Annotated in this window: 38 protein-coding genes (1 of these 38 running past the window's edge); 18 read left to right on the top strand and 20 right to left on the bottom strand. The window is 67.2% G+C overall.

What is annotated here, in order from left to right:
• The 4 genes from ACZK39_RS08440 to dprA form a co-directional block, all read left to right on the top strand.
• Nucleotides 1-149, top strand: the end of a protein-coding gene (locus ACZK39_RS08440; protein WP_182783763.1) for a DUF2469 domain-containing protein. Its footprint begins 163 nt before the window's first position; 149 of the gene's 312 nt are visible here — the last part of the coding sequence; its start codon lies beyond the left edge, outside the window; the stop codon is at nt 147-149.
• A gap of 69 nt (nt 150-218) precedes the next feature.
• Nucleotides 219-590, top strand: a complete 372-nt coding sequence (locus tag ACZK39_RS08445) for a YraN family protein (RefSeq protein ID WP_182799561.1) — start codon at nt 219-221, stop codon at nt 588-590.
• Complete coding sequence (locus ACZK39_RS08450; RefSeq protein ID WP_182799437.1) at nt 584-2,122, top strand: YifB family Mg chelatase-like AAA ATPase; 1,539 nt, start codon at nt 584-586, stop codon at nt 2,120-2,122. Before ACZK39_RS08445 ends, ACZK39_RS08450 begins: the two co-directional genes overlap by 7 nt.
• On the top strand, nt 2,119-3,231 hold the full coding sequence (gene dprA / locus ACZK39_RS08455) for a DNA-processing protein DprA (protein ID WP_459054676.1): 1,113 nt from the start codon (nt 2,119-2,121) through the stop codon (nt 3,229-3,231). The genes ACZK39_RS08450 and dprA overlap by 4 nt, the downstream gene beginning before the upstream one ends.
• On the opposite strand, the gene ACZK39_RS08460 is transcribed toward dprA, so the two are convergent.
• The 4 genes from ACZK39_RS08460 to ACZK39_RS08475 are packed head-to-tail and all read right to left on the bottom strand — an operon-like array spanning nt 3,228 to nt 7,507.
• Nucleotides 3,228-4,133, bottom strand: a complete 906-nt coding sequence (locus tag ACZK39_RS08460; protein WP_459054675.1) for an ECF transporter S component — start codon at nt 4,131-4,133, stop codon at nt 3,228-3,230. The genes dprA and ACZK39_RS08460 overlap by 4 nt on opposite strands.
• Nucleotides 4,123-5,682 (bottom strand): ABC transporter ATP-binding protein, encoded by a 1,560-nt coding sequence (locus tag ACZK39_RS08465; protein WP_459054674.1) that lies wholly within the window; start codon nt 5,680-5,682, stop codon nt 4,123-4,125. The genes ACZK39_RS08460 and ACZK39_RS08465 overlap by 11 nt, the downstream gene beginning before the upstream one ends.
• The gene (locus ACZK39_RS08470) at nt 5,679-6,827 is read right to left on the bottom strand and encodes a CbiQ family ECF transporter T component (protein ID WP_370586074.1); all 1,149 of its coding nucleotides are present in this window, start codon (nt 6,825-6,827) and stop codon (nt 5,679-5,681) included. Before ACZK39_RS08470 ends, ACZK39_RS08465 begins: the two co-directional genes overlap by 4 nt.
• Nucleotides 6,806-7,507: a hypothetical protein gene (locus tag ACZK39_RS08475; RefSeq protein WP_182799441.1), complete on the bottom strand. Its 702-nt coding sequence runs from the start codon at nt 7,505-7,507 to the stop codon at nt 6,806-6,808. The genes ACZK39_RS08470 and ACZK39_RS08475 overlap by 22 nt, the downstream gene beginning before the upstream one ends.
• A gap of 211 nt (nt 7,508-7,718) precedes the next feature.
• On the opposite strand from ACZK39_RS08475, the gene ACZK39_RS08480 reads away from it, so the two are divergent.
• On the top strand, nt 7,719-8,384 hold the full coding sequence (locus ACZK39_RS08480; RefSeq protein WP_459054673.1) for an HAD family hydrolase: 666 nt from the start codon (nt 7,719-7,721) through the stop codon (nt 8,382-8,384).
• Here the strand turns inward: ACZK39_RS08480 and ACZK39_RS08485 are convergent.
• The 3 genes from ACZK39_RS08485 to ACZK39_RS08495 form a co-directional block, all read right to left on the bottom strand.
• On the bottom strand, nt 8,365-11,745 hold the full coding sequence (locus ACZK39_RS08485; RefSeq protein ID WP_182783779.1) for a PPi-type phosphoenolpyruvate carboxykinase family protein: 3,381 nt from the start codon (nt 11,743-11,745) through the stop codon (nt 8,365-8,367). The genes ACZK39_RS08480 and ACZK39_RS08485 overlap by 20 nt on opposite strands.
• A 68-nt stretch (nt 11,746-11,813) precedes the next feature.
• Entirely contained in the window at nt 11,814-12,203 is a 390-nt protein-coding gene (locus ACZK39_RS08490) for a hypothetical protein (protein WP_459054672.1), read from the bottom strand.
• Between the two features lie 78 nt (nt 12,204-12,281).
• Nucleotides 12,282-12,485: a hypothetical protein gene (locus tag ACZK39_RS08495; RefSeq protein ID WP_182783783.1), complete on the bottom strand. Its 204-nt coding sequence runs from the start codon at nt 12,483-12,485 to the stop codon at nt 12,282-12,284.
• A gap of 170 nt (nt 12,486-12,655) precedes the next feature.
• On the opposite strand from ACZK39_RS08495, the gene ACZK39_RS08500 reads away from it, so the two are divergent.
• Nucleotides 12,656-13,534: a fructose bisphosphate aldolase gene (locus ACZK39_RS08500; protein WP_459054671.1), complete on the top strand. Its 879-nt coding sequence runs from the start codon at nt 12,656-12,658 to the stop codon at nt 13,532-13,534.
• Nucleotides 13,535-13,541: 7 nt separating this feature from the next.
• Here ACZK39_RS08500 and ACZK39_RS08505 read toward each other — a convergent pair whose 3' ends face one another.
• On the bottom strand, nt 13,542-14,033 hold the full coding sequence (locus tag ACZK39_RS08505) for a tRNA (cytidine(34)-2'-O)-methyltransferase (protein WP_459054670.1): 492 nt from the start codon (nt 14,031-14,033) through the stop codon (nt 13,542-13,544).
• Nucleotides 14,030-14,161 carry a hypothetical protein gene (locus ACZK39_RS08510; RefSeq protein WP_459054669.1) on the bottom strand — a complete coding sequence of 44 codons (132 nt, stop codon included), beginning with the start codon at nt 14,159-14,161 and terminating at the stop codon, nt 14,030-14,032. Before ACZK39_RS08510 ends, ACZK39_RS08505 begins: the two co-directional genes overlap by 4 nt.
• A 274-nt stretch (nt 14,162-14,435) precedes the next feature.
• Here ACZK39_RS08510 and ACZK39_RS08515 point away from each other — a divergent pair, with 274 nt between their 5' ends.
• The gene (locus ACZK39_RS08515; protein ID WP_459054668.1) at nt 14,436-15,884 is read left to right on the top strand and encodes a threonine/serine exporter family protein; all 1,449 of its coding nucleotides are present in this window, start codon (nt 14,436-14,438) and stop codon (nt 15,882-15,884) included.
• Nucleotides 15,885-15,965: 81 nt separating this feature from the next.
• On the opposite strand, the gene ACZK39_RS08520 is transcribed toward ACZK39_RS08515, so the two are convergent.
• The 3 genes from ACZK39_RS08520 to ACZK39_RS08530 all read right to left on the bottom strand — a co-directional run bounded on the left by ACZK39_RS08520 (nt 15,966) and on the right by ACZK39_RS08530 (nt 18,199).
• Nucleotides 15,966-17,156 carry a cysteine desulfurase family protein gene (locus ACZK39_RS08520; protein ID WP_459054667.1) on the bottom strand — a complete coding sequence of 397 codons (1,191 nt, stop codon included), beginning with the start codon at nt 17,154-17,156 and terminating at the stop codon, nt 15,966-15,968.
• A gap of 142 nt (nt 17,157-17,298) precedes the next feature.
• On the bottom strand, nt 17,299-17,649 hold the full coding sequence (locus ACZK39_RS08525; protein ID WP_459054666.1) for a DsrE/DsrF/TusD sulfur relay family protein: 351 nt from the start codon (nt 17,647-17,649) through the stop codon (nt 17,299-17,301).
• Between the two features lie 25 nt (nt 17,650-17,674).
• Nucleotides 17,675-18,199, bottom strand: a complete 525-nt coding sequence (locus tag ACZK39_RS08530) for an OsmC family protein (protein ID WP_459054665.1) — start codon at nt 18,197-18,199, stop codon at nt 17,675-17,677.
• A gap of 80 nt (nt 18,200-18,279) precedes the next feature.
• Here ACZK39_RS08530 and ACZK39_RS08535 point away from each other — a divergent pair, with 80 nt between their 5' ends.
• Both ACZK39_RS08535 and ACZK39_RS08540 read left to right on the top strand, forming a co-directional pair.
• Nucleotides 18,280-18,972 (top strand): metalloregulator ArsR/SmtB family transcription factor, encoded by a 693-nt coding sequence (locus ACZK39_RS08535; protein ID WP_459054664.1) that lies wholly within the window; start codon nt 18,280-18,282, stop codon nt 18,970-18,972.
• A 788-nt stretch (nt 18,973-19,760) separates the two neighbouring features.
• Entirely contained in the window at nt 19,761-21,749 is a 1,989-nt protein-coding gene (locus tag ACZK39_RS08540; RefSeq protein WP_463613060.1) for an ATP-binding protein, read from the top strand.
• A 230-nt stretch (nt 21,750-21,979) separates the two neighbouring features.
• On the opposite strand, the gene ACZK39_RS08545 is transcribed toward ACZK39_RS08540, so the two are convergent.
• Nucleotides 21,980-23,497: an IS1634 family transposase gene (locus ACZK39_RS08545; protein WP_463613061.1), complete on the bottom strand. Its 1,518-nt coding sequence runs from the start codon at nt 23,495-23,497 to the stop codon at nt 21,980-21,982.
• 321 nt (nt 23,498-23,818) lie between these two features.
• On the opposite strand from ACZK39_RS08545, the gene guaB reads away from it, so the two are divergent.
• The 3 genes from guaB to ACZK39_RS08560 are packed head-to-tail and all read left to right on the top strand — an operon-like array spanning nt 23,819 to nt 26,759.
• Nucleotides 23,819-25,288 carry an IMP dehydrogenase gene (gene guaB, locus ACZK39_RS08550; RefSeq protein ID WP_463613081.1) on the top strand — a complete coding sequence of 490 codons (1,470 nt, stop codon included), beginning with the start codon at nt 23,819-23,821 and terminating at the stop codon, nt 25,286-25,288.
• A 26-nt stretch (nt 25,289-25,314) separates the two neighbouring features.
• Complete coding sequence (locus ACZK39_RS08555) at nt 25,315-26,415, top strand: GuaB3 family IMP dehydrogenase-related protein (RefSeq protein ID WP_463613062.1); 1,101 nt, start codon at nt 25,315-25,317, stop codon at nt 26,413-26,415.
• 17 nt (nt 26,416-26,432) lie between these two features.
• A complete protein-coding gene (locus ACZK39_RS08560) occupies nt 26,433-26,759 on the top strand; it encodes a chorismate mutase (protein WP_463613063.1) in 327 nt (108 codons plus the stop codon).
• A gap of 51 nt (nt 26,760-26,810) precedes the next feature.
• Here the strand turns inward: ACZK39_RS08560 and ACZK39_RS08565 are convergent, their stop codons facing one another.
• Genes ACZK39_RS08565 through ACZK39_RS08585 form a run of 5 tightly spaced genes read right to left on the bottom strand, consistent with a single transcriptional unit; the run spans nt 26,811 to nt 32,649 of the window.
• Complete coding sequence (locus ACZK39_RS08565; protein WP_463613064.1) at nt 26,811-27,794, bottom strand: Gfo/Idh/MocA family protein; 984 nt, start codon at nt 27,792-27,794, stop codon at nt 26,811-26,813.
• Nucleotides 27,791-29,500 (bottom strand): alpha-glucosidase, encoded by a 1,710-nt coding sequence (locus ACZK39_RS08570; protein WP_463613065.1) that lies wholly within the window; start codon nt 29,498-29,500, stop codon nt 27,791-27,793. Before ACZK39_RS08570 ends, ACZK39_RS08565 begins: the two co-directional genes overlap by 4 nt.
• The gene (locus ACZK39_RS08575) at nt 29,497-30,363 is read right to left on the bottom strand and encodes a carbohydrate ABC transporter permease (protein ID WP_463613066.1); all 867 of its coding nucleotides are present in this window, start codon (nt 30,361-30,363) and stop codon (nt 29,497-29,499) included. The genes ACZK39_RS08570 and ACZK39_RS08575 overlap by 4 nt, the downstream gene beginning before the upstream one ends.
• Before the next feature lie 3 nt (nt 30,364-30,366).
• Nucleotides 30,367-31,293, bottom strand: a complete 927-nt coding sequence (locus ACZK39_RS08580) for a carbohydrate ABC transporter permease (RefSeq protein ID WP_463613067.1) — start codon at nt 31,291-31,293, stop codon at nt 30,367-30,369.
• 54 nt (nt 31,294-31,347) lie between these two features.
• The gene (locus ACZK39_RS08585) at nt 31,348-32,649 is read right to left on the bottom strand and encodes an ABC transporter substrate-binding protein (protein WP_463613068.1); all 1,302 of its coding nucleotides are present in this window, start codon (nt 32,647-32,649) and stop codon (nt 31,348-31,350) included.
• Nucleotides 32,650-32,881: 232 nt separating this feature from the next.
• Here ACZK39_RS08585 and ACZK39_RS08590 point away from each other — a divergent pair, with 232 nt between their 5' ends.
• From ACZK39_RS08590 to ACZK39_RS08615, 6 genes are all read left to right on the top strand, one after another.
• The gene (locus ACZK39_RS08590; protein ID WP_463613069.1) at nt 32,882-33,934 is read left to right on the top strand and encodes a LacI family DNA-binding transcriptional regulator; all 1,053 of its coding nucleotides are present in this window, start codon (nt 32,882-32,884) and stop codon (nt 33,932-33,934) included.
• A 6-nt stretch (nt 33,935-33,940) separates the two neighbouring features.
• Nucleotides 33,941-35,356 (top strand): IS1634 family transposase, encoded by a 1,416-nt coding sequence (locus ACZK39_RS08595; RefSeq protein WP_463613082.1) that lies wholly within the window; start codon nt 33,941-33,943, stop codon nt 35,354-35,356.
• Between the two features lie 204 nt (nt 35,357-35,560).
• The gene (locus ACZK39_RS08600; RefSeq protein WP_463613070.1) at nt 35,561-36,118 is read left to right on the top strand and encodes a hypothetical protein; all 558 of its coding nucleotides are present in this window, start codon (nt 35,561-35,563) and stop codon (nt 36,116-36,118) included.
• Nucleotides 36,119-36,229: 111 nt separating this feature from the next.
• Nucleotides 36,230-36,571, top strand: coding sequence for a hypothetical protein (locus ACZK39_RS08605; RefSeq protein WP_463613071.1), 342 nt, complete (start codon nt 36,230-36,232; stop codon nt 36,569-36,571).
• Nucleotides 36,572-36,577: 6 nt separating this feature from the next.
• A complete protein-coding gene (locus tag ACZK39_RS08610; protein WP_463613072.1) occupies nt 36,578-38,407 on the top strand; it encodes a sigma-70 family RNA polymerase sigma factor in 1,830 nt (609 codons plus the stop codon).
• A 1,702-nt stretch (nt 38,408-40,109) separates the two neighbouring features.
• Nucleotides 40,110-40,868, top strand: a complete 759-nt coding sequence (locus ACZK39_RS08615) for a histidine phosphatase family protein (protein WP_463613073.1) — start codon at nt 40,110-40,112, stop codon at nt 40,866-40,868.
• Here ACZK39_RS08615 and ACZK39_RS08620 read toward each other — a convergent pair.
• Entirely contained in the window at nt 40,852-41,595 is a 744-nt protein-coding gene (locus ACZK39_RS08620; RefSeq protein ID WP_463612417.1) for an ATP-binding protein, read from the bottom strand. The genes ACZK39_RS08615 and ACZK39_RS08620 overlap by 17 nt on opposite strands.
• The coding region (gene istA / locus ACZK39_RS08625) for an IS21 family transposase (protein WP_463613074.1) at nt 41,592-42,828 on the bottom strand (1,237 nt) is incomplete at its 5' end. The genes ACZK39_RS08620 and istA, both read right to left, overlap by 4 nt.

The raw sequence follows: 42,828 nt of genomic DNA on the forward strand, positions 1-42,828 counted from the left end.
TCTACTACGAGGTCTCCATGGGTGACGCCTGGGTGTGGGACATGTACCGCCCGGCCCGCTTCGTGAAGTCGGCGAAGGTGCTGACGTTCCGCGACGTGTCCATCGAGGAGATCGCGCACTCGGATCTGCAGGTGCCCGAAAACCAGTAGTCCCACCACCTGTGGATAACGGGATTGAGGTGGTGTCGCTTCCGATCAAGGGATCGGAAGGTGGTGGCCATGGAAACCCCAACACAGGCCCTCGGGCGCCGCGGCGAAGACAAGGCCGTGGAGTATCTGGAAGCCCGCGGCTGGCGGGTGCTGGAACGCAACTGGCGTTGCCGCGAGGGCGAGATCGACATCGTCGCAGCAGAACCGGACGGGAAGACGCTCGTCGTCGTGGAGGTGAAGTCACGCTCAGGGTTGGGCTTCGGCTCGCCGATTGAGACCATCACCTACGCGAAGGCCTGCCGGTTGCGCAGGCTTGCCGCGCTGTACGTCAGGCAGTCAGGGTTGCGCCCCAAGCTCATCCGCGTGGATGGCATCGGCGTGCTCTGGCCGCGCGGTGGCGAATGCGAGTTCACCTACGCTCGAGGGATCGACGAATGGTAGGCCGACGGGTGTGGTCGGTGGCACTGTCCGGGATCAACGGCTTTCCTGTCGAGGTTGAGGCCGCCAAGGGAGGCGGGCTGCCGAGAGTTCAGCTGGTGGGTCTTCCCGACGCCGCGCTGAGCGAGGCCAAGGCGCGGGTGCGGGCAGCCGTCCTGGCCACCGGCTTGTCCTGGCCCCCGGGGCTGGTCACCATCAATCTGTCGCCTGCGGGCCTCCCGAAGGCCGGCACCCACTACGACGTGGCCATCGCCGTGGCGGCGCTCATCGCGGAGGGCCAGATGGAACTCGTCTCGGACACCCGCACAGTCCTGGTGGGCGAACTGGGCCTGGATGGCCGGATCCGCAAGGTCCGCGGGGTGCTCCCCGCGATGCTTGCGGCGGCCAAGGCGGGATTCGAACGGGCGATCGTGCCTGCGGGTCAACAGGCTGAGGCGTCCCTCGTGCCGGGCCTCACCGTGTGGGGGGCCGGCCGGCTTGCCGAGGTTGTCGATCTGCTGGAGGGCAAGCCGGTCTTCAACCCCACTGAGGCCGCCCCCGCGTCCTCGCCTCCCCTCGAAGGCCCCGCGGGCTTCACCCCTGACCTGGCAGACGTCGTCGGTCACCAGGACGGCAAGTTCGCCCTGGAGGTGGCTGCCGCCGGGCGGCACCACCTGTTCCTCCATGGCTCTCCAGGCGTGGGCAAGACCATGCTCGCGGCCCGCCTTCCATCCATCCTCCCGGACCTGGCGGAACAGGAGGCGGTGGAGGTCTCCGCCATCCACTCCCTGGCCGGCCGGGAGCTCACAGGGCTCATCCAACGGCCACCCTATGCGGACCCGCACCACTCCGTGACCCCGGTGGCGCTCGTGGGTGGCGGCACTTCCGAACTCAAACCCGGGGCGATCTCGATGGCGCACCGTGGCGTGCTCTTCCTGGATGAGGCTCCAGATTTCGGTGCCAAACTCGACGCCCTGCGGACCCCCCTGGAGGACGGCACCATCACGGTGAGCAGGGCCAGGCACACCACCACGTTTCCTGCCCGATTCCAGCTCATCATGGCCGCCAATCCGTGTCCCTGCGGCTCCCATGGCGTGGCTGGCATGGAGTGCACCTGCGATCCGATGAGAGTGCGACGGTACCAGGAGCGGATGAGCGGGCCCATCCTGGACAGAATCGACATCAAGCACCAGATGGCGGGCATCAACAGGGTCCTGCTGGACGTGGCCTCTGGCAGCGCCGAGTCCAGCGCCACGGTGCTGTCGCGGGTGGTGGAGGCCCGTGACAGGCAGCGTCGCCGCCTTGCAGACACGCCGTGGTCCACCAACGGTGAGGTGCCGGGCCCTTATCTCCGCCAGCAGCTGAGCCTCCCGACGGATCTCGGCGTGCTGAACACGGCGCTCCAGAGGGGTGTGCTCAGCGCCCGAGGTGTGGACAAGGTGATCAGGCTGGCCTGGACCCTCACGGACCTCGCCGGCCGGGACAGGGTGGGCAGCCGTGAGCTGCGGGCCGCGCTCCACCTCAGGCAGGGCGAGCAGCGGAGGGGCGCCGCATGAGCGTCACTGAACGCACGGCCCGGATGGGTCTCTGCTCCCTCCAGCCCCTGGGCTCGCCCCCGCTGGTCAAGGCTGTGGAGGAGTTCGGCGCAGTGGACGTGTGGCGCGGCCTCCTGGCGCAACCCGACGGTGGGGCGCTGTCACGCAAGGCAGCCCTGGTGGACACGGGCCTCGTGGAGCGTGCGGCCGCGGCGTGCGGGGCCCGCTTTCTCATCCCCTCGGACCAGGAGTGGCCCGCCCGGCTCGGTGACCTCTACAGGGCCAACGTCGCTGGGCAGACCGGGCCGCCGCTCGGGCTCTGGGTACGCGGCGCCTCGTTGGAGGGCCTGGAGGGTGGCGTGGCTGTGGTCGGGGCCAGGGCCTGCACCTCGTACGGGGAGCAAGCATCCATCACACTCGCCGCAGACCTCGCGGCAGCAGGCACTCCGGTCATCTCCGGGTTGGCCTTCGGGGTGGATGCGGCCGCCCACCGCGGCGCCCTGGGGGTCCAGGGACTCACGGCCGCTGTGGTCGCCAGCGGACTGGATGACCCGTACCCCACCGCCAACGCGCGCCTCGCGCAGGCGGTGGCAGGATCCGGAGCACTGCTCTCCGAGCTCCCCCCCGGGGCTCGGCCCACCAGATACGCCTTCCTCGCCAGGAACCGGCTCATCGCAGCCCTGTCGGAAGCCGTGGTGGTCGTCGAGGCCTCCTCGCGCTCCGGGGCGAAGAACACGGCCTCCTGGGGCCTGGCGCTGGGGCGTCACGTGATGGCAGTGCCTGGGCCCATCACCTCGTCGTTGTCAGCCACACCCCATCGACTCATCCGCGACGGCGAGGCGGTGCTGGTGTCCACCGCCCAGGAGATCCTTGCGCTGCTGGCCCCCCTCGGAACCGCGCCGGAGCCCTCCGGGAGAGGGGCGAACCGGCCGATGGACACGCTGGCCTCACCGCTCAGGGAGATCAGGGAAGCCGTGCACACCCGCGAGGAGGTGACGGCATCGGAATTGGCGGCCCGCACAGGCCAGACCATGGTGGAGGCGTTGGCCAACGCGGCCGAACTCGTCGAATCCGGTTGGCTGGCGGAAGGGGAGGAAGGCGGTTTCCGCCTCCCGGGGCGCTGTCGCTAAACCCTCTCGGCGGTGGCAGGGGACAGCTGCTCCCGGGCGGAGACGAGCCCTTCGGTCGTCCCGGCCTGAAGACGACTCCCCGCCACGATCCGTCCCATCCCAGAGGCTCGCCTCAGGACGACGAGGACGGGGCGCCCGAGGAGCACGATCGCCAGCAGTGTGCTGATCGCCCGGCCCGTGTCCCAACCTCCGGTGGACGTGATCAGGGTGAACCAGCCGAACCGGGCCAGGTTCTCCGTCATCGGGGCTCCGGCGACGTAGTCGAGGCTGCCCGCGCCACCGTCGATCCCCGTGATGAACGGCCAGAACCACATGTTCATCAGCGCGCCGTAAGCGTAGGCGGAGATGACGCCGAAGGCGCCCAGCATGGCCACCTCGGCCCCGCCCCGCACCCGCTTGGGGAGCAGCCCCGCCCCCAGGCCGATCCATGCGGCCCCCAACATCTGGAACGGCAACCACGGCCCCACCCCGGCCGTCAGCAGCGCGGAGGCGAACATCGACAGGAAGCCCAGCAGATAGCCGAACCCGGGGCCGAAGACCCTCCCTGCAAGGATCAACAGGAAGAAGGCGGACTCCAGGCCGGCCGTGCCGGGGCCCAGCGCCGGCCTGAGTGCCGCGTTCAGGGCGGACAGCACGCCGAGCACAGCCAGCGACCGCGCATCGAGGCCGCCCTCGCTCACCTGGGCCACCACCAGCAGAAGCACCACCGGAAGCAGGGCGGCGAAGACGAACGGCGCGTCGCCCGTGTGCTGGGGGGTGACCCCGATGGCAGGGATGAGGAGAGGCCATCCGATCGCGAACAGCCCTAACAGGGATGAGGCGCCTATCACCGCCCAGGTCCGCCAGCCCAGCTGGACGCCGACGAGCGGAGCGGGAATCGTCACGGTGGATTCATCGCGCATCGAGGTACTCCTGCACTGTCAGGATGGGGATCGGATTGGCCACCTTGGCCACCTGCGTGGCCAACAGCGCCGAGCCGGCGAGGATGTCGCGGGTGGGCCCGTCCGAAACCACCTCGCCCTCAGCCATCACCACCACGCGGGAGCAGCTCTGAGCCACCATCTCCACGTCATGGGTGGCGATCATCACGGCCCGGCCCTCGGCCGCCATCGCGGCGACGATGTCGGCGAGCACGGCCTTGGCCGCGTAGTCCAGGCCTCGGGTGGGTTCATCGAGCAGCACCACTGGGGGGTTGCCCGCCAGTTCCACGGCCAGCACCACAGCGAGCTTCTGCCCCTCGGAAAGGTCGCGGGGGTGGGCTTGGGGGTCGATGCCTGGGACCAGGCGCCGGAGGAGGGCCGCGGTTGTCCCCTCCGGGAGCCCGGCGGCCTGATCGCCGGCCAGGCATTCCGCCTCCACGGTGGCCAGGTACAACAGGTCGGTCGGAGTCTGCGGGACGAGGGCGACCCTGGCCCCATCCGTGAGGGTCACTCGGCCGGCGTCACGGCGTCCCGCGCCGTGAAGGGCCCACATCAGGCTGGACTTGCCGCAGCCGTTGCGCCCCATCAGGGCCGTCACCTCTCCTGCGTGCAGGCTGAGGTCGACATCGGACACCGCGACAGTCTCGCCGTACCGGACCACGAGGCCGTGGCCGGCCAGCACGCGCCGCCCCGGGGGCGGTGCCGTGGGAAGCGCAGGGGGGAGCTCGAGCCATGCGCGGCGCTGCTCGGAGCCTGGACGCCTCGCCTCACGGATCGTCAGGGGGAGGGGCGACCATCCCAGCCTGGCGCCGAGCTCCACCAGCGGCGGTTTGATGGGAGACAGTTCCAGCACGTCCCGAGTGGGGCCATGCAGGACCGTGCGTCCCACCAGGAGCACGCTGTCGGCAAACTCGATCACCCGCTCCATGCGGTGCTCGGCGATGACGACGGTGGTGCCAAGATCCCGCACCAACCGGCTGATGATCGCCAGGACTTCCTCCGCCGCGATCGGGTCCAGTGCGGAGGTGGGCTCGTCCAGGACGAGAACCTTCGGTGAGCTGGCCAGCACGCTGGCGATCGCCACCCGCTGCTGTTGGCCTCCGGAGAGGGTGCGCAGCGCCCGCGACCGCAGCTCGGCGATGCCCAACAGGTCGAGCGTTTCCTCCACGCGGCGCCGCATCTCCACAGCGGCGAACCCGAGTTGTTCCATGGAGTAGGCGATCTCGTCCTCGACGGTGTCGGTGACGAAACCGGCCAGCGGGTCCTGGCCCACGTAGCCCACCGTCGTGGCGAGCTCGCGGGGCGGGAGAAAGGTGGTGTCGCGGCCGTCGATCCGGATGCGGCCGGTGCGCACCCCTCCGGTGAAGCGGGGGACGAGGTTGTTGATGCAGCCGAGCAGCGTTGACTTACCGCACCCCGTGGGGCCGACGACGAGGCACAGTTCGCCCTCGTCGATGGTGAAGCTCACACCGTTGAGCCTCAGGGTGTCGTTGGCGGCGTAGCGGAAGGAGATGTCGTCGAAACTGATCATCGGGCGGTCCTCACCGTGACCGGTTCCGGCGCCAGGAGAGCGGGGAGGAACGCCACCGCAAGTGCTCCCGCGAGGAGGGGTGTGAGGGTCGGCCACGCCAGCGGGACGAGCGTTGGGAAGAGGACGGCGGCGTCGTCTCCCGACCCTACCCAGCTCACGACCGCGGCGGCGCCCACGCCCGAGGCGAGGACGAGGCTCTCATCCACACTCCAGGGGATGGGCCGGTACTGGGTGCGGCGGACGGAGGCCCCCGAGACCCGGAGCGCAGCGGCAGCGGCGGCCAGACCGCCCAGGAGGAGGCCGGCTGCCAGCAGCGGAATCCCGAACACCGGATAGTCAGGGGAACGGGCCAGGAACCGGAACGACCACACCGCCAGCAGCATCATGGCCAGCAGGCCGAGAGCCAGCGACAGCCTGCGTTGGCCCCGCGAGGAGGTGCCTGCCCGGCCGAACCCCCGGACATCCATCGATGCTGCGAGGGAGAGTGAGCGCTCCAGCGCATCGGAGAGAACGGGAACGATGATGGTCTCAACCGCGCGCAGCTTCGCCCGTCGGTTGGTCCCGTCAGGGCTGCGGCGTAGTCGTCGGGCGCGCAGCACACGTTGCAGGGATTCACCGAGTTGGGGAAGGGCGCTCACAGCCACGACGAGCACAGTGCCGGCCTCGTAGAAGGCGCCGGGCAGGCTTGCCAGCAACTTCCTGGGGTTGGCCAGGGCATTGGCCGCACCGATGCACACCACGATCGTGGCCAACCTCAATCCGTCATAGAGCCCCGCGAGGAGCGATTCAAGCGACACCGGGCCGAGCAACCGGATGCCCGTCACCCAGGAGGGAAGGGGCACCTCCGGCAGCGTGAACAGGATGGTGGGCCCGTCGCCGCCGCCGAAGATGATCCGGAAGACCACCCGCAGCACCACGATGAACAGGGCCAACCACAGGTAGAGCGAGAAGGACTTCGCCCACGGGCTGTCGCCCCGCTTGGAGAGGGTGACTACGCAGGCGACGGCGATGAGCCCCGTCAGGAGCAGTGGGTTGGTGGTCATGGAGGCGGCAGCTGCCAGCGCCAGCGCCCAGGCCCACCACGAGAACGGGTGGAGCTGGCGCGGCAGCCTCGGCCGCGACATCACTGTCCGCGGCGTCGCCACCACACCAGGCCACCGGCGGCGGCCAGGGCCACCACCACGCCGATCCCGATGATGGTGCCGGTGGGCACTCCAGAAGCGGGCTCGTCGTCTTCGGCGTCCGTGGCCGGCGCGGAGGCATCCGCCGAGGCGATGGGGGACGCCGACGCATCCGGTGCGGCCGAGGAGGCATCGGGTGTCGTTGCTGGGACGGACTCCGACGGTGCGGCGGAGGAGTCCTCAGGCTCGGCGGCCTCATCGGAGAGGGGGTTGAACTGAGGGGCTTCCTGCGGCTGGTTGTAGTCCTCGAGGAGGCGCCAGCCGATCACCTGTCCGGCCTCGGGCACCAGATCCCCGGCACCGACCTGCGCGAACACCCATTCGCCCAGCTGCCCGTCCTCGACCGACGCGGTCCACAGGCTCCACCACTGCGGGTCCTCGGCTGTGACGCCGTCGACGGTGATGAAGAACGCTCCCTGGTCCGCCGCCAGCCCGGTGCTGACCATGGCCTCGGTGGCGGTGGCGAACTCGGTGGCGCAGGCGCCGGTGACCTCTTCGTGCTCCACGTGCACCCAGACGTTGCCGGCATCGACGCAGGCCACTGCCGTTTCGTCGGCCGATGCGTGGGGCGCGAGGCCTGAGAGCCCGACCGCCAGCAGGGCAGCGAGAGGAAGCGCCCAGCGGCGCGTGGTGATGGGGGACATGTGGACCTCTATCCGTTGGTCCGTCGGCCAAGGGTTCTCCGCTGGTTCGCGACGGAAGTGAAACGACCTCTGTGTTGACCGGCGGTCCGACTCCCCACAGGTGGGTTCACGGTTGCGCGACAGTTCCGGGATCGCACCGGATTCACCTGCCAACGGCGACACATTACCCCACCGCTAGGCTGGGCCTCACCCCTACCCTCGAGGAGCGCGCATGCTGCCCCAGGCCCTCGTCTTCGACATGGACGGCACGTTGACCGACACTGAGGCCGTGTGGGACGTGGTGAGGCGCGGCCTCGCGACTGACGCCGGCCTCCCGTGGCCCGACGGCGCCACCCAGGCGATGATGGGGATGAGCACCCAGGAGTGGAGCTCCTTCCTCGTGCACACTGTGGGGCTGCCCGTCGCGCCCGAGGAGGCGGCCCGGCTCACGGTGGAGGCGATGGCCGAGCACTATCGTGGCGGGATCACGTTGCTGCCAGGCGCTGTGGAATCGGTCCGGCGCATGGCCGAGCTCTGCCCTGTGGCGATCGCGAGCTCGTCGCCACGGCTGCTGATCGACGCGGCGGTGGAGGTGATGGGCCTGACTGACGTGTTGACGGCCACCGTGTCCACCGAGGAGGTGGCACGCGGGAAGCCCTCCCCGGACGGCTACCTGCGCGCCTGCGAACTCCTGGGGGCAGATCCCCGGCTCAGCGTCGCCGTCGAGGACGCGCCCAACGGACTCCTCTCGGCGCTGGCCGCGGGGATGGCCGTGGTGGCAGTCCCCCCGCACTTCCACCCGCCGGCGGCCGAGCTCCTCGCCCGGACGACCGTTCTCGGGAGTCTCAACGAGCTCACCCCCGAGCTCGTCGAGACGCTCATCCCAGCTGCCACGTGACCTGACGGCCGAGCGTGCCGGCGAGTTCCTCAGCTGCGCCGGGGCGGGTGGACGTCTCCAGCCGTGCCTTCATCGCGTCGATCCGCTGGCCGATGCCGAGCCGCTCCGCCGCCGCAGCATTGGTGGGTTCCTCGATGAACTTCGTCATGGCCGCCACCGCGTTGCGTTGGTGCGTCGAGTCCGACTCGCTCTGCGACTCCAACCGGGCGCGGTACCACGCCGAGGACAGCACGTCCTCGCGGTCGAAGAGGCGGCGGAACCGCTCGTCGTGCAGGGTCATCCCGTCGGACTCGCCGGTGGCCATGATCTCCAGTAGCGCCCTGATCGGCGGAACGGCCAGGGCGACCGTGCCGTCGTCGAGGTAGGACTGGGCGACCCGCTTGTGCGTGGTCACGATGGTGCGCACGGAGGCGACGTAGGCCGCCACGTCCTGCAACTCGGGTTGCAGCATGTTCTCCGAGAACACCACGTGTGGGTGCATGAAGATCCGGCCGAAGTACTTGGCCTGGAACTTCGACGTCATGCGGTAGCCGAGCCGGCTGGCCTCGATGAGCTCGCCCTCATGCTCGAAGTCAGGGACCTGCTCGAGCGCACCCTCGGCGATGAGGCATCGGGCGTCTCGCTCCTCGGGCGTCATCCGGGAGAACACCTCCGGCACCAGGAGCGAGATGTCGTGATCGACCCGCACGTTGGGGCCGATCACACCGGCGCTGGAGAGCCAGCCGTCGTAGCCGGTCAGCGCGAACGACAGGAACGCGGCGTTGAGGTCGATCACCGAGGGCAGGGCGTTGAACGGACCTTTGGTCATCGCGCCCTCTGAACCGGCCCCCGTCGTCGAAGGCGACTTGCCGGTCATCGACGAGATGAATTCCATGAACAGCTCGGGCAACTCCATGTAGTGGAGCGGGGCGTAGGCGCACAGCGGCGGCACGCCGTCCTCCGCCGCGTTGTTGCGCCGACCCGCCGCCACCACGTCCACGGGGAGACGCAGCGGCTCGGCCATGGCCAGCCTCCGATGGAGCCGTGCCACCATCTCGGCCAGCACCGTCTCCTTGGGACGGGCGATGTCCTGTCGGACCTGAAGGTAGCGGGGATTCTTGGACCGCGCGCCGTTGATCAGCCGCGGGTGCGCCGAGGAGACGAAGTAGCCGGGGACCCCCTCGCCGCCCTTGGCCACTCTCCGGATCAGCTCCTGGATGGGCTTGGAGAAGGTGGAGAACGCGATGGCGTCGTCGACGAGCTCGCGGGCGTCCGCAGTGGTCAACGGCTCGAAGTTGCTGAGGAAGGCGCCGCCGGCGATGTCGAACTCTGCCTGCCTGTCGTAGCCGCGGTGGATCGCATCGTCGGGCCGCTGGAACAGGAGCTGTTCGCAGTTGGTGACGTACTTCCTCGACAGGCCGTCCTCGCGCCCGGCGACCGTGCCTGGGACCACGATGCTGGCGGTGATGTCGTCTTCTGTCTGCACCTTCGCGGCGGGGTGGAAGTCGTGCCTGAGGCCGAACAGGCGCCAAGACCCGTCAGGGGCGAATCCCACGCGCAGCATGTTGACGGTGATCTTGTCGCCGTCGAGGCGCAGCGCGTGCCCCGCCCGTCCGTTGATGCGCCCCACCGAGAAGTGGGGGGCCCACTCGCCGCCCCACTCGGGGCGGTAGAAGCGCTTGACGACGAACACCAGTTCCTTGATGTGGTGTGGGATGGACTCCACCCAGGCGTTGTACTCGTCGGTGTAGTCGGGGCTCGGGGTGAGCAGCTTGATCACGCTGCCCACGGAGCGCTCATCGGACAGGAGCGGGCGGAAATCGGCGGCGGCGGGATCGAGGAAGCGTTGCGAGAAGTCGCGGACCACGATGGCGTCCACCTGGGCCATGTCCTCGACGAAGTCCGCCACGTAGGCGTTACCGAACACGAACGCGTCCGTGATGGACTTTGAGATCTCGGACTTGCCGCCCCCGGAGACCGTGGCCGGCTTGTGGCACGACGTGGCGATGGGGGAGGTGCCGAGCAGCGTCCACTGGGCGCCGTCGGCCTCGATGTGGGCCAGTTCGACGACGTAGCCGTCGGGGCTGACGTAATAGGTGTCGGCCCGCAGTGCGATCGTGCTCGCAGCTCCGTCTCTGCCCCAGGTGATGGTGCTGTCGCGCAGGGAGAAGGTGGCCAACTCCGGCACGAGCACGATGTGTGGCTGCTCAAGGTCCAGGGCGTGCCCCTCCGGTTGCCGCGCGAAGCGCTCCGGGTTCCGGGCGATGACGTCGTCCAGGCGGTAGGACGGGTCCCCGTAGGTGTGGGTGTAGGTCTGGCCAAGGTTGTAGCGGGGGAAGGTGATGGCGCCGCCCGAATGCTCCTCCTCGACCATGCCGAGGAGGTTGGCCGAATAGCTGATCTGCGCCTTGACCTCCTTCTTGCAGTAGCCGAAGTAGTTGTCCGCGATGACGGTGACGATGACGCCCCGCTCGTCCCTGGCGCAGGCTTTGAACGCGGAGCCGTTGTTGTACAGCTCGTTCTCGTCGCGCCAGCACATCCCGTCGCGGCGCTGGCGTTGGCTGGCGTCGTCGTAGTGGGGGAGCCCCAGTTCCTTCTTGGTGAGCCGGGTGAGGTGCGGGGCCAGGACCACGAGGCCGGTGTGCCCGGTCCACTCGGCGGGGTTGAGCGAGCCGTCGTTCTCCGGCAGGTAGGGGTCGCCGCCGTTGCCGAAGATGCCCTCCACGAAGTCGAGGTTTGCCATCAACGTGGCTGGTGCGATGAAGCGGGTCTCCATCCGGCGTTCGACGGTGTAGCCGGGCACGGCTGGGACGACGATCGGGCGCAGCAGCAGCGAGACCCAGCATTTCGGCTGATCCGGCTGCGCGGCGGTGTAGGGCAGCACCATGGCCTCGTCGGGCGGAAGGAACGCCTGCTCCATCAACCGCCCGAAGACACCGCGGGGAACCGCGATCTTGTCGTCCTGAATGGGGAGGCCACCCTCGGCGATGTGGAACACGCCCTTGGTGGTGCGACGGTCGTTGGCCGGGTTGTGCAGGATGCCGTTGACGAGGCGGTAGCTGGTGAGGAGCTCCGAGGTGAACGTGTCACCGTCGACGGGCAGCGACATCTCGCGTGCCAGCCCGGCCTGATCGAGTACCAGGGTCTGTCGCGGCAGGCAGGGCTGGGCCCCGGTTCCGTCGAGGTAGGAATCGAGAAAGTTCTGGATTCGGGTGTCGACGGCGGGTAGCCGGTGGGCGAGGCGCCTGTTGAGTTCGCGTTGCCGCGCCAGGATGGGCCGGACCAGATCCACTGCGCGCCCGGCCGCACCCTCAGAGGGCAGCGGGAGCCCGAGCAGGCCGAGGCGGAGGTTGATAGCTGCGGTGTCCGCGAAAGTCGCCATGGTTCACTATGGACTTCGCACTGGTCCGGACAAAGCGGGGGTCCCCCCTCAAGCGCGATTGACCTCCTTTAGGATGCGGCGGCCCGGTGCACCGACTCGATGGCCTCGACCACCCGGTCGTTGAGTGGGGCGAGGTGGGCGAAGTCCTTCGGCGGATCACCACGGTAGAGGGGCCTGACGCACGTCAACTCCTCGTACAGGTCCTCCTTGGTGAAGTTCGTGCGCCTGGCCAGCATGCGCAACCCGCCGTGTGCCTCACGAAGGTCGTGCAGCCGCCCACGCCACCCCGGGTTGGACAGGGGCGCACCCTCTGAGTCCATGGCCTCGGTCAGGGCGCTGAGCGCCTCGATGAGATCGCTCAGGTAGGGCCGGACGCTCTCCGGGCTGAAGGGCGACAGGATGACCTCGCCGTCGTCGTCGCCGGTGTCGCGCCGCAGCAGCTTGTCGAGAAAACCCATGATGGTCACCCTTCGTCGTCGATTCTCCAACGGTAGCGCCTGGCCGGTGGCCGGCGACGTGGCCGGGCCCGCGAAAGATCAATCGAAGCGGGACTCGCTCTCCGCGTTGGTCAGCCCACCCAGGGAGTCTCCCGGCAGTTCGCTCGAGGTGGGATGGTGCTGATGCCCGCCCGCGTCGGGATCCAGCACGCTGTGTCCTGGGCCGGCATCTGGGTCCAGGATGTCCTGGCTCGGGTGGATCTCAGGGTCGTAGACCTCATCGTCCGGGTGGGTGCTCATCATGGCCTCGCTCCTCTTGCTGGGGGATCGACGCTACCCCCAATGCAGACCGCGTGCGGCGGTTTCAGCCCACCCGCGGCCCGGCGGTGGGAGACTGAAGAAGAGAGAGCGGGCGACGACGCCCGACCGCCTGCCGCCCCCCTCACGTTCGCAGTGTGACGAGGAGGCTGAACATGTTCGAGCAGCAGTATCAGAAGATGGCCGAGGCCCCAGGCTTCGTGGCCGCGTTGGATCAGAGCGGCGGCAGCACGCCACGGACGCTGCAGCGCTACGGCGTGGAGGCGTGGGTCGATGAGGCCGAGATGTTCGAGAAGGTGCACGCGATGCGCTCCCGGATCATGGCGAGTCCCAGTTTCGACGGCGACCGGATCCTCGCCACCATCCTCTTCGCCCACACCGTGGACCGTCAGGTGGACGGCCGTCCCACGCCGGAATACCTGTGGGAGGCCAAGCACATCGTGCCCATCCTCAAGGTGGACAAGGGGTTGGTGGAGGAGCGCGACGGAGCCCAGCTGATGAAGGACATCGACGGACTCGACGAGGTGCTTGCCGACGCACTCGCCAAGGGCGTCTTCGGCACGAAGATGCGGTCGGTGGTGCGGGCACCGGGGGCGGGGGCTGAGGCCGCCGTCGCGCAGCAGCTCTACCTCGGACGCCGCATCCTCGCCGCGGGTCTGGTGCCGATCCTGGAGCCGGAGGTGGACATCACCTCACCCCACAAGGCGGAGGCAGAACGGCATGTCCACGATCTGCTCGCGGTGGGTCTGGACGACCTGCCTGAGGGGGAGCGGGTCATGCTGAAGCTCACCCTGCCGGAGCACGACGACCTGTACGCGGACCTGGTGGCGCACCCGCGGGTGCTGCGCGTGTTCGCGCTCTCGGGCGGGTACTCCCGCGCGGAGGCCACGGAGCGCCTGGCCAGGCAACACGGCGTGGTGGCCAGCTTTGCGCGCGCTCTGATGGAGGGTCTGAACATCAATCAGTCCGACGAGGAGTTCGACCGGGTCCTGGGCAGCTCCATCGCGGAGATCTACGCGGCGTCCATGGCCTGAGGCACGCTCAGGCGGCTCCGTGGTGTCCAAGTTGGCGCCACGCCTCGTAGACGGCGATGGCGGCGGCGTTGGCCAGGTTCAGTGAACGCATTCCGGGCCGCATCGGGATACGCACGCGCTCGGTGATGCGAGGATCGGCCAACACGTCAGCGGCCAGTCCCGTGGGTTCGGGACCGAAGAGGAGAACGTCCCCGGGCGCGTAGGACACGTCGGTGTAGGCATCCTCGGCGTGGGCGGTGAAGGCGAACACGCGCGCCGGCAGCAGAGCGCCGTAGGCGGCGGCCAGCGATTCGTGGACGAAGGTGGCGGCCTCGTCTCGATAGTCCAGGCCGGCGCGGCGCAGCTTGGCGTCGTCCATGTCGAACCCGAGTGGTCGGGCCAGGTGCAGTTCGGCGCCGGTCACAGCCGCCAGCCGCATCGTCGCGCCCGTGTTGTTGGGGATCTGGGGCGCGTGGAAGAGGATGCGCAGCGGCCGGGTCCTGGGGTCTGTCGCGGTCAAGGCGTTACCTGCCACTGGTGGAGGGTGAGCGCATACTCGACGTCGCCGTCCTCGTCGCCATCGATTCGGACCGGCCACTCAGCCACGAACGTCCGGACGAGTCGTCGGGTCTCCAGGTATGGGGTCATGAAGGATGCTAACCCACGGCCGGCAGCCGGCCCGCGGGGAGGGGCGAGGTGGGTTTTCCGGCAGCCGTTCGTGCGGGCGGCGAGACGACTCCAGCGCTGACCGTGATCATTCCCTGAGACGCCCGCAATAGTCGACGGCGCATCGCCTCTGGGCCGGCGTCCTGCGGCAGGGCTCGGGCAGCCGTGAACTCACTTGTTCGACGCAGGCGGCACCCGGCCGGTAATGTGGTTGATCGTTTCGCCTCCACTGTCCCCGACGGAAAGGGGGGGCACCATGAGTGCGCCCGCTCCTGTCCCGCGGCCGGAGACCGGCCACCCGCATCGCCGATGGTGGGTGGAACGCCTGCTGCGCGAACGGGCACAGGCAAGCGAGCCCGAGGCCGAACCCGAGGTCGCCCCCGACCGGCTTCCCCTCGTGTCCCTGGCGACCAGGGTCGGGGCGACCGCGCTGGTTTCCGGTGCGTCGGCGTCCCAAGCCACCGAGATGATCCTGCGGCTCGGTCTGGCACACGGCGTCCGCTTCCAGGTTGACGTCACCTACACAGCGGTCACAGTGGCGTGCACGGAGGCCGACAGGGAGGGCATCCCGCTGAACCTGTTCCGCACGGTGCCGGCGCTCGACCGCGACTACGCACGCCTCGCGCACCTGGAATCGGTCGTGGGCGCAGTCGCGCGGGGAGAGCGGTCGGTCGACCGGGCCACTCAGGAGTTGGTCCTGTGGCAGTCGCGAGCCGGCGTCTACCGGCGCTGGGTGACCGCACTGGTTGCCTTCACCCAAGGCGCCAGCATCACGGCACTCCTGGGTGGTGTGCCACTGGAGATCGGGGTGGCGGGGCTCGCCACCCTGCTGGTGCACGAAGTCACCGCGCGGCTCGCGCGGACGAACGCGTCCTACTTCTATGCCCAGGTCGTGGCGGGGGCGATCCCGATGATGCTGGCCATCGCCCTCATGTTCCTGCGGTCCCAGGGCGTCACCGACCTGTGGGCACTGTCGCCGTCGCTGGTGGTGGCCGCCGGCATGGTCACGATGCTGGCCGGCCTGGGCGTCGTCGGGGCCGCGCAGGACGCACTGGACGGCTACTACATCACCGCCGCCGCGCGCATCGTCGACCTGGTGATGCGCACGGGCGGGCTCATCCTCGGCGTCGTAGCCGTGCTGTGGCTCGGCGTGCGGCTGGGGGTGCCCGCATACCTGGCGCCGGAGTCCATACCGCCGCACCACCCCGCCGTGCAGGTCGCCGCGGCCTCGATCTTCGCCACCGCCGTGGGTCTGTTCGGAAGGTTCGGCCCTCGTGGGGCCCTGGTAGCCGGCATGGGGGGCGGCCTGGGGTGGATGGTGTACTTGCTGCTGTTGCCGCTCGTCGGCGGCGACTATGCGGTCGCGGCCGGGGGTGCGGCCGCCGTCGTGGCGGTGTTCGCCCACCCCGTCGGGCGATGGATGCGCCTGCCCGCCATCGCGATCGTGACCGTCGGCATCGTGCCCCTCATGCCCGGCCTGATCCTCTACCGCGGCCTATTCCACCTTGTCGTCGGGATGCCCGCGGTGGAGCCCGGTGACACGGCCGGAGAGCTGTTTCTTCTCGCCGCTGTGACGGGGGTCATGCTGGCCCTCGGTAGCTCCGTCGGCTCCACCCTCGGCCGGCACCTTGCCCAACCGACTGAGCAACTGGCGCGGCTGGCATTGCGGGCGTCCCTGCGCCGAGGTCAGCAGGGACGAACCTGACAGCCGTCCGTCTGCAGCGGCCCTCCTTGCCGACGCGCATGCGTCGGGTCCTGGTCTTCAACCCTGGAAGGGTTGTGCCGATCACGCTGGAGAGCGTGCTGCGCGAGCGATGACCTCGGCCGCTGTGTCGATGTCGGTGTCGGTGGTCCACCGCCCAACGCTCAGTCGGACGGCCGTGAGCGCCTCCGCCTCCCCGATCCCCATCGCGGTCAGCACAGGGGAGGGTCGGTCCTGCCCCGAGTGGCACGCCGACCCTGCCGACGCCGCCACCGACGGCACCGCCGCGAGCAGCGAAAGCGCGCGTAGGCCGTCGATCCGCACGTTGAGGGTGTTAGGGAGCCGCTCCGCCCTAGGCCCGTTCAGCCACACCCGTCCGGGGAGGAGTTCCCGCAGCCGCGCCTCGAGGTGGTCCCTCAGGCCTTCCAGTCGGGCGGTTTCCCCGCCGGCCAGCGCCTCTGCGGCGAGGTCCGCCGCCCGTCCGAGCCCGACGGCGTAGGCCACGTTCTCCGTTCCCGCCCGCAGTCCGTGCTCCTGCCCGCCTCCGCCGATGAGCGGGCGGAGGGCGACGCCGTCGCGCACGTACAGCGCGGCCACCCCCTTGGGCGCATACATCTTGTGCCCGACCACGGTGAGCAGGTCGACCCCCAACTCGCCCACGTTCACCGGAACCTTCCCGACGGACTGGGCGGCGTCGGTGTGCAGCAGAACCCCGCGGGCGCGAGTGATCTCCGCGATCTCGCGGATGGGCTGCATGGTCCCGGTCTCGTTGTTGGCGTGCATGACCGTGACCAGCACGGTGGCGGGGGTCATGGCGGCCTCGACGGTGTGAGGGTCCACCCGGCCGGCGGCGTCCACTGGGAGCACGGTGACGTCCACCCCGTGCAGTTCGGCCAGGTCCTGGCAGGCGGCGAGGACGGCTGGGTGCTCGGTGGCCTGGGTGATGAGGTGCGGGCGTGCCCCGTCGGCGAACCGCGGATCAGACGTCATCGCGGCCAGGACCGCGCCGCGGACGGCGAGGGCGTCCGCCTCCGAGCCACTCCCGGTGAACACGATCTCGGACGGGTCGGCGCCGATCAGGGCGGCCACCCTGGCGCGGGCGTCCTCCATCGCGGCGCGCGCGCGTACCCCGTATGCGTGGTTGCTCGAGGGGTTGCCCCCCTCGCTCGTCAGGTACGGAGCCATCGCGGTGAACACTTGCGGGTCCACGGACGTGGTTGCGTTGTAGTCCAGGTAGAGCGGGTGGTCGTTCGAAATCGGATGCTGATCGGTCATGTCCGGTGTTCCTCCCGTGCGATTCGGAATGCCCGCCGCTGTCGGGCGTCGGAAAGAGACGACTCCCTGGCGTTCCTGCCGTCAGGAGTGGCTGGGGTGGACGCCGCGGACCGTGTGGCCGCGGCGTCCAATGGGTTCCTGGTCAGAAGACCAGGACCTTGTCTGCGGCCAGGGTGTGGTCGGCGAGTTCTTCCATGGTGGAACGGCGGGCGCCGGGGACGAGCATCTCGGGGGTCATGCCGCGGGCGTCCATGCAGGTGCCGCAGCACAGGATCTCCCCACTGCTGCGCACGATCCCGCCGAGCATCCGGTCGAGTTTGTAGTAGCCGTCGGCCGTTTTCTGCCCGGCCATGGCGGCGGTCACGCCGTCGCCCATCAGGAAGACGGTCATGTCGACGCCGTCCCGCTTGGCCATGGCGGCCGCCAGGCGGATGGCGTTGAAGGTGGAGTCCAGCCCGTAGGCGGAACCGTTGATGATCATCAGGGCCTTCATGAGTGTTTCCTCTCGGTCGGTGGTCTCAGGCGCGTTCGACGGTGGTGGTCAGGGTGATCGGGTTGAGGATCGTGTAGACGAAGGGGCACTTGACGCGTGCGGCGTCCTGCCAGCGGGTCAGGATGGCGTCATCGACGTCCGCGGCGACCTGCATCGTCACGCTGATCTGCTCCATCAGGGGCGCATCTCCGACGTCGTACACGGCGGCGACGTTCACGTCCTGCTGGGCGACCACGCTGACCGCGTCCAGGGCGATTCCTTCGGTGGCGGCGATCGTCACCAGGGTGGAGGCGTAGCAGGCGCCCAACCCGGCCAGCAGGTACTGCAGCGGATCCGGCGCCAGCCCCTGCCCGCCAAAGCCGGGCGCGATGTCGACGTGCAGGTCGGTCGACGCCGTCCCGTGCTGCACAGATGCGGTGTAGGCGGGCTCGCCCGGCGTGAAGCTCCATCGGCCCTCGACGCGCTTGTGCAGCCGGTACACCGACGGATCAGTTCGGCCGCGTTCCATCACGCCGGACAGGACGTCAAGGTCCAGGTTGTTGAGTCTCACGCTCTAACTCCTTATTCAAGGATCGGGTTGAATAATGGGCCTAGCACCACCACGCGTTCCTTGCACTACTATTCACCTGAATGATTGAGGAGGTGTGGGGTTTGGACGATCGACAGTTCAAGGACGAGGCGTTCAGGCACTTCGCGCGTATGGGGGCGGCCTTCGGGCACGCGAAACGGGTCGAGATCATCGACGTGCTGGCCCAAGGCGAGCGGAACGTCGAGTCACTGGCCGAGCAGATCTCGGCCAGCGTGGCCAACACCTCTCGGCACCTGCAGATCCTGTCGGGGGCCGGGCTGGTCAGCCGCCGCGTCGAGGGCACCGCCCGGGTGTACCGGCTGGCAGACCCCGGCGTGGAGAGCGCCTACCGCACTCTGGTCACGCTCGCTGAGAACCACATCGCCGAGGTATCAGCACTGACTGAGGCCTTCTTCGCCGATGCCGATGGCACCCGCCCGATCGCGTTCGACGAACTCGACGAGCTGAGTCGCTCCGGCGAGGTCGTGCTCGTCGACGTCCGCCCCTCCAGCGAGTTCGCGGCCGGCCACGTCGACGGTGCCCTCAACATCCCGCTGGCAGACCTGGCCAACCGCCTGTCCGAACTGCCCGACGACGCCACCGTGGTGGCCTATTGTCGCGGACCCTACTGCGTGATGGCGTCGACCGCCGTCACCCGCCTCCGCGAAGCGGGCCGTGAAGCCGCTCGGCTGGAGGGCGGTTACCCGCAGTGGAGGGACGCGGGGCGTCCGACTGGTTCGGCGTCGAAGGGCTAACTGGCAGCTCTAGTGTCGACTGCGGCACCAGACCTGCCGATGAGCCGCCGACGACTCCCGCAGGGCGCCCCTGACCCGGACTCAGCGATCTGGCGACATCCGGCTGTCGGCCAGATCTGTGCGGTCATCCGAGCCTCGTCTGATCATCGTGCAACACAAAACCCGCAGTCAGAGCGGCTTTTGCCGGATTGACTGGGGGTTTCGAATGGTGTCCGAGAGAGGACTTGAACCTCCCGGGCGGGGGATGATGATGGCCCTCTGACAGGGGCTTATGACAGAATTTCGTCACATTCGTCACCTTGTCGTGGGGAGTACGTGGGGAATCACTTCGGTGCCAAACGAGTTTGTATGGCGTTCGGCGCCTCCCAGGATACCGCGCGTCTTGGCACGCCGTACCTCCTGCGCCCCGCGGACAGGGTCAGATCACAGACGCAGGCCGGTCAGCCCGTACGCCATGCCCGACACCCCACCCACATGAAGCTGTGCGAGAAGTACCCGTCCTACCCATGAGCCTAGAGACCGTCGGCGCCCGGCCGCGCCCGGCGGCAACCGGGCCACAACCGCCAGCCGGGACCAGCAGCGTCCGACGAACCTGTGGCCGCCGTCTCGCCACAGGACCTGGTCGACAGTGCGGTCGTCGAGAACCGCGCCGATGGTTCACCTGGCCCGAATCCCGATACACACCGTTGCGTCCGCCTCCGCCGGTGTGCGCTGACATCAGCGGCATGCTCGGGACGGTGCGGGCGTCGGGCCCGAGCTGCGACCAAGTTCTTTAGTACGCTGAGGACATGACAATCGAGGTCTTCTCCCCGTTCGACCCGCTCAAAGTGAAAGCCGGATCGGATGACTCCTTAGCGGCAACCCGCGCAAGAAAGCGCGAGATCGAAAATATCCTGAGCTCCTACGTCGGCTGGTATGACCCCTTCGGCGAACTTGTTCAGAATGCCCTCGATGCCATTGACAAGCGCCGCGAGGAGGAGAAGGCTCAGGGCACGAGTTCGGATTATCGGGGCGACATCCGCGTCATCATTGACCTTGACGAGAATCTATTGACTGTCTCGGACAACGGTATCGGCATGACCAGTGAGCAGTTCCAGAAATTCCTAGCCCCGAATTTCTCCTTTAAGGAAGTCCGCACTTCCCGTGGGCATAAGGGAGTGGGGGCAACGTACCTTGCATATGGCTTCAATTCGCTGAGGGTGTACACAATGGCGCCCGGGCATCGGGCCCGAGGCAGAATTCTTAACGCGCGCAACTGGACGATTGGGGAGTTGGATCTCGAGCCCCCGCTGGTGGAGCCAGACACGGGCGAAATCCATGATCCCGAGTTCGAAAAGAACATACGAGGAACCTCGCTTACCCTTCGCTTTGATGAAACGACCACGCCGGGGAAGCTGAGTTGGATGGGTGCGAAGACCGCGGACACATGGGCGACGTTGCTCAGGGTTAAGACGGGACTCGGTGCGCTTCAGCCCCTTGAGGACCTTCGATGCACCATTATCTGTGTTAGCGCGGGGGTGGAGACGCGGTCTGATCTTGATTCCCCCTCGTATTTGTGGCTCAACGAGCAGGGTCAGAGCAAGACTGCGAAGTTGCGAGATGTCGAAGACGCGAGAGAGAAGGCGTTCAAGAAGAACGGCACCCTGAAAGCAGTGCCGAACAAGTTCAGGCAGCTTGTGTTCCTGAAGGACGTTTGGCAAGGCACGGACGTGGCCGCACTGCTGAGCGAGGATGAGCGGGCGGAACATGAAGCGGTCATCGAGCGCCACACCCCAACGATCATGATGGAGTATGGCTATACCACTCGGCTTTGGAAGACCTTCAACACTTCGCTTGGTATCAGATCCAACCAAGAGGCCGTACGAGCCGGAATCCAGTTGGCTGCAAATCGCATGCCGCAAGGGGATCCCATCCAGGTTCCCCTCACTAGGTACATTGGCCGACAGAACCAAGTGCATTTCTTGATCCACTTCGACAACTACACGCCTGATCTTGGGCGAAAGGGCTTCGCCAAACCTCTCGTGGACTTCGCTAAGGACGTGTCGCGTGCCATTGTGCAATTCCGGGTCACTCGCGTCCGGGATGCAATGAAGCGGGACTCGGGGGCCACTCCAGATCTCGCGCGAGAAATGGCTCTCGATCAATGGAAGGAGGAGATGCTCGCTCACGAGAGCACGTCCCCTCTCGCTCTCGAAAACGAGCATTTCTTCGCGCCTCGACGAAAGATCAGCATCACGTCTGAACCGACGCGCGAGCAGGACGTCATCGCGCTATTCCACGAACTCGTATCTGGCGGGGTTATCCGTGGTTTGGAGATTTTGTCGACAAATGAACGTTTCACCTATGACGGCCTCTTTCGAATTGACTTCAGCGGCGACCGTGATCTCTACGAGTACGCCGACAAAAGCAATCCCCTTGGCGTGTCAAATGACGTTCTAGAGGAAATGCATGGGAAGAGGACGAAGCCGAAAGTGCTCGAGTATAAGTACTCACTCGATGGGCTTGTTGCGGACATACAGAATCAAGATAAGAACATGAACGACATTGATCTCTGCGTCTGCTGGGATGTGGGGGATGAATGGTCTCAGCACTATGCCATCACGACCCTACTGACCCCCGAGAATGTGCATCAGCGGCAGTATCATGGCGCCACACATGTGCTGCAAGATCCCGATTCGCGCGCGCGACTTTGTGACCTCATCATGCTTAAGGACCTAATCGGCCTTCTTCAGAACTGTGACGCCGAGTACGAGCGCCAGCGTGACACGTACGAATAGAGTCGAGTAGTACATGTCGAGGGCTCGCGCAGGGGATCAAGGATCATCGCGGGAAGGCGCGCGTCGGACTTCGGAGACGCGGTGGCCTCGACCGCCTGGCTCAGGTCTTGGAACAACCGCTCGGTCAGGTCAGTCAGGCGACCCGGGCGATCCCGGGCAACTGGCAGCCGCCAAGTGCGCATCGATGGTGACCGGGGAGTCGGACCTGAGTTCCACAACTGAGGCCTGATTTAGTGCCCCGTTCCGCGAGGGATCTTGGCGAGGATGGCTTCGGCTTCGGTGGTGAGGCGTGGTTGGGCCTGGATGGGCTGGCCGGCGATGGTGATCGTGACGCTCCGGAGGGGTCGAAGTGTCTGCACGAGGCGTTTGATGCTGACGCCGGTCTGGTCTTGGAGGTAGCGCGCGACCGCGAGTGCCGCGAACACGATGGTGAGGTGGGCCTCGATCGATTCACGCTTGCGGTGGAAGATCGGGCGGGCCTGGAGGTCTCCCTTGGCCATCCGGAAGGACTCCTCGACGTGCCACAGGTCCCGGTAGGCGGCCACCACCGCTGCGCCGTCCATCACGTCGGCGCCGATGTTGGTGACGTAGCCCTTGAACCCGGCGCAGAACCTGGCCCGTTCGATGACATCCCAGTTGACCTCGGCCTTCTTCCCGTCGACGTCGGTGGTGACCGTCACGAACCGGTCCCGGGCGACGGGTCGTAGCCCGTCGGCGACCTTCTCGGCCTTGACGACCTGGGCGTTGATGGTCTTGTCGTCTCGCTTGCGGCGCTTGAAGGAGTAGTGATACACCACCCGCCGAGTGCGCCGCTGCCGGCCGGTACCCATGTCGCGGGTGGTCTCGATAGTCGAGTCGTCGGGGGTGTAGTTGCCGTGGCGTTCGAAGTGGTCGCCCAGGTCGTAGGGCACGTGCGACTGGCGGGAGGCGACGATGAACCGGCATCCGGCGTCTTCGAGGCCGTTGAGGTTGTCCGCGGACAGCATCCCGGCGTCGGCGACCACGACCAGTTCCTCGATGCCGTGGCGGGTCTTGAACTGCTCGATCACCGGGATCAGGGTCTTGGTCTCTGCCTTGTTGCCCTCGAAAAGGGCCACCTCCAGCGGGAACCCGCCCGCGGTGACCAGCAACCCGACCGTGACCTGCGGGTCGACGCGGCGTTCCTTGCTCATCCCGACCTTCCGGAGCCGGTCCTCGTTGGTCACCTCGAAATGCAGGGTGGTCAGGTCGTACATCACCAAAGCCACCGGCCCCCGGGCGGTCGCGTGGGCCCAGCAGGCCGTCGCGACCCGGCTGCGATAGTCACGCTCCACACACCGCCGCAGACAGTTGTAGAGAGTGTTCAAGTGCGGCACCGGCAGACCCAGCTCGCCCAGCACCCGCAGCGTGTCCTGCTTCGAGGTCGGCTCGATGATCCGCGCCGCCACCAGCGAGGCGAACACCTCGTCATCGATCTGGTCGAACCCGAGCCGCGCATAGGCGTCAGTCAGCACCCGCCACAACAGCTCGCTGGAGGTGTGTTCCACCACCGGCCCGGCAGGTTCCCGCCCGGGCTGTTCGAACTGCAGCATGTCCTGCTGGACGCCATGGACCCGCTGCTGGGCGGCGCTGAGTAGCACCGCGAGCTCGGCCTCGTCATGAGCCGAACCGACATGCTCCAGGATCCGGCGGCGGCCGTTGCGTTTCTCGACGATCTGGACCGCCGTCGCCCCCGAGGCGGTCTTGACCTTCCGCACGAACGGACTCACCCCCGCACTCTACCCAGACCCCCCGATTAGTGCCCCAAAACGGACCCCCAAAACCACCCTGACAAGCAACTCAATCCCGGCGATCAGGAGCGGTTGTGGAACTCAGGTCGGACCCTTGATGCCGGGTTGGCTACGGGATTTGCTGGTTGGGGTGTGCACTAAGCCGGTGCTGGTTCTAGCCTGTGGGGGTGTCTCCCTACGTGCGGACGGTCAAGACAGCCAGCGGCGCGACCGCCGTTCAGGTGGTGTGGTCCAACCGGCTCGGGTCGAAGCGGATGGATCACATCGACCGGATCCGGGGTGCCCGCCCCGTTCGCCGCCATGGGCCTCACGTACGACGACGTGCTGCTGCAGCCGAACCAGTCCGACGTCATCCCCTCCGAGGCGCACCCCGCCACGCAGTTCTCGCGTCGGATCAGCCTCAACATCCCGCTGGCGTCGGCCGCGATGGACACCGTCACCGAGCATCGCATGGCCATCGCCATGGCGCGCGAGGGCGGCATCGGCATCCTGCACCGCAACCTCTCCATCGCCGATCAGGCCCACATGGTCGACCAGGTGAAGCGCTCCGAGGCCGGCATGGTCAGCGAGCCCATCACGGTGTCGCCCGCGCACACCATCGGCCAGGTCGACGAGCTGTGCGCCACTTACCGCATCTCCGGCGCCCCCGTCGTCGACGAGGAGGGCACGCTGGTCGGCATCATCACCAACCGCGACATGCGCTTCGAGGACGACGCCGCGCGCCCCGTGCGCGAGGTCATGACCAAGGCGCCGCTGGTGACCGCCCCCGTCGGCGTCTCCAACGACCAGGCGCTGGGCCTCATGGCCGCGCACAAGATCGAGAAGCTGCCCATCGTCGACGGGAAGGGCAGGCTCAAGGGCCTCATCACGCTCAAGGACTTCGTGAAGGCCGACAAGTACCCGAACGCGGCCAAGGACGCGCAGGGCAGGCTCCGCGTGGGCGCGGCCGTCGGCTCCTTCGGCGACTCGTGGGACCGTGCGATGGCGCTGATCGCCGAGGGCGTCGACGCCGTGATCGTCGACATGGCGCACGGCCACAGCCGCGCCGTCGTCGAGATGATCAAGAGGCTGAAGGCCGAGCCCTCGGCCAGGGACGTCGACATCATCGGCGGCAACGTCGCCACCTACGCCGGCGCGAAGGCGCTCGTCGAGGCGGGTGCCGACGGCGTCAAGGTCGGGGTCGGCCCCGGCTCCATCTGCACCACCCGCGTCGTCGCCGGCGTGGGCGTGCCGCAGGTCACCGCCATCTACGACGCCGCCCGCGCCGCGCGCCCAGCGGGCGTCCCCGTGATCGGCGACGGCGGGCTCCAGTACTCCGGCGACATCGCGAAGGCGATCGTCGCGGGCGCCAACACCGTCATGCTCGGCTCGCTGCTCGCGGGCTGCGACGAGAGCCCGGGCGAGCTGGTGTTCATCAACGGCAAGCAGTTCAAGAGCTACCGCGGCATGGGCTCGCTCGGCGCGATGGCCGCGCGCGGCCGCAACGCCTCGTTCTCCAAGGACCGCTACTTCCAGGGTGACGTCGCCGCCGACGACAAGCTGATCCCCGAGGGCATCGAGGGCCAGGTCGCCTACCGCGGCCCGCTCGCGGCCGTCGCCTACCAGCTCGTCGGCGGCCTCCGGCGGTCCATGTTCTACTCCGGCGCCGCCACCATCCCCGAGCTGCAGGAGCGCGGACGCTTCGTCCGCATCACCGCCGCGGGCCTGCGCGAGTCGCACCCGCACGACATCCAGCTGACCGCCGAGGCGCCGAACTACTGGTCGCGCTGACCACCCGGCCGATAAGGAGAATCCGCATGTACGAGCTCGGACGCAGCAAGCGCGCCAGCCACGCCTACAGCTTCGACGACGTGGCCATCGCGCCGACGCGTCGCACCCGCGGCGAGGACGAGGTCGACCTCAGCTGGCGGATCGACGCCGTGACGTTCGACGTGCCGATCGTGGCCGCGCCCATGGACTCGGTGATGTCGCCGGCGACCGCGATCCGCATGGGCAGGCTCGGCGGCCTCGGCGTGCTGAACCTCGAGGGTCTGTGGACCCGCTACGAGGACCCGCAGCCGAAGTACGAGCTCCTGACGCAGGACTGCGACCAGGTCACCGCCACCAAGCGGCTGCAGGAGATCTACTCCGAGCCGGTCAAGGCCGAGCTGATCCGCGACCGTGTCGCGGAGCTGCGCGCCGCCGGCGTGCCGGTGGCGGGTTCGCTGTCGCCGTCGCGCACCCAGGAGTTCGCCGACGTGATCGAGAAGGCGGGCATGGACTTCTTCGTCATCCGCGGCACCACGGTGTCGGCGGAGCACGTCGGCGGCGAGGACACGCTGAACCTCAAGGAGTTCATCTACCGGTTCGACACCCCCGTGCTCGTGGGCGGCGTCGCCACCTACCGCGCCGCGCAGCACCTGATGCGCGCCGGTGCCGCGGGCGTGCTCGTCGGCTTCGGCGGCGGCGCCACGCACACGACGGCGTCGGTGCTCGGCATCGAGGTGCCCATGGCCTCCGCGGTCGCCGACGTCGCCGAGGCGCGCCGCGACTACCTCGAGGAGAGCGGCGGCCGCTACGTCCACATCATCGCCGACGGCGCCGTCGGCCGCTCGGGCGACATGGCCAAGGCCATCGCGTGCGGCGCGGACGCCGTCATGGTCGGCTCCCCGCTGGCCCGCGCCACCGAGGCCCCCGGCCGCGGCTGGCATTGGGGCAGCGAGGCGTGGCATCAGCGCCTGCCCCGCGGCGAGCGCTCCTTCTTCGAGCAGGTCGGCACCCTCGAGGAGGTCGTCCTCGGCCCCTCACGCGTGCCGGACGGCACGATGAACCTGGCGGGCGGCCTCCGCAAGGCGATGGCGCTTACCGGATACACGGACATCAAGTCGTTCCAGCGGATCGACCTGATCCTCCACTGAGCGCAGGGGAGCTCGGCATGCCAGACACGAAGTCGGACGCGACCATCTCCGCGGAGGAGGCCCGCGCCGAGCTGGGCCGCATGCGCGGCAGCATCGACAACATGGACTCGGCGCTGATCCATCTGCTCGCCGAGCGGTTCAAGGTCACGCAGCGCGTGGGCGAGCTCAAGGCCCGAGCGGGCCTCCCCGCCGCCGATCGCGACCGCGAGGCGCGGCAGATCGCGCGCCTCCGCGCCCTCGCCGTCGAGGCCGAGTTGGACCCCGAGCTGGCGGAGAAGTTCGTGACGTTCATCGTCCGCGAGGTCGTTCGCCACCACGAGCAGATCGCCCGCGAGCAACGCTGACGGGTCCTTGACCTGGCCTGGGACTGTCGCGGCCAGTCACGGGCTAAGGCCTCATTCGCCAGGGAATCGCACGCCGATCTGGGCACGGATCTGATCCATGGCTGCCGCGATCTGCACCGTCTCGGCGAGAGGCAGCAGCGGGCTCTCCCGCAGCCCCGCATGGACGATGCGCTCGAACTCGATCGCCTCGTACTGCATTCCTCGTCCCGTGACCTCCAGAGAGAAGCGCTCTCTTACCGCATCATCGGGGGTGATGAGGCTGAAGGAGGTCGCGTTGTACCACCAGGGGTCGATCTCGATCCGTGCCTCGGTGCCGAGGACGCTTGCGCGTACGGCGCTGCGGGTGGCCAGCGCGGAATAGGAGACCCCCTGCCGTCCACCGTCGTGAACGGTGATCATGGCGGTCTGCCCATCGACGCCCGTCCCTGTCGGCGCGGCGTGCGCGAGCACCCGCTCGGGGAGGCCGAGCATGTCGATCGCGAACGCCAGGGGATAGATCCCCAGGTCGAGCAGCGCGCCGCCGCCGAGGCTGGCGGCATTGACTCGGTGGGTTGGGTCGCCCGGCAGCGACTGGCCGTGGTCTGCGAGCACCGCGCGCACGTCCCCCAGCGCCCCTCCGCGCACGAGCTCGCGAATGCGCCCCATGTGCGGGAGGAAGCGCGTCCACATAGCCTCCATCACCGCGACCCCTGCCGTGGCTGCCGCGTCGGCGACCTCTCGGGCCTGTGCCGCGTTGAGCGCGAACGGCTTCTCGACGAGCACGTGTTTGCCGGCCGCGATCGCGAGCAGCGCATGCTCCCGGTGGAGGGAGTTGGGGGTCGCGACGTACACGATGTCGACGGCAGGGTCGGCGACCAGCGTGGCGTAGTCGCCGTGCGCGCGCGGCACATCGTGGGACACGGCGAAGGCCCGCGCCGCCGAGACGGTGCGGGAGCCGACCGCCGCGACCCGGAGGCTGGCCCCGTGAAGGTCCTCGGTGAAGATCCCCGCGATGAGACCGGTGCCCAGAATGCCCCAGCCGAGGGAGCTCGTCACTTCGCGGCCACCCGGTAGACGCGCACTTCCCACGGCTCGAGAGCCCGCGCGTCACCCGGCGCGTCGGTGTTTCCGAGGATCAGGTCGCCGACGATCAGCGACTCGTCGGGAATCATCGCGACGGCGTCGCTCATGTTGCCCACCACCGCCAACTCCGTGCCGCGGTATCGACGGCGGAAGGCGATGAGTCGGTCGTGCTCCCGCAACTCCATGGTGAAGTCGCCGTGCGCGACCACCGGCTCCTCGTGGCGCAGCCGGATGAGCGCACGGTAGAAGTGAAGGATGGAATCCGGGTCGTCGAGGGCCTGCGCGACGTTCACGTCGGCGACGTCGCCGTTCACGCGCATCCATGGCTCGCCGCTGGTGAATCCCGCCGTTGGCCCTGGCTTCCACTGCATCGGCGTGCGCGCGTTGTCTCGGCTCATCGCGTTGAGGGCGATCATCAGCTCGGCCTCGTCCTCCCCGCGCGCCATTGCGGCCCGATGGTGGTTGAGCGACTCGATGTCGCGCATCTCGTCGACCGAGGCGAAGCGAGCATTCTGCATCCCGATCTCCTCGCCTTGGTACAGGTACGGGGTGCCTCGCTGCAGGTGCAGCACGGCGGCGAGGAGCTTGGCCGAGGCCACCCGGTGCCGCTCGTCGCCGAACCGCGACACGGCGCGCGGCTGGTCGTGGTTGTTCCAGTAGAGGCTGTTCCAGCCGCGCTCGGCCAAGCCGGTCTGCCATCGGTCGATGGTGTCCTTCAGTGCGCTGAGGCGCAGCGGCCGCACGTCCCACTTGCTGTGGCCCTGATCGAGCATGACGTGTTCGAAGTGGAACACCATGTCGAGTTCGCGGCGCGCGGGATCGGTGAACAGGACCGCCTGATCGACGGTCGCGCCCAGCATCTCGCCGACGGTGAGCAGGCGTTCGCGGCCCGCGAACACCCTCTCGTGCATCTCCTGCAGGAACTCGTGGTTGCGCGGCCCCGCCGTGTAGGAGGCGCTGCCGTCGCCCCACGGGGGGACGATGACGGGGCCGTCGGGGAAGGACTGGTCCTTCGAGATGAAGTTGATGACGTCCATGCGGAACCCGTCGATGCCGCGGTCGAGCCACCAGTTCATCATCTCGTACACGGCGTCGCGGACCTCGGGGTTCTCCCAGTTCAGGTCGGGCTGCTTGCGGGAGAACAGATGGAAGTAGTACTCGCCCGTGGCCTCGTCGAACGCCCATGTCGACTCCGAGAAGAACGAGCCCCAGTTGTTGGGCTCGCGCCCTCCGGTGTCGCGGCGGAGCTCGTCTGCGGGCGGGCGCCAGATGTACCAGTCGCGCTTGGGGTTGTCCAGGCTCGCGCGAGATTCGAGGAACCACGGGTGCTCATTCGAGGTGTGGTTGACGACGAGGTCCATGATCAGGCGGATTCCGCGCGCGTGCAGCGCTTCGACCAGTTCGTTGAGATCCTGCAGTGTGCCGAACATCGGGTCGATGTCGCGGTAGTCGCTGATGTCGTATCCGTTATCGTCCTGCGGGGAACGGTAGATGGGGTTCAGCCACACGACGTCGATGCCCAGTGAGGCGATGTAGTCGACCTTGCCGATGATGCCGCGGAGGTCGCCGATGCCGTCGCCGTCGGAGTCCATGAAGCTGCGAGGGTAGATCTGGTAGACCACCGCCGAGCGCCACCAGGGGGCGGGGGCGTCGTCGAGGTCGGATTCGTTGTCGATCATTTGACTGCTCCCACAGTGATGCCCTTGGTCAGGGTGCGTTGGAAGATGAGGAAGAAGATGAGCGTCGGGAGGGTGCCGAGGAGAGAGGCCCCCGCCGTCGTCGTCGGATCGCTCGTCATCTCGCCCTGGAGCGTTCCCAGCGCGAGAGTGACGGTCTGGTTCGCGTCCGACACGAGCAGGACGAGGGGCAGGAAGAACTCGTTCCACGTCCAGATGAAGAAGAACGTGGCGAGCACCATCAGGGTGGGTCGCAGCACGGGAAGCACGACGGAGACGAGGATGCGCAGTCGCCCCGCGCCGTCCATCTTGGCGGCCTCGAGGATCTCCCTGGGGAAGGCCGTCAGCACCGAGGAGATGAAGTAGGTCCCGAATGCGCTCTGCAGGACGGCGAACAAGACGACGATCGCGATCTTCGAGTCGTAGAGTCCAACCTGCTTCGAGAGGGCGTACAGCGGGTACACCAGCGCCTCCTGGGGGAGCGTCAGCCCGACGATGAACAACGCGAGCAGCACGCCGCGTCCCCTGATCCGGCCAATCCCGATCGCATAGGCGCTCAGGACGCTGAGCGTGACACCCAGCAGGGCCACACAGGTGCTGATCACAATGCTGTTCCAGAGCTTCGTCCCGAAGTCGACGCTCCGCCAGAACGCGGTCACGCCGTCGAGCGTGAAACTTGTCGGCCAGGCGACCGGGCCGCTCGCCGCGTAGTCGGCGGGAGTCTTGAAGGCGTTGAGGAATGCCAGGCCGAGGGGGAGGAGCGTGCCAAGCAGGAGCAGCACCAAGATCGCGAGGACTATCCACCGCACCGGGCGCGGGTGCCGATGGTGGCTGGCGAGGGGGCCGGAGAGTTGTGTCGTGGACATGGCTCAGTCCTCCTGTCCGCGAGACTGTGCGCGCTGGAAGAGCAGCGCGAGCACGATGATGATGATGGTCATCACAGTGGAAACGGTTGCGCCATATCCAACATCGTTGCGTGAAAAGAACGCCTGCCACGCGAGATAAGACGGCACCGTCGTCGCTGTTCCGGGGCCGCCCTTCGTCAGGACGTAGATCGGCGCGAAGACCTTAAGGGCGGTGATCGTGGTCGTGAGGAGCACAACGTAGATCTCCGGCTTGAGCTGCGGGATGATCACGTGGAAGAATCGCTGCCGCCATGTCGCGCCGTCCAGCGAGGCCGCCTCTGTGAGTGACGGGTCGGTGCGTGCGAGGCCGGCCATGAACATCACAAGGCAGTAGCCGATCTGGAACCAGATGAGCACCACCATCACCGACGGCAGGGCTGTGGTGGGCGAGCCCAGCCAGTTGTTGGTGAGGGCCTCCAGGCCGATCGACTTCAGGAAGCTGTTCACGACGCCGCCAGTGGGCATCAGCATCCATCCCCAGAGGATGCCGACGACGGTGATCGGGATGATCTGGGGGATGTAGAAGCCGGCGCGGAAGAAGCTGGCGAGCTTCGGGCCGAACGCGGTCCCGACGTAGTCGTAGAGCGCGGCGGCGAGCACGAGGGTGATCAGCGTCGGGACGACCGCCATGGCGATGATCATCGCGAAGCTGTTGAACAGCGACACCCAGAAGGTCTCGTCGCCGATCAGCCGCACGTAGTTGTCGAGCCCGACGGGGCGCGGATCGCCGATGCCCGCCCAGCTGGTGAAGCTGAGGCCGAGGTTCGTGAAGAACGGGATCGCGATGATGATCAGATATCCGAGGAGGCCGGGAATCAGGTAGGGCAGGTAGCCGAGGCTGAAAGGCCGCCGCGCAGGGCGGCCGACAGGGGCGGTCGACGTCGTCGTCATCGATTCTCCTTTCGCGAGGGGTGGGCGCGCCATCGCGTGCCCACCCCTGTCGAATCAGCCGATCTGGGCCGCGTAGTCCTGGTAGAACTTCGCGATCGCGTCGTTGAACTGCGCGACGGACAGAGTGCCGGTCAGCAGGCTCTGCAGGCTCTTGACCTGGAAGTCGTAGAAGCCGGGTGCGGGCCAGTCGGCGTAGTAGGCCAGACCGTCGGACTCGGCGATCCCCGCGAACATGGTTGCGGACTCTTGCGCGTGCGGATCGGTGACCTGGGCGGGGTCCGCCGCGACCGCGACGGCACCGGCGTTGGCGAGTACCAGCTGTGAGGCGGGTTGCAGGGTGAAGTCGATGAACTCCTCCGCTAGTTCCTTCTGCGTCGACCTCTCGGGCACGACCCAGATGTTGCCGCCGCTGCCCGAGATGTAGTCCGCCCCGGGGAAGGAGAACTTGCTCCAGTTCAGGTTCGTGGCCGCCGAGAGTTGGCCGTCGAACCAGGTTCCCGACACCATCATCGGGTTCTGCCCCGTGGTGAACTCCGAGAGCATGTCGGTGGCCTTCAGGCCCGTGGCGTCCTTGCTGAAGTAGCCCTTCTCCTGCCAGTCCAGCATCGTCTGTGCGGCGAAGGTCCATGCCTCGTCGTGGAAGTCGACGTTGCCCTCGAACAGCTGGAAGTTGTTCACCCAGGTGCGATCCGCCTTCGTGAGCGCGAGCTGGTACCAGAGGTGGTTCGCCCCGTACTCGGCGCCGGCGACCGACAGGGGGGTGACTCCGGCGGCGACGAACGCGTCCATGGCGGCCTCGAACTCGGCCATGGTGGTGGGCACGGTGATCCCGTTCTGGTCGAAGAGGTCCTTGTTGTAGTACACGCTGACGAACTCGCCGTAGTTCGGGATGCCGTAGAGCGGCCCGAGGCCGAGCACGCCGCGCTCGTCGTAGTGGCCGACGGCGGAGACGCTCGGCGGCATGAGGTCGTTCCATCCTCGCTTCGCCGCGGCGTCGGTCAGGTCGACGAGCAGCCCGGACTTCGCGGCGAGGCCCGCTGTGGCGGATCCCTTCGTGAACTCCATGACGTCGGGGGCGGTGTCGGAGTTGAGCACCATCGTCCCGGTCTGTTGCATCTGCTCGAAGCTCTTCTGCTCGAACACGACCTCGACGTCGGGATGCGCCTTCTTGAACTCCTCGAGGGCGTGTGCCGAGGCGATGCCCATGGCGCTGTCGGGGGTGTCGAACCACCAGACGGTGAACGTGTTGTCTTCTTCGCTGGGCGTGGTGCTTGCGGAGCAGCCGGACAGGCCGAGCGCGGCGGCGACGGCGATGGCGGCTCCGCGGATGGCGAGCCGGGTGCGGGGAGTCTTCACAGGGTGTTCCTTCCTTGGAATGGCACAGACGATGTGCCCTGCGACGCAGCGCATTCACGCAAACGCTTGCGTTAAACAGTAAGTTGTTTGCGTGGGCATGTCAAACCGCTAGGCTCAGGGGTAAGTCGAGTAGCCGTGGAGTAAGGCACCGAGCGCAGGGAGATGCACAGTGGGCGGATCGGTGAGCGCGCGCACGTCGGCGGAGGAGCGCAAGTCGGTGCACATGTCCGACGTGGCCTCGGCCGCCGGGGTCGCGCTCAGCACCGTGTCGCGCGCGCTCTCGGGCCATCCCGGGGTCTCGGAGCGAACCCGCGATCGGATTCGCCGGATCACCGAGGAGCTGGGCTACGTCGTGAGCCCAGAGGCGTCGAAGCTCAGTGGCGGTCGCACCGGTCGGGTGGGGTTCGTCACCCCCACGATCGACGAGTGGTTCTACGCGAGTGTGATCGCGGGTGCGACGCTCGTGCTTGCCGCCCATGGCATCGACGTCGTCCTCTATCCGGTGGCGGACAGTGCGGCGCGGGCTCGGTTCTTCGAGGACCTTCCTGCTCGCCGGAAGGTCGATGCCATCATCGTGATCGCGTCTCCGCTGAGCGACTACGAGTGGGAGCGCCTCGACTCGATGAACGTCCATGCGGTCGTGGTGGGGATCGTCACCCCGGATCGACCTTCGGTGGGCGTGATCGACCAGCATGTCGGGCGGCAGGCTGTCGACCACCTACTCGCGCTTGGGCATCGCGAGATCGGCATGATCACGTGCGTCGATCCCGAAGGTTTTCACTACTCGTCCGATATCAGTCGCGAGCAGGGGTTTCGCGCTGCGCTCGCGGAGGCGGGGATCCCTGTGAACGAGGACTTCGTGGTCGCGGTTCGCTGGGGCATCGAAGGTGGCTCTGTCGGGATGAGCGCCTTGCTTGCGCTGCCGCAGACGCCGACGGCGGTCTTCACGTTCTCTGACGAGGTGGCGTTCGGCGCGATGCGCACGCTGCGCCGCGCGGGCCTCGAGGTGCCGGCGGACATGTCGTTGGTCGGCGTCGACGACCACCCGATGGCCGAGTCGATGGACTTGACGACGGTCGCGCAGTCGCCGCGCCGCCAGGGCGAGATCGCCGCCGAACTCTGCATCGGGCTGCTTGAGAACGAGGGCCCTCCGTTGCAGGTTCCGCTCCCGAGCAACTTGGTGATCCGTCGGTCGGTCACCCCTCCGCGCCCAGGGCGCCGCGCCGTGGCCGCGTTGGGTGCGGGCGAACCGGCGGATCGCGATCCTGAGGGGCGCGCCGGGTAGTCGCTGCTGCGTTCGTCGAGACTCGGCTCGGCCCACACTCCTGAGGATGTGGAGATCCTCAAGGCCGTCGCGCAGCAGCGGATGACCGAGGGGCAAGACGAGTTGGACTTCGGCGCCGGGCAACCCAGGGGGCGGGCGTTGACGATCCGCGGTTCCCGCGCTGAGCACCTGTGGGAGGCGTTGTCAGCCGGGTATCGGGCGGTGGGTTTGGAGAGCGCCAGCGGCGCCGACGCGGTGTTCAAGCAGTTGGTGCTGGCCCGCATCATCGAGCCGACCAGCAAGCTGGACTCGATCCGGGTCCTCGACGAGGTGGGGATCAAGCCACCCAGCTATCGCACCATCGAGCGTCGGCTACCGGTCTATGCCAAGGACCCGTGGCGCCGCCAGCTCGCGGCCGGGTTCGCCGGCCATGTGGGGCTGGGGCCGGCGACGCTGGTGCTCTACGACGTGACCACCTTGTATTTCGAGACCGATGAGGGTGACGGGTTCCGCGAGTCGGGGTTCTCGAAGGAACGCCGCCTGGAGCCGCAGATCACAATCGGCCTCCTCGCCGATGCCCGCGGGTTCCCGCTGATGATCGATGCGTTCGAGGGGAACAAGGCAGAGACGAGCACCATGATCCCGGTCCTGCACCAGTTCATGGCCGCCCACCGCATCCCCGAAGTCACCGTCGTCGCGGACGCCGGGATGCTGTCAGATGGCAACCTGAAGGCCCTGGCCGCAGCGGGGCTGCGCTACATCGTCGGGCAACCGATCCCGAAGGTGTTCTACCAGTTGGAGCAGTGGCAGAAGACGCATCCCGGGCAGGACCCGGTCGATCAGATGATCCTCACCCAGCCCTGGGCCCGCGGGTCGTTGGAGGCTCAGCAGTCGGAGACGATCTACTACCAGTACCGGGCTGACAGGGCCCGCCGCAGTCTCCGCGGGATCGATGAACAGGTCCGCAAAGCCGCTGACGCGGTCGCCGGGAAGACAGCAGTCAAACGTAACCGGTTCGTCCGCCTCGAAGGCGGCTCGAAATCAGTCAACCGCGAACTGGAGGCCAAGACCCGCACCCTGGCCGGCTGGAAGGCCTACATCACCAACCTCGAGCACCCGACACCGGAGTACGTGATCGGCGCCTATCACCAGCTCTGGCAGATCGAGAAGTCGTTCCGGATGTCCAAGAGTGACCTTCGAGCCCGTCCGATCTTCCACCACAAGCGCGACTCCATCGAAGCCCACCTGACCATCGTGTTCGCCGCCCTCGCGGTGGTGCGCTGGCTCGAGGCCACCACCGGGGTCAGCATCAAGCAGCTCGTCAAGACCCTGCGCCGCTACCGCACCATCGACATCCAAGCCGGCGACCAGATCGTCACCGCCGAAGACCCCCTACCCGTCGACGTCACCGAACTACTCGACCGCATCCACCACAGACAATGAGCCGACGAGGGGGTTCGGTAGGGTCGGTACTAAATGGCCTAAGTCAGGGTCAGGTTGGCCCCACAGGGCTGGCCCCGTTTGAAGCGTGCGACAGCCGTTGGCTCGGGCAAGCGCTAAGAGGCCTGCTGGCGTCGCGTGGAGCGTAGTGTTGCCCCGGTCAATAGCGGGGTCTGGTGGGCACGCCGCCCCTCGACCCCACTCGCGGTGCCCGGCGACCTGCGGGTCCGCGTCCTGATCACCGGTCGACGGACCGCCCGCATCGGGCAGGCCGGACGCAGCCACCTCGTCGTCCCGGCGACCTGGATCGGACGGAGTGACCTACCCGCGCTGCTCACACGAGCGCGGCAACGTCAGCTGGTGTCGGCAGGCCGGTTCGATGTCGCCTACCAGTGGTTCACCTGGCCGTGGCAGTTGCTCGCCGCCCTGGTGGGCGGGTTCGCCCACAGCATGACCTGGTTGCCGCTGATCGGGTTCGCCTGGCGGATGCGATTGGTGGTCGCCGGCATCGCGGTCTGGCAGACCGTGGTCGCCGGGCAGCAGGCGGCCACCGTGGGGATCGTCGTGGTGATCGGACTGACGTACCTGCTGCCGTGGACTCGCGCCCGCCATGAGCGCCTCGTGACGCAGGCTCGCGGATCTCGAACGGTCGTCGGCCACGCGAGCCGCGCCGGAAACGCGGCGTCCGGTAGTGCTGCCCGTCCGGCCCACCGCGACCCACGCCGGACGCCGATCCTGCACATCTGTTCGGCGGCGTGGCCCTGAGCCCGGTGGACAGTGGCGCTCGCACACACGCCTGGTGACTTGTACGGGCGAAGGGATTCGTGGGCGCGCCGCCCACGATCCGAGGACAACTGGAAGGAAGGGATCACGATCATGACCGGAATGCCGATGCCCGCCGAGTCGATCGCCAAGATCGATCTGCTGCTGGGGCAGGCGACGATGCTGAGTGCTGACCGCTGGGACGACCTGGCCGCGATGATCCACGAGGCAATGGGGATCTCGCTGTTGATGGCGGCCACTCACCCGACGAGCCGGCCCGTGGACGTCCCGGGACTGACAAGACTGACGGCGCTCGAGTGCGTCGAGAACGCTTTGCGCGAGGTTCATACCTGGGACCTGGCCCTCGCCGCAGATCTGCCCGACTTGGCCCGGCTGCGGGTGCTGTTGGCCGACGTCCGCAGGGAGTTGGACAGCACTGTCGGACGGCGAGGGTAACGGCCCATGTGGCAGGCCGTCCGGCGGGAACTCGCCCGCCTCGAGTGGGAGGCCGAGCCGCCCCTCACGCTGGATCTGATGGCCGACTGGACCCAGACCGTGTCCAGGTTGGTGATGATTCGCCGAGCGCTCGCCCCGATCTCCACAGCCGACCCCCTCGCGCTGCTGGGCACGGCAACGACCGGTGCAGCGGGAATTGCTGCCGTGAAGCCGATCCTGGCGCCGTCGCTGGGTGCTGTGAGCGCGGCCCTCGTTGACGTCGGCCAGGACATCGCGTCGCGCTCCGACTTCGACCGGCAGCGCGACGCGGCGACGCTCAACCACGTCGCCTACGAACTCGCGCACTGGGTGCGCGTCCGAACGCCGGACGACCGCGCGAAAGCATGGCTGCTGGCCGGCGAGACCGCACTCGACGGCGCGATCCACGCCCCCACCAGCCGATCTGCCGCCGGCGTCGGTCTGGCGGCCTGGCAGGACGCCCTCGCAGCCGTCCAGCCCGTCCACAGCGCCCCCATCGTGCGCCGCAGCGTGGCGCTCGGGCACTTGGCGATCCTGCGCGACACCCACGCTCTGGTGGACGACGCCGCGAAGGCCGGGGCGCTGCCCAGGCCGTACGCTGATGCCCTCCTCGGCAACATCCGCGAGCTCGCCCGAGCCCATCAGACCATGCTGAGTCAGATCGACGGACGACGGCTGGGCGCTACCCGTGTCGACCAAGCTGTCATGCTCCAAGTCGGCACCGCCGTGCGGCAACTCACTGGACGCCCGGATCTCACCGAGCCTTCCCACGTCCGTTTGGACGTGCTGCTGCGCTCGGGTCTCGGCCAGGCGGTAGTGGTCGCCAACCTCGTCGGCGAGCCCTCGGCCCGGCCCGCTGCCGCGAGGATCAGCCGACTCTCACTCGAGTATCTGACCGATCCCCAGATGCTCCGCCCCTCTGACCCACCCGGCGCTCCGATGGCGCCCGCACTGGTGGAGCCCAAGGCCGCAGCCGTGCGGGGACCCGGGGCCTCGGCACAAGTCGCTCCGATGGAACCGACGATCAGCCCCGGAACCGTCCTGGACGGCCCTTCCATCTTGGCCCTCTGCCACGCCCGCGACCTCGGTGCCGCCGCAGCGACCGGCGATCCGGCGAACCCCCCCGAGATCCTTCGCGGGGTCGACCCATCGCGTTGGCCACAGCTGGTCGTAGAGGGGCGGCAGGCCGTGACCGACTTGGTCAGCTCTGTTATCCCGATGGTCTACGCCCAGACCAGACGAACGCCAAACGCCGCGGACACCCGCGGTCAGATGTTCGTCGAACTCATGGGCGCCGCCTACCGCTTCGACCCTCAGCGAACTAGCCCCGAGGGTTGGGCCAGCTATGCCTGGATGACGCTGAAGCACGCCCGCCTGCGCGGGGTCGACGACGCTGGCGTGGTCCGCAAGCGCACCACCGGCCCCCGACCCACCACTGTGGCGCTGGGCGAGAGGGATCTCGCTAACCCCGCTCCAAGTCCGGGCGAGGTTGTCGAAGATCGGCACGCCGTCGCTGCCATCACCGAGGCTCTCGGGCAGCTGCCTACTTCATTGCGGGAGCCGCTGATGGCGTCGATGCGAGGACACGCGCTTCGTGACATCGCCGACAACCTCGGGTACTCCGAGAGCACGGCCCACCGACGCATCAAGGAAGCGCGTGAACACATCAGGGACGAGCTCGCCCCCCGCGCCGACGACCATCCCTGGGTGCCCTTCGACACGGGGACCGATCCCGTGCTGGAACGCTCCCAGCACCTGTGCGAGCAGACGCTCGCGTCATCGCCCGGCATGGAGCCGGGCCGAGGACCCGCCCGGTGAGCCCCCGGGCCGGGTCCCGGGTATCAAGCCAAAGTCGACTCAGAGTCGAAGCCGCCATTGGAGCAGATGTGAGCAGCCATCGCGCGCCGGCAGCATCTCATCAAATGCCCGTGAGTCTGCTGTAACCTTGAGATCGTCTCGTTGGCGGCTTGCCTCCACGGGAAGCACCCGGCAATCGAATCCCTCCCTCCCCCCAGCCGAAGAGCACTCATGCGCACCTCTCAGTCTGCCGAGACCGCTGGAGTTCCCCACTAGGTGCGCAGACATTCACTATTCAGACCTGGCGATAGGATTGTAGGCGAAATGTCATCGTCAGATTCTGTACTTTTCACCGCAGGTCACGGATTCTATCAATTCGCCGTGACTCGCCCCACCTTCGATCGGAGTCTATTCTATAATCTCCTTTTGCAGCCATCGCTCGCAATTCCGGATCACTACCTGCTGCAAGGATCTTGGATGGGTGCGCATCTGGCCGACTATCCATCCAGGGACTCTTGGGTCGAGGTTGGACTGCGGAACGGCTTCATCAAGCCCTACTTTCGCGCAGAAGGCACCCTTCTCGGCATACTTCGACTCATGGAGGGCGCAGACCGTCGGGGGTTTAGTAGAGATGCAACGAAATCGCTGAACGACTTGATCGGACGCCCTTCAGCCCGCAACTCTGGTCATCGCCAGATAATTCAGCACTATTTGGCAGGTCCCTAACAAAGTTCCTGACTGAGGACGAACCGCCCATGCTCGAAATGAGCGTCGACCCAGACGAATTTAGTGGCTTCTGGGGGAGAAGTCGGGAATGGGTCGAGGGGGAACTGGTCAGCTCAATCGAGCGCTCTTCGGCGACTCTAGGGACCGAGGGGCTCCTGTTGAGCAAGATGATCCAAGTATCTGGCGAACGTCTACTGGGGTCGGACTGTGGTCGAATTATCAGTGTAGACAACCTGCTATCACGTGCGAGATCTGAGGTCAGCGAGCCCGCGGAGCGCGACCTGAGGGCGTATTACACATTAGCATCAGAAATCTACAATCGGAGCCTTGCGGACACTGTGCAAAGCGCGCCCAACAGTCCCCAGTGGACTCCGCACATTGCGGCGATGGACCTGTGGAAAGCCGAACTGTTAAATGGATCGACCATGGATGGCTCCGTCGCCCCCAGGGTTGATGGGATCGATCTACAGATTCGCCTTCCGCGCCCGAAGCACCTCCGGTCAGTGAGTGGAGATGCACTACTGGCAGTCCGTCGCTCGGCATCCGCTGAAAGATACTTCGAGTCACTATCTCACTGGAGGAGCAACCCAGCCAGCGAACCTTTGCAGGCAGAACTCGTCGAATCTCTGCATAGATACGCGCAGGATATTAGGAAGCAGGTCGGCAAAGACGTAGGAAGCATGGGGTTGACCCCGCAATTCATCTCCCGAGCCACTGATGTAAGTCGTGTCCTTGAAAAGGCCCCAGGCGTCGTCCAGGGATTCCTTGCAGTCGGCGCTTCGGCAAGTGCTGGGGTCGCCGCTTTGAGCGGTTCCTCACCGCTGGTGCCAGCAGCTATGTTCTCACTCTTTGTCCTGCAGTCAGTAGCTAGACACCACGCGCCATCCGAACGTGTGAAACTGCACGTGACCCCGCGCCAGGGGCTGCGTGTGCATCCCGATATAAGCATTAGCAAGGCATGATCCAGCCAGGCGTTGAGATGCGAGGGGACAGGGACATGGATCTGTTCTTGGTGAGACACGCCAGCAGCACGCGCGAAGCAATCGGCACTTGGGGGAGGCGCTTTGACGCCCCCCTTGCTGATGGATACCAAGAGCAGTTGCGAGAAACAAAGAATGCGCTGGAGCGACTGCCACGTGCGAGAATCTATTCCTCACCGCTATCCAGATGCATGCAGTCGGCTGAGTATATTTGGCCGGACCATAAGGTGCACGCGGTTGAGGCATTCCAAGCGTATCATTCTGGCTTTTTTGAAGAGAAGTCTGAGGAGTTTGTTAAGGCGCACTATCCCCAGTATGCAGCGATGACCTTCCGGGAACGCTTCCTCGAACCACAGTTTGGTGAAGAGAGCATTAGGTCGCAAGCGATCCGTGTTGCCAACGGACTGCACTCGATACTTGAGCACCTTTCCGGCACACCCGCAATCGTTGCACACTACAGCTCGATCAACATCATCGCGCACTTCGCCTCAGACAACTGGGACATAGACACGCACGCGGACGGAAAGTATGACCTTTTGGATGGCGCGCACATCCGCCTGCGAATGAATCCCCATGTCCTTCATGACAATCTAGAGAGATGGCTTATGAGCGTGAGTTGGATATTGCGCTCAGGTAGAGCCGGTGTTCCGCTGTGTGGTGAGCCAGTGTTCCGGGCGGTGGTGAGCCAGTGCGACGGGCGTGGTGGGGTGGGCTGTGGGTGTCGGGGGCCGGCCGGGACGGTCGGCCCCCGACTGTTGGCTATTCGAGGTGGGTGAAGTGTTTGCGCATGGAGTCGTCGCAGTTGAGGACGGTGGCGTGCGCGTTGGTGGTGATCCGGTCGACGATGGCGTCGGCGAGGATCTTCTCTTCCATCCGGTCGTGCCATTGACCGGGCGGCAGCTGGGTGCAGTAGATCGTTGAGGTGGTCTTGTGGCGCCGGTCGATCAGGGTGTGGAGTTGCTGGACCTGGGGCCGGCTCGGCGGTGTGAGGAACCAGTCGTCGATGATCAGCAGCTCGACCTTGACCAGCGTGTCGAGGCATCGTTTCTTGTCGCCGGTGCGCTCAGCGATGGTGATCCGGTCGAACAGTTCATCGGCGGACAGGTAGAGCACTCTGCGGTACTGCTGGCAGGCCTTGTTCCCCAGGGCGCAGGCGACGTAGGTTTTCCCGGCTCCGGTGGGTCCTTGCAGGATGACGTCTTGGTGTTTGACCAGGTAGGAGCCGATCGCCAGCCGGCTGATCAACTCGGCGTCGACGCTGCGTCCGGGCATGGCCTTGAGGTCGGCGATGTCGGCACCGGGTTGCGCGAGGCCGGCCTGCCGGCGGAGTCGGTGCAGCTTGCTGTCACGGCGCCGTTCGTATTCCCAGTCGACGGCCTGCTTGACCAGCTCTGGGCCGTTCAACGGGGCCGCGGTGGTGGTGTCGGCGAGGTTCTCGAAGTACTCGGCCATCCCCGAGAGCCGCATGGTCTTGAGCCGGGTGAGGGTTTCGATGTCGATCATGCCCGGCTCCCGTAGTAGTCAGAGCCGCGGACGAACCCTGCATCACCCAGCGATGGCGGCGGCGGGGTCGGGACCGGTGTCCATCCAGCCCATAGCTTCTTGATCAGCGTGTAGGACGGCGCAGGGGTGGCCGCCAACGCCCTGCCGCAGGTGTCCTCCAGCCGGGCCATACCGCCCGACCTCTTGGCCAGCGACATCACCCCCAGGCATGACCGGTAGGACTGCTCGACGATCTTGCGTGAGCCGAGGATCGCCCGGATCGCGGCCTGCGTGTTCGGTCCGACGGTCGCGGCCCACTGCTCGAAGCGTTCCGGTGACCAGTCCACCAGCCGGCTCGCGTGCGAGGCCGGCATGTGCGCGGGCAGGGTCGAGTAGCGGCCCCTGACCCCCTTGAACCGCGGATGGGACGCGACGCGTTCGACGCCATCGAACACCTCCACGATGCTGGAGGTGACCCGGACATCCAGCGATTCACCGATCAGCCTCGCGGGGACCGAGTAGAAGTTCCGGTCGACCTGGACGTGATAGTTCGGCCCCACTTTCGCCTTGCGGAGATCGGCCAGCTCGAATCCGATCGGCGGCAGCGGCATCAGGAGCGGCTTCTCGTCGCGTTCGAACACCACCAGCCGGGAGTCCTCCCGCTTCTGGAACGGGCGGGCGTTGATCGCGGCGACCTCGTCGAAGATGGCCTCGTTCAGCTCCGCCAACCCGACGAACTGACGATCACGCAGTATCGCGGCGACCTGACCTGCGACGAACCGGACGCTGCCTTCGACCACCGCCTTGTCGCGGGGACGTTTCACGCGGGCCGGGATGATCGCGGTGCCGTAATGCTCCGCCAACTGGGCGTAGGCCGGGTTCAACGCCGGCTCGTACCGGTCCGCCCGCGACACCCCCGTGCGGAGGTTGTCAGGCACCAGCAGACGACCCACGCCCCCGAACTGCTCGAACGCATGCACGTGGCCCTCGATCCACGACGACAGCGTCATGTCGGTGAATGCCTCCACATAGGTGTAGGCGCTGAACGACAACGCCGCCACGAACACCCACGCCTGGGTCGGGGTCCCGCTCAGCGGATCAGCGAACCACATCGGGTCCCCGGCCCAGTCGACCTCGACCGACTCCCCGGGGCTGCGCTGGATCCGCATCGACGCCCCCGTCGACTTAATCCAGCGGCGGTACTGTTCGTTGAAGAACGAATACTGGTACGGCACCTCGCCCGTCGAGCGGCAC

Source organism: Tessaracoccus luoxuelianae (assembly GCF_055326245.1).

Excerpts from the sequence above, each read along its gene's own strand:
- ACZK39_RS08445 (WP_182799561.1), top strand. The coding sequence starts at position 219 with ATGGAAACCCCAACACAGGCCCTCGGGCGCCGCGGCGAAGACAAGGCC.
- ACZK39_RS08450 (WP_182799437.1), top strand. The coding sequence starts at position 584 with ATGGTAGGCCGACGGGTGTGGTCGGTGGCACTGTCCGGGATCAACGGC.
- dprA (WP_459054676.1), top strand. The coding sequence starts at position 2,119 with ATGAGCGTCACTGAACGCACGGCCCGGATGGGTCTCTGCTCCCTCCAG.
- ACZK39_RS08460 (WP_459054675.1), bottom strand. The coding sequence starts at position 4,133 with ATGCGCGATGAATCCACCGTGACGATTCCCGCTCCGCTCGTCGGCGTC.
- ACZK39_RS08465 (WP_459054674.1), bottom strand. The coding sequence starts at position 5,682 with ATGATCAGTTTCGACGACATCTCCTTCCGCTACGCCGCCAACGACACC.
- ACZK39_RS08475 (WP_182799441.1), bottom strand. The coding sequence starts at position 7,507 with ATGTCCCCCATCACCACGCGCCGCTGGGCGCTTCCTCTCGCTGCCCTG.
- ACZK39_RS08480 (WP_459054673.1), top strand. The coding sequence starts at position 7,719 with ATGCTGCCCCAGGCCCTCGTCTTCGACATGGACGGCACGTTGACCGAC.
- ACZK39_RS08485 (WP_182783779.1), bottom strand. The coding sequence starts at position 11,745 with ATGGCGACTTTCGCGGACACCGCAGCTATCAACCTCCGCCTCGGCCTG.
- ACZK39_RS08490 (WP_459054672.1), bottom strand. The coding sequence starts at position 12,203 with ATGGGTTTTCTCGACAAGCTGCTGCGGCGCGACACCGGCGACGACGAC.
- ACZK39_RS08495 (WP_182783783.1), bottom strand. The coding sequence starts at position 12,485 with ATGATGAGCACCCACCCGGACGATGAGGTCTACGACCCTGAGATCCAC.
- ACZK39_RS08500 (WP_459054671.1), top strand. The coding sequence starts at position 12,656 with ATGTTCGAGCAGCAGTATCAGAAGATGGCCGAGGCCCCAGGCTTCGTG.
- ACZK39_RS08510 (WP_459054669.1), bottom strand. The coding sequence starts at position 14,161 with ATGACCCCATACCTGGAGACCCGACGACTCGTCCGGACGTTCGTGGCT.
- ACZK39_RS08515 (WP_459054668.1), top strand. The coding sequence starts at position 14,436 with ATGAGTGCGCCCGCTCCTGTCCCGCGGCCGGAGACCGGCCACCCGCAT.
- ACZK39_RS08520 (WP_459054667.1), bottom strand. The coding sequence starts at position 17,156 with ATGACCGATCAGCATCCGATTTCGAACGACCACCCGCTCTACCTGGAC.
- ACZK39_RS08525 (WP_459054666.1), bottom strand. The coding sequence starts at position 17,649 with ATGAAGGCCCTGATGATCATCAACGGTTCCGCCTACGGGCTGGACTCC.
- ACZK39_RS08535 (WP_459054664.1), top strand. The coding sequence starts at position 18,280 with ATGATTGAGGAGGTGTGGGGTTTGGACGATCGACAGTTCAAGGACGAG.
- ACZK39_RS08540 (WP_463613060.1), top strand. The coding sequence starts at position 19,761 with ATGACAATCGAGGTCTTCTCCCCGTTCGACCCGCTCAAAGTGAAAGCC.
- guaB (WP_463613081.1), top strand. The coding sequence starts at position 23,819 with ATGGGCCTCACGTACGACGACGTGCTGCTGCAGCCGAACCAGTCCGAC.
- ACZK39_RS08555 (WP_463613062.1), top strand. The coding sequence starts at position 25,315 with ATGTACGAGCTCGGACGCAGCAAGCGCGCCAGCCACGCCTACAGCTTC.
- ACZK39_RS08560 (WP_463613063.1), top strand. The coding sequence starts at position 26,433 with ATGCCAGACACGAAGTCGGACGCGACCATCTCCGCGGAGGAGGCCCGC.
- ACZK39_RS08570 (WP_463613065.1), bottom strand. The coding sequence starts at position 29,500 with ATGATCGACAACGAATCCGACCTCGACGACGCCCCCGCCCCCTGGTGG.
- ACZK39_RS08575 (WP_463613066.1), bottom strand. The coding sequence starts at position 30,363 with ATGTCCACGACACAACTCTCCGGCCCCCTCGCCAGCCACCATCGGCAC.
- ACZK39_RS08580 (WP_463613067.1), bottom strand. The coding sequence starts at position 31,293 with ATGACGACGACGTCGACCGCCCCTGTCGGCCGCCCTGCGCGGCGGCCT.
- ACZK39_RS08605 (WP_463613071.1), top strand. The coding sequence starts at position 36,230 with ATGACCGGAATGCCGATGCCCGCCGAGTCGATCGCCAAGATCGATCTG.
- ACZK39_RS08610 (WP_463613072.1), top strand. The coding sequence starts at position 36,578 with ATGTGGCAGGCCGTCCGGCGGGAACTCGCCCGCCTCGAGTGGGAGGCC.
- ACZK39_RS08615 (WP_463613073.1), top strand. The coding sequence starts at position 40,110 with ATGGATCTGTTCTTGGTGAGACACGCCAGCAGCACGCGCGAAGCAATC.
- ACZK39_RS08620 (WP_463612417.1), bottom strand. The coding sequence starts at position 41,595 with ATGATCGACATCGAAACCCTCACCCGGCTCAAGACCATGCGGCTCTCG.